This window comes from Pseudomonas sp. S3_A09 (assembly GCF_054668065.1).
In genome coordinates this window covers 1245009-1302679 of the sequence record NZ_CP162752.1, presented here as the reverse complement: position 1 = coordinate 1302679, position 57671 = coordinate 1245009, and the positions used below count along the sequence as shown (strand labels likewise).

Genomic DNA, 57671 nt, shown 5'->3' with positions numbered 1-57671 from the left:
TTCTGCTTGGGGATCCGCACCAGTTGCGTATCCGAATAGATGTCATGCCAGCTGCGTTTGCGCTTATCAACCAGCGACCAGATAAACCCCAGCCCCACGCACAACCACGACGCAATCGACACCACAAAGCGCAACAGCGCCTGCCACAGGCTGATCCTTGAGCCATCGGCATTCTGTACGCGCACGCCCCACACCTGCATGCCCAGGGTCTGCCCGGAATGGGTCCAGAACTTGGCGAAGAAGCCAAACAGCACAAACAACAGAATCGTCGACAGCAGCGGGTCGCCGTCCAGCGCGCCGGATTCTGTGAGCGTGCGCATCTTCGCCTCGCCAACAAACGCGATCCAGATCAGCTTGTAGATGAACGCCGTGACGATCAGCAGGGCGGTGCACAACAGGAAGTCATAGAACATCGCTGCCAGACGACGGCCCAGGCCAACGGCGGGGAACTCGCCTTGGGGGCTCAGCAGGGGTTTCGACATGGCAGGGCTCTCTTCTGAAAAAAGCCATTTTACGAGCAAACGCACATAAAAAAAGCCCCTGATGTCACCATCAGGGGCTTTTTGTCGCAGCAGGGATCAGCCTTCTGCTTGTACTTCGTCAGCCTGCATGCCTTTTTGGCCTTGCACAGCAACGAATGTCACTTTCTGGCCTTCTTTCAGGCTCTTGAAGCCGTTGCCCTGAATAGCGCGGAAATGCACGAACAGATCCGGACCGCTTTCTGGAGTGATAAAACCAAACCCTTTCTCGTCGTTAAACCACTTGACGGTACCGCTCTGACGTTCAGCCATTTTCTTATTTCCTTGACGCTAAAAATTAATGACAGCCCCTTTCGCATGAAAGAGTACTGGGCTGGGTTGCAGGAAAGTAAGAGACGTCGAACGGGTTGTAGCACAACTACTTCAGCTACTGCCCAGGTCCAGGTTCCAAGCGACCCATGCAAACACAGTGGGCAAACTCTACGCCAACTAATGGAGAAAAAACAAGCCCTGCCAAAAGCCCAGGTTTTGCTTGGGCTTATGACACTTGGTTGAATATTGTGAATTCCACTTATTCGATAGAGTTGATCACTTGTTATAGGTTGACCCCTATAAAAAAGACTATCGGGAGTGCACTGTTTTATGGCGATTGCGTTACAAATTAGTGCGTGTTAACGCAATCGCGTTACTTATGGAAACAGTCAGTCAGCCCCGGTAGTAACGCTGCGGCACAAATGGCATTTTACTTACACGAAGTGGCACCTTTTTCCCACGCACCAGCGCAGAGACTTCGGTATCCAGTGCGATAAAGGCGCTGTCCAGGTAACCCATGGCCAGCGGGCCGCCCAGGGTCGGGCCGAAGCCGCCGCTGCACACGCTGCCGATCACGGTGCCGTCTGCGTCGACGATTTGTGCACCTTCGCGCACCGGCGTGCGCTCTTGTGGCAACAGGCCTACACGTTTGCGGCTCACACCGGCTTGCTGTTGGGTGAAGATCGTGTCGGCACCCGGGAAACCACCGGCACGAGCACCGTCGGCACGGCGCGCCTTGGAGATCGCCCACAGCAGGCTGGCTTCGATCGGGGTGGTATCGGTGTTCATGTCGTGGCCGTACAGGCACAGGCCGGCTTCCAGGCGCAACGAATCGCGGGCGCCCAGGCCGATGGCCTGCACTTCGGTCTCGGCCAGCAGGCTTCGCGCGAGGCTTTCGGCATTGGCGGCGGGTACGGAAATTTCAAAGCCGTCTTCACCGGTGTAGCCCGAACGGCTGACATAGCAGTCCACGCCCAGCAGGCGCAGCGTGGCGAACTGCATGAAGGTCATCTTGGTGACTTCAGGAGCCAGGCGCGCCAGTACTTTCACCGCCGCCGGGCCCTGCAGGGCCAGCAATGCACGCTCCTCGAACAACGGCTCGATGGTGCACTGGTCGCCGATATGCTGGCGCAGGTGCGCCAGGTCCTGGTCCTTGCAGGCGGCGTTGACCACCAGGAACAGTTCGTCGTTACCCAGGTTGGCCACCATCAGGTCATCGAGGATGCCGCCCTGGTCGTTGGTGAACATCGCGTAGCGCTGCATGCCGACTGGCAGGTCGAGGATGTCGACCGGTACCAGGGTTTCCAGGGCCTTGGCGGCATTGGCGCCGGTGAGGCGGATCTGGCCCATGTGGGACACGTCGAACAGCCCGGCTTGATCACGGGTGTGCAGGTGTTCCTTCATCACGCCCAGTGGGTATTGCACCGGCATGTCGTAGCCGGCGAAGGGCACCATGCGCGCGCCCAGCTCGATGTGCAGGGCATGCAGAGGGGTTTTCAACAGGGTTTCGGTGGACATATTCAGCTCCTGAAAAACGTGCTGGCGCGCCGTTAGGCGTCAGCACTCGATAATGTTGACCGCCAAACCGCCACGGGCGGTTTCCTTGTATTTGCTTTTCATGTCGGCGCCGGTCTGGCGCATGGTGCGGATGACTTTATCCAGCGAGACGAAGTGCTGCCCATCGCCGCGCAAGGCCATGCGCACCGCGTTGATCGCCTTGACCGAGCCCATCGCGTTGCGCTCGATGCAGGGCACCTGGACCAATCCGCCAATCGGGTCGCAGGTCAGGCCGAGGTTGTGTTCCATACCGATCTCGGCAGCGTTTTCCACCTGGGAAACACTGCCGCCCAAGACTTCGCACAGTGCGCCGGCGGCCATGGAGCAGGCCACGCCGACTTCGCCTTGGCAGCCGACTTCGGCGCCGGAGATCGATGCGTTCTCCTTGTACAGAATGCCGATGGCGGCGGCGGTGAGCAGAAAGCGCACCACACCGTCTTCGTTAGCGCCGGGGATAAAGCGCATGTAGTAATGCAGTACCGCCGGCACGATTCCCGCCGCTCCGTTGGTAGGCGCCGTGACCACGCGGCCGCCGTTGGCGTTTTCTTCATTGACCGCCAAGGCGTAAAGGTTGACCCAATCGAGTACCGACAGCGGGTCGCGCAACGCCGACTCCGGGTGTTTGCACAGCTGGCGATGCAGGGCGGCGGCGCGACGCTTGACCTTCAAACCTCCAGGCAGAATCCCTTCGTTGCGGCAGCCCGCGTCCACACAGTCCTGCATCACCTGCCAGATTCTCAGTAGCCCGGCGCGGGTTTCCGCTTCAGGGCGCCAGGCACTCTCATTGGTCATCATCACCTGGCTGATGGACAGCCCGTAGGTGGTGCAATGGCCGAGAAGGTCTTTGGCATGCTTGAAGGGGAAGGTCAGCGGTGTGGCGTCCTCGACAATCCGGTCGGCGCCGGCGGCGTCTTCATCCACCACAAATCCACCCCCCACCGAGTAGTACTCGCGGCTGCGGATCTGGATATTGGCGGCGTCGAAGGCACGGAAAATCATGCCATTGGGGTGGTAGGCGAGGGGTTTGCGAATCATCGCCAAGTGTTCTTTCTCGTTGAACGCAATGCTGTGTTCGCCGAGCAGGTTCAAGCGGCCATCCTTGCGCATCTGCGCCAGGCGGGTAGCCACGGTTTCGGTATTTACGGTGTCCGGGTGTTCACCTTCCAGGCCCAGCAACACGGCTTTGTCGCTGCCGTGGCCTTTGCCGGTGGCGCCCAGCGATCCGTAGAGCTCCACCTTGAGGCTGAGGGTGGTGCCCAACAGGTTGTCACGCTTGAGGCCCTCGACGAATCGAGCGGCGGCGCGCATCGGGCCGACGGTATGGGAGCTGGAGGGGCCGATGCCAATCTTGAACAGGTCGAACACGCTTAAAGACATGAGTTGTTCTCCGGTTTCTTATTATTTATCAGGTGTACTCGGCCAAATGTGGGAGCGGGCTTGCTCGCGAAAGCGGTCTCTCAGTTGATACACCTGCTGACTGATCCACCGCATTCGCGGGCAAGCCCGCTCCCACATTTACACTGAGTACATCCTCAGGTTACGCGTAGCTCTCGATCGACGGGCACGCACACACCAGATTGCGATCGCCAAACACGTTGTCGACACGCCCCACCGGCGGCCAGTACTTGCCTTCGATCAATGAAGGCACCGGGTACACCGCTTGTTCGCGGGTGTAGGGGTGCGTCCACTCGCTCACCAGTTCGGCAGCGGTGTGCGGCGCGTTCTTCAGTGGGTTGTCGTCCTTGTCCAGTGTGCCGTTTTCCACCGCGCGGATTTCTTCGCGGATGGCGATCATCGCATTGCAGAAGCGGTCCAGTTCTTCCTTGGATTCGCTTTCGGTCGGCTCGATCATCAAGGTGCCTGCCACCGGGAACGACATGGTCGGCGCATGGAAACCGAAGTCGATCAGGCGCTTGGCCACGTCGTCCACGCTGATGCCGCTGCTGTCTTTCAAGGGGCGCAGGTCGAGGATGCACTCATGCGCGACCAGGCCGTTGCTGCCGGTGTAGAGGACGGGGTAGTGCTCTTCAAGGCGACGGGAAATGTAGTTGGCATTCAGGATCGCCAACTGCGATGCGCGCTTGAGGCCTGCGCCACCCATCATGCTGATGTACATCCAGGTGATCGGCAGGATGCTTGCGCTGCCGAATGGCGCCGCGCACACCGCGCCTTCCTTGCGCTCCATGGCCGCGTGGCCTGGCAGGAACGGCGTAAGGTGCGACTTGACGCCAATCGGGCCAACGCCTGGGCCGCCACCGCCGTGCGGGATGCAGAAGGTCTTGTGCAGGTTCAGGTGGGACACGTCGCCGCCGAACTTGCCGGGGGCGCACAGGCCGACCATGGCGTTCATGTTGGCGCCGTCGATGTACACCTGGCCGCCGTTGTCGTGAATGATGCCGCAGATTTCGCGGATACCTTCTTCGAACACGCCGTGGGTGGAAGGGTAGGTGATCATCAGCGCGGCGAGGTGGTCGCGGTGCTCGATGGCCTTGGCCCGCAGGTCTTCGATATCCACGTTGCCACGGGCGTCGCAAGCGGTGACGACCACACGCATGCCCGCCATGTTGGCGGTGGCCGGGTTGGTACCGTGGGCCGACGATGGGATCAGGCAGATGTCGCGGCGCTCATCGCCACGGCTCTGGTGATAGGCACGGATGGCCAGCAGGCCGGCGTACTCGCCCTGGGAACCGGCGTTCGGCTGCAGGGAAATCGCGTCGTAACCGGTGGCGGCGCAGAGCATGGCTTCGAGGTCGGACGTCAGCTCCAGGTAGCCGGCGCTCTGCTCGGCCGGGGCGAACGGGTGCAAGGCGCCGAACTCCGCCCAGGTCACCGGGATCATTTCGCTGGCGGCGTTGAGCTTCATGGTGCACGAGCCCAGCGGGATCATGGTGCGGTCCAGCGCGAGGTCCTTGTCGGCCAGCTTGCGCAGGTAGCGCATCAGCTCGGTTTCCGAGTGATAACGGTTGAATACCGGGTGGCTGAGGACCGGCGACTGGCGCAGCAGCGCGGCCGGCAGGGTGCTTTCAACCTGGGCGGCGAAGTCCGGCAGGGCCTTACCGTCGGCGAAGATCGCCCACAGGGTTTCAATGTCGGCCTGGGTGGTGGTTTCGTCCACCGACACACCCACACGCTCAGCGTCCACCCCTCGCAGATTGATGCGCTGAGCGCGGGCCTTATCGTGCACGGCGGCAGTGTTGGCGCCAGTGTTGAGCGTGAGGGTGTCGAAGAAGTGGGCTTGCTCGACGTTCTGGCCCAGGGCGGTCAGGCCCTTGGCCAGGATCGCGGTCAGCTGGTGCACTCGCCGGGCAATCTGGGTCAGGCCTTTGGGGCCGTGGTACACGGCGTACATGCTGGCGATGTTGGCCAGCAGCACCTGGGCGGTGCAGATGTTCGACGTGGCCTTTTCGCGGCGGATATGTTGCTCGCGGGTCTGCATGGCCAGGCGCAGGGCCGGTTTGCCGAAACGGTCGACGGACACACCGACCAGACGGCCCGGCATGTCGCGCTTGAACGCATCCTTGGTGGAGAAGTACGCCGCGTGCGGGCCACCAAAGCCCAGCGGCACGCCGAAGCGTTGCGCACTGCCGATGGCCACGTCGGCGCCGAACTCACCCGGTGGGGTCAGCAGCGTCAGGGCCAGCAGGTCGGCGGCCACGGCTACCAACCCATGGGCAGCGTGGAAACGCTCGGTCAGCTCGCGGTAGTCGAACACGTCGCCGTTGCTGGCAGGGTACTGCAGCAGGGCGCCGAAGAACGGGCTGACGTCGGTCAGTTCGCGCTCATCGCCTACCACCACGTCGATGCCCAACGGCTCGGCACGGGTGCGCAGCACGTCGAGGGTTTGCGGGTGGCTGTGGATCGAGGCGAAGAAGGCGTTGCTGCCCTTGTTCTTGCTCAGGCGCTTGCAGAAGGTCATGGCTTCGGCGGCGGCGGTGGCTTCGTCAAGCAGCGAGGCGTTGGCGATCGGCAGGCCGGTGAGATCGCTGATCAGGGTCTGGAAGTTCAGCAGCGCTTCCAGGCGGCCCTGGGAAATCTCTGGCTGGTAGGGGGTGTAGGCGGTGTACCAGGCCGGGTTTTCCAGCAAGTTGCGCAGGATCGGCGACGGCGTGTGGCAGTTGTAGTAGCCCTGGCCGATGTAGGTCTTGAACAGTTGGTTCTTGCCGGCGATGGCCTTGATCTTGGCCAGGGCCTCGGCTTCGCTCAGGCCGTCTTCCAGGCCGAGCACGCTGGTGCCCTTGATGCTTTCCGGGATCACGCTGGCGCTCAGGGCTTCCAGGGAATCAAAGCCCAGGCTGGCGAGCATCTGCTGCTCGTCTTCCTGGCGTGGGCCGATATGGCGGGCGATGAATTCGTTGGCGGTGGTCAATTGAACGGTCATTGCGCGCTCCTCAAGCTTCAGCGTTGGCTTTGATCAGGCGGTCATACGCATCCTGATCCAACAGTTTAGCGACCGCACCGGCATCGGCCGGTTTAAAGCGGAAGAACCAACCTTCGCCCATCGGGTCTTCGTTGACCAACTCCGGGCTGCCATCCAATTTGTCGTTCACTTCGAGGACTTCACCGTCCAGCGGCATGTACACGCCGCTGGCTGCTTTTACGGACTCAACGGTGGACGCTTCAGCGCCCTTGTCATAGGCCTGCAACTCCGGCAGTTGCACGAAAACCACGTCACCCAGCGCGTTTTGCGCGAAAGCGGTGATACCCACGGTGACGCTGCCGTCAGCTTCGGCGCGCAGCCATTCGTGATCTTCAGTGAAACGCAACTCGCTCATGGAAACTCCTCAAGGCCAGATTCGTCTGGTGGACGGGATTGGAATAATGGGGAGTTGTTTAGCAATATCGCGGCCAACCTTATTAATTCGTTATAAATCAATAGGTTAATAAAATTGGCTATAACCCTATGCCCGTCAGCTGTAGCGATTTCGCTACAACCGGGCCTGCGAAAAAAAGCCTATGTGGATCAAAGCCTTGCATGGCGCGCAAAAAACAGGGTTGTAGCGATATCGTTCCACTGTAGCGCTTTCAGTACAGCGGATGTCGTTCTCAGACCAAAATCTGGAATACGATCAAGGTGGGAGCGTGCTTGCTCGCGAATGCGGTGGGTCAGTGATGGGGGGCGAGTTGACACTGCGCATTCGCGAGCAGGCCCGCTCCCACATTTTGATCCGCGTTCGGGTTCAGGGTTTGTTGGGAATGCCGTACTTGCGCAGGCGATGAGCGATCGCAGTGTGGGAGGTCTGCAGGCGACTGGCCAGTTGTCGGGTCGAAGGGTAGCTGGTGTAGAGCGTTTCCAGCAGGTTGCGCTCAAAGTCTTCCACCGCCTGTTCCAGGCTGTCGATTTCGCCGTCGCTCTGGCGTGCCACCGAAGTGCCGGCGATGTCCAGGTCGCCAATGTCCACCAGGCTGCTTTCGCAGATGGCAGCGGCGCGGAAGATCACGTTCTGCAATTGGCGCACGTTGCCCGGCCAGCGGTTGCCCAGCAGTGCCGGGTAAGTCCCGGGCGCCAAGCGGCAGACTGGGCGCTGGATCTGCGCGCAGGCCTGCTGCATGAAGTAGCGGGCCAGCAACAGGATGTCCTGGCCACGTTCGCGCAACGGCGGCACTTCGACGTTGAGTACGTTGAGGCGATAGAAAAGATCTTCGCGAAAAGTGCCTTCGCTGACCATTTTTTCCAGGTCGCGGTGGGTGGCGCTGAGGATGCGCACATTGACCTTCACTTCGCGGTCGCCGCCCACGCGACGGAAGCTGCCATCATTGAGAAAACGCAGCAGCTTGGCCTGCAAGTACGGCGACATCTCACCGATTTCATCCAGAAACACCGTGCCCTGGTTGGCCAACTCCATCAGCCCCGGTTTGCCACCGCGTTGCGCGCCGGTAAAGGCGCCCGGTGCATAACCAAACAACTCGCTTTCCGCGAGGTTTTCCGGCAGCGCCGCACAGTTCAACGCGAGGAATGGCGCGCTGTGGCGCGCACTGATCGCATGGCAGGCGCGCGCCACCAGTTCCTTGCCGGTGCCGGTTTCGCCCTGGATCAACAGCGGTGCATCCAGCGCCGCCACCCGCTGGGCGCGGGCCTTGAGCGTGCGGATGACCGGGGATTCGCCGAGCAGCGCATCAAAGCCTTCGGCATGGTCATGGTGCAGTGCCGACAGTTGTTCGCCGATGCGGTTGGGTTGGTAGAGGGTCAGCAGGCAGCCGGCGTCGGTGATCGGTGTGGCGTCCAGCAGCAGGGTCTGGCCGTTGACGCTGATTTCACGCAGCGGCAAGCGGAAGCCTTGCTCCAGCAAGGTGTCGAGCAGCGCCGGGTCATTGAACAGCTCGCTGATGCTTTCCCCAGCCGGTTCGCGGCCGTACAGGGCGATCAGCGCCGGATTGGCCAGCAGGATCTTGCCCGCGCTGTCCAGCGCCAGTACCGGGTCGGTCATGGCCGCCAATAGGGCGTCGAGTTGCAGGTGACGACGTTGGCCGGGAAGGATGTCCACCACCTTCACCGCTTGCACGCCCTGCACGCTGAACAGTGCGTCGCGCAGTTCTTCGAGCACGTCGGCGCTCAGGGTCGGCGCGTCGATGTAGACGTTGGGCGGCACCATTTCCACCGCATCCAGATTGAGATTGCGCCCACCGAGCAGGGCCAGGACTTCCTGGGTAATGCCGACGCGGTCGATGAAGCTGACGTGGATACGCATGGGGCGGATCTTGATTCTGGAGTGCGGAGGGTGGCCAGTATGCCTTGGAGATGATGGAGATCAAAATGTGGGAGCGGGCTTGCTCGCGAATGCGCTGTGTCAGTCCCTATATTCAGTGACTGATGCACCACATTCGCGAGCAGGCCCGCTCCCACAGGGGATTTGCGCTGTGATTACGCCAGGTGCTCCGGCTTGACCGGGTCGCCCGACTTTACATCCAACTGATTCCGTACATCCTCAAACATCATGTCGTACTGCTTGTGCATCGAGCCATTCAACACCGCCACCTTGGGCATTCCATACTTCTGCGCGATGTTCATGGCATGCCGGGCAAAGTCGAACGCCTGGTCCTTGGGCAGGAAAAACTCCTCCTTCAGGTCCTTGCCCTGCACCGAGCCATGCAGCTTGAACAGCATCCCCTTGCCTTCCTTGGGATCCTGGCTGACTTCGTAGTCGATACACAGGTTGTAGCTGTAGTCATCCTTGTTCAACGCGTGACGTTCAACGTGCAGGTGACCCGGTTCAAAGGTGGCCATAGGCGTCTCTCCTCTACTTCACAGATAGGTGATGCCAGGTTTTGCCGTGCTGATGCGTGTACCGGCGCTGCCCTGGACGATGGCTTCGATGTCCGAGAGTGAACCGATGACGGCGGTTTTGCCAGTCTGACGGGCGAACTCGCAGGCGGCTTGGACCTTGGGCCCCATGGAACCGGCCGCGAAGCCGAGTTTTTCCATTTCGTCGGGGTGGGCCTGGCCGATGGCCTTCTGGGTGGGTTTGCCGAAGTCGATAAAAGCGGCGTTGACGTCGGTGGCGATCACCAGCAAATCGGCTTTCAATTGCGATGCCAGCAGCGACGAGCACAGGTCTTTGTCGATCACGGCTTCAATGCCGCGCAGTTTGCCGTCCTCGCCGTACATTGTCGGAATGCCGCCGCCGCCGGCACAAATCACGATACTGCCTTTGTCCAGCAGCCAGGTGATCGGGCGGATTTCAAAGATGCGTTTTGGCCGTGGGCTGGCGACCACGCGGCGGTACTTGTCGCCATCCGGCGCAATGGCCCAGCCCTTTTCAGCGGCGAGTTTCTCCGCTTCGGCCTTGGAATACACCGGACCGATGGGCTTGGTCGGGTTCTGGAAGGCGGGGTCCTTGGCGTCCACTTCGACCTGGGTGAGCAGGGTGGCGAAGGGCACTTCAAAGTCCAGCAGGTTGCCCAGTTCCTGTTCGATGATGTAACCGATCATGCCCTCGGTTTCGGCGCCAAGCACGTCCAGCGGGTACGGTGAGACCTGGGTGTAGGCCGCTGCCTGCAACGACAACAGGCCGACCTGCGGGCCATTGCCGTGGGCGATCACCAACTCGTTGCCGGCGTGAATCTTGGCGATCTGTTCGGTGGCGATGCGAATATTGGCGCGTTGGTTGTCCGCCGTCATGGGTTCACCACGGCGGAGCAGGGCGTTACCGCCCAAGGCTACGACGATGCGCATACAGAGTGTCCTTCTGAAAGTTCTGATGAAGGAACGCGGTCAATGTGGGAGCTGGCTTGCCTGCGATAGCATCACCGCGGTCTGCTTGATAGACCGCGGTGCCTGCCTCGCGGGCAAGCCCGGCTCCCACAGTTGTCCTCATTGCCAACTTAAGATTTAGATATCCGCGAGCGCCGACACCAGAATCGCCTTGATGGTATGCATGCGGTTCTCCGCCTGCTCAAACGCGATGTTGGCCGGCGATTCGAACACGTCCTCGGTCACTTCCACGCCATTGGCCAGGTTCGGATAACGCGCAGCGATGTCCTTGCCCACCTTGGTTTCGCTGTTGTGGAACGCGGGCAGGCAGTGCATGAATTTCACGCGCGGGTTGCCCGAAGCTTTCATCATCTTGGCGTTGACCTGGTACGGCAGCAGTTGCTCGATGCGCTCGTCCCACGCTTCCACCGGCTCGCCCATGGACACCCAGATATCGGTGTGGATGAAGTCCACGCCTTTCACCGCTTCCTTAGGGTCTTCGGTGATGGTGATGCGTGCGCCGCTTTCTTCGGCAAACGCCTGGCACTGCTTGATGAAATCTTCGTGCGGCCACAGCGCTTTCGGCGCGCCGATGCGCACGTCCATGCCCAGCTTGGCGCCAATCATCAGCAGCGAGTTACCCATGTTGTAGCGGGCGTCGCCGAGGTAGGCGTAGCTGATGTCATGCAGCGGTTTGTCGCTGTGTTCGCGCATGGTCAGGGTGTCGGCGATCATTTGCGTCGGGTGGAATTCGGCGGTAAGGCCGTTGAACACTGGCACGCCGGCGAACTTGGCCAGTTCTTCGACGATTTCCTGTTCGAAGCCACGGTATTCGATGGCGTCGAACATCCGGCCCAGTACGCGGGCGGTGTCTTTCATGCTTTCTTTGTGGCCGATCTGTGACGACACCGGGTCGATGTAGGTGACGTGCGCGCCCTGGTCATGGGCCGCGACTTCGAAGGCGCAACGGGTGCGGGTCGAGGTTTTTTCGAAGATCAGCGCGATGTTCTTGCCCTTCAGGTGCGGACGCTCGGTGCCAGTGTATTTGGCGCGCTTGAGGTCGCGGGACAGGTCCAGCAGGTAGTTCAGTTCGCGGGTGGTGTGGTGCATCAGCGACAGCAGGCTGCGGTTGCGCATGTTGAAAGCCATGATGGATCTCCTTCTGTTTAGGTTATCCCCTTGGCCGGCGCCTTATGGGCGACGGCCAAGGCCTGGAAATTAATAGTCGATAGGGTCGCGGATGATCGGGCAGGTCATGCAGTGGCCACCGCCACGGCCGCGGCCGAGTTCGCCGGCACTGATGGTGATGACTTCCACGCCGGCCTTGCGCAGCAAGGTGTTGGTGTAGGTGTTGCGGTCGTAACCGATCACTACGCCAGGCTCCACCGCGACCACGTTGTTGCCGTCGTCCCACTGCTCGCGTTCGGCGGCGAAACTGTTGCCGCCGGTCTCGACCACACGCAGCGCCTTGAGGTTGAGGGCCGCGGCGACGGTTTCGAGGAAGTTGGTTTTCTCCCGCTGGATGTCGATGCCGTGCGGCTTGCTTTCATCCGGACGCAGAGTGAACGGCACGATCTGGTTGACCACTTCGGGGAAGACGGTGACCAGGTCGCGGTCGCAGAAGCTGAACACGGTATCCAGGTGCATCGCCGCGCGGGATTTTGGCAGGCCGGCAACGATCACTTTTTCCACTGCCTTGTTCTTGAACAGGTTGCGCGCCAGTTGGCCGATCGCCTGGTGGGACGAACGCTCGCCCATGCCGATCAGTACCACGCCGTTGCCGATCGGCATCACGTCACCGCCTTCCAGGGTGGAGGCGCCGTGTTCCTGATCCGGGTCGCCGTACCAGATCTGGAAGTCCGCGTTGGTGAACTCGGGATGGAATTTGTAGATGGCCGAGGCCAGCAGGGTTTCCTGGCGTCGCGCCGGCCAGTACATCGGGTTCAGCGTCACGCCGCCGTAGATCCAGCAAGTGGTGTCACGGGTGAACTGAGTGTTGGGCAGCGGCGGCAGGATGAAGCTGGAATGCCCGAGGAAATCGCGGAACATTTCGATGGTCTTGCCCCCGAAGCTGCTCGGCAGGTCATCGGCCGACACACCACCGATCAGGAACTCACTGATTTTGCGCGGCTCCAGGCTGCGCAGCCAGGAGCTGACCTCATCGACCAGGCCTAGGCCGACTGTGTTGGCGGTGATCTTGCGCTCCAGGATCCAGTCCAGCGCTTCGGGGATGGCGACGATGTCGGTCAGCAGGTTGTGCATTTCCAGCACATCAATATCCCGCTCGCGCATCTTGGTGACGAAGTCGAAATGGTCGCGCTTGGCCTGGGCGACCCACAACACGTCATCGAACAGCAGTTCATCGCAGTTGTTGGGGGTCAGCCGCTGATGGGCCAAACCTGGGGAGCACACCATGACTTTGCGCAGTTTGCCGGCTTCGGAATGTACGCCGTACTTCACTTTTTCCGTGGTCATTTCAGATCCTCCAGTGAACACACAATTAAAGCGTCAGGAAGCCGTCGTAGAGGCCATAGGCAGCCACCAGGGCGCCAATGATCACTGCGGCGAAAATCAACTTCTCGACGTTGGTGAATATCGGTTTGCCCAGTTCACGCTTGGCCTTGGCGAACAGGATCGCGCCGGGGGCGTAGAGCAGGGCAGAGAGCAGCAGGTATTTGGTGCCGCCGGCGTAGAGCAACCAGACCGCGTAGATCAGGGCGATGGCGCCGATGAACAGGTCTTTCTGGCGCTCTTTGAGGGCGTTTTCGTAAGTCTCCCCGCGCACCGCCAGCAACAGCGCATACGCCGCCGACCACAGGTAGGGCACCAGGATCATTGAGGTGGCGAGGTAGATCAGCGACAGGTAGGTGCTGGCGGAAAACAGCGTGATTACCAGGAATATCTGCACCATCGCGTTGGTCAGCCACAGGGCGTTGGCCGGCACGTGGTTGGCGTTCTCCTTGCGCAGGAATTCCGGCATGGTGTGGTCCTTGGCAGCGGCGAACATGATCTCCGCGCACAGCAACACCCATGACAGCAGCGCCCCGAGCAACGAAATGACCAAGCCGACGCTGATCAGCACCGCGCCCCAGTGGCCCACCACATGCTCCAGCACGGCGGCCATCGATGGATTTTGCAGTTTGGCCAGCTCCGGTTGGGTCATGATCCCCAGGGACAGCACGTTCACCAGCATCAGGAACAACAGCACGGTGATAAAGCCGATCACGGTGGCCTTGCCCACATCGGAGCGTTTCTCGGCACGGGCCGAGAAGATGCTCGCGCCTTCGATACCGATAAACACCCACACGGTGACCAGCATCATGTTGCGCACCTGGTTCATCACGCTGCCCAGGTCCGGGTTTTTCAGGCCCCAGATGTCAGCGGTGAAGATGTCCAGCTTGAACGCGAACAGCGCGATCAAAACGAACAGCACCAATGGCACCACTTTGGCGACGGTGGTTACCAGGTTGATGAACGCCGCTTCCTTGATGCCGCGCAGTACCAGGAAATGCACAGCCCACAGCAGCACTGAAGCGCCTATCACAGCGGCCGGCGTGTTGCCTTCGCCAAAGATCGGGAAGAAGTAACCGAGGGTGCTGAACAGCAACACGAAGTAACCCACGTTGCCCAGCCAGGCACTGATCCAGTAACCCCAGGCGGACGAGAAACCCATGTAGTCGCCGAAACCGGCCTTGGCGTAGGCGTACACCCCACCGTCGAGGTCGGGCTTGCGGTTGGCGAGGGTCTGGAACACGAACGCGAGGGTCAACATGCCCACGGCCGTAATGACCCAACCGATCAATACGGCGCCGACGTCAGCGCTGGCGGCCATATTTTGCGGCAGAGAGAAAATCCCGCCGCCAATCATTGAGCCGACGACCAGTGCAACCAGTGCGCCTAATCGAAGTTTTCCGGGAGATTCAGACATCGCATAACTCCAATGCAGGAGAAGAGAGACCACAGAATAAATCCGTGCGCTAATCAAACAGCTGACTCAGATCACTTCATTGGCACATTCCATTGTGAATTAATGACTTAGGGTGCAAAGCCGTGGGCAATAGTTTTCCGCGCAAAGGTGCTTTCCAGAGCGATCTCTGCGGTATTGGTTAATCATTTAGTGCTACGTGTGGACGTTTTAAACTAGCCCGTTTTCCCGAATGTGCAAACTTTTCATAAAGGCGACGATAAGGAACTAAGAAGCGACAGAGTAGTCGTCGTATTTAAATTCTAAATAAGCCTAAACCCGATAAACTGTCATGCCCTTGGGGTATTAGCGCAGTGTTTTTATCGCGGTCTCTAATAAACGCTACACTCGCTGGGTTAATTAGTTGAGTGCACAGTTGTCGGCTAAAACTTTTTATTCATTCAGGAGTGTTCATGTCCCAACCCACCCAGAAACTTCGGCTCAGTGCCCTGATCGCCCTGGTAGTGGGGTCGATGATCGGTGGGGGGATTTTCTCGTTGCCGCAGAATATGGCCGCGCGAGCCGAGGTAGGCGCGGTGCTGATCGGTTGGGCGATCACCGCCGTGGGCATGTTGACCCTGGCCTTTGTGTTCCAGACCCTGGCCAACCGCAAGCCCGAATTGGACTCGGGCGTGTATGCCTATGCCAAGGCGGGCTTCGGCGATTACATGGGTTTCTCCTCGGCCTGGGGTTACTGGATCAGCGCCTGGATGGGCAACGTGGGTTACTTCGTGTTGCTGTTCAGCACCCTCGGTTATTTTTTTCCGATATTCGGTCAAGGCAACACGCCGGTGGCCATCGGCTGCGCGTCCTTGCTGCTGTGGGCCGTGCATTTCCTGGTGCTGCGTGGGATCAAGGAGGCCGCGTTTATCAATCAGATCACCACCGTGGCCAAGATCGTGCCGCTGCTGATGTTTATCGTGATTGCCGGCGTGGCCTTCAAGGCCGAGATCTTCACCCGTGATATCTGGGGCGTGGGCAACCCGAATATGGGCAATGTGGTGGACCAGGTGCGCAACATGATGCTGGTCACCGTGTTTGTGTTTATCGGTATCGAGGGCGCCAGTGTCTATTCGGCGCGGGCCGAGAAGCGCTCGGACGTGGGTCGCGCCACGGTGATCGGCTTTCTGGGCGTGCTGGCGTTGCTGGTGCTGGTGAATGTGCTGTCGCTGGGCATCATGAGCCAGCCGCAGCTCGCACAACTGCAGAACCCGTCGCTGGCAGGTGTGCTGGAACACATCGTCGGCCCCTGGGGCGCGATGGCGATCAGCATCGGCCTGGCGGTATCGCTGCTCGGCGCCTTGCTGTCCTGGGCATTGCTGTGCGCGGAAATCCTCTACGCCACGGCCCATGACAAGACCATGCCGGCCTTTTTGAAAAAGGAAAACGCCAACCAGGTGCCGGTCAACGCGTTATGGCTGACCAATGTAATGATCCAGGTCTTCCTGGTGATCACCCTGTTTTCCCACAGCACCTACACCACCCTGATTTACCTCGCCTCATCGATGATCCTGGTCCCGTACCTGTGGTCGGCGGCCTATGCGGTGCTGTTGAGCGGGCGCGGCGAAACCTACCAGGGTGCCCATGGCCAGCGCATCAAGGACTTGCTGGTGGGCCTGATTGCCCTCGGCTACGCGGTGTGGCTGCTCTACGCCGGTGGCTTGAAGTACCTGCTGCTGTCTGCGCTGTTGTATGCACCTGGCGTGATCCTGTTTGCCCTGGCCAAGCGTGAGCAGGACCAGCCCCTGTTTACCCACGTGGAAAAAGGCATTTTCAGCTGCGTGATCGCCGGCGCTGGGCTGGCGGCGTATGGGTTGTATAGCGGAGTGTTGTCGTTGTGAGACTGGCGTATCAGCCGCCGTATGACTGGGCAGCGATGTTGGGTTTTTTGTCGGCGCGGGCGATCACTGGGATGGAGACCGTGGAGGCTGGCGTGTATCGGCGCAGCATCAGCGTCGGCGGGCAGCATGGCTGGATCAGCGTTGCGCCGGGGGCGGGTGATTGGCTGGACGTTGCGGTGGGCTTTGCGGACAAGGCGGCCTTGCCCGAGATCCAACGGCGCTTGCGCAAGATGTTTGACCTGGACGCCCAGCCGCAACGGATCAACCCGCAACTGGCGACTGACCCGTTGATGGCGCAACTGGTTGCGGCGCGGCCGGGCTTGCGCGTACCAGGCACCTGGGATGGTTTGGAGCTGGCGATCCGCGCTGTGCTGGGCCAGCAAATCACCGTGGTGGCCGCGATCCGTCTGGCAGGCAAACTAGTTGCGCAATACGGTCAGCCGCTGGCAACGCCGTATGCCGGTATCACCCACGTGTTCCCCACGCCGGACGTCTTGGCGGCGGCCGACCTCGCCACCCTGGGCATGCCCAAGGCGCGCGGGCGTACGTTGTCGGGCGTGGCCCAGGCGTTGCTGGATGATCCTGAGGTGTTCGAACCCAAGGCCAGTCTCAAGGAGGGCGTCGCAAGGCTGGTGGCGTTGGCGGGGATTGGCGACTGGACCGCGCAATACATCGCCATGCGCCAGATGCGCGAGGCGGATGCGTTCGCGTCGGGGGATATCGGGTTGATCAATGCGCTGGCGGCGCTGGAGGGCGGGCCGGTGTCGGCGCGGCAGTTGCTGATGCGGGCCGAGGCGTGGCGACCGTTGAGGGCGTATGCGGCGCAGCATTTGTGGACGTCGTTGCAACGGTCAGATTGATAGTGTCTGTACTGGCCTCTTCGCGAGCAAGCCCGCTCCCACATTTTGACCGAGTGCATCCTTTGGAATGCGGTCGAATGTGGGAGCTGGCTTGCCGGCGATAGCGGATTTCAGCTCACCACTGTGCCCGGTGCGACCCCAATTCCCCAGCCGGTAAATCCCACTGCAACGGTGTGCCGCTGATGGTTACTGGCGCAAGCAATCGGTGCGCCTGGCCCCAGGCTGTTTGCTCCACCACCAAACCCTGATCGCTCAATTCCTCGGCACGCAACGCCGGCTGCTCCGGCACCTGTCCCGTCTCCACCAACAACTTCGCCGTGCGCGCCAGCGACAACCGTGCCGAACCGCCGCGCCCCGACTTCAAGCGTTCGCTCAAGGCCTGAATCGCACTGGCCGCCATCAAGTAACCGGTGGCGTGATCCAGGGCCTGCAACGGCAGCGGCACCGGTTTGTCCACCTGTTTCCAGGCCATGCCTGCGTCGGCAATGCCGCTGCTCATCTGCACCAAACTGTCGAAACCCCGGCGATTACGCCATGGGCCGCTCCAGCCGTAGGCGTTGAGGCTCACGTCGATCAGGCCGGGGGCGAGGGTCTGCAGGGCGCTGGCGGTGTAGCCCAATTGCTCCAGGGCGTCGGCGCGGTAGCCGTGGAACAGGATGTCGGCGTCCTTGAGCAGGTTTTCGAACACCTGCCGGTCTTCGGGGCTCTTCAAGTCCATGCGGGCGCAGCGTTTGCCCAGGGTCATTTCCGGCACTACGCCGGGTTCGCTCCAGGTGGGCGAGTCGATGCGCAGCACGTCCGCGCCCAGGCCCGCAAGAAAGCGACTGGCCACGGGGCCGGCCAGCACGCGGGTCAGGTCCAGTACCTTGATGCCCGCCAACGGCCGCGCCACTGAGCCGAGCCAGGGTTTAACGCAGGTGGCTTCATCGGTCCGGCGCTGCACCAGCGCCTCGGCATTCACTGCCAGCCCTTGGGGATGCGACTGCCAGGCCTGCCACGAACGCATCTGCGCCGCGCAACCACCCTCGTCGACAATCGCCTGCTCCAGCTCAGCTGCTTTCCATTTGGCCACATAGGCCGCCATCTCGATGCGGTCGGCGGCTTTGCCCAGTACCCGCTCGGCGGCCGCGCGGTGATGGGGCGCGTTGGTGTGCAGGCGAATCCAGCCATCGGCGCTGGCGTAGTCGCCGGCCACCGGGTCCCACAGCGGTGGGACCTCCCAACCTGTCGGGCGAATCGAGGAGGAGAACCAGAAAGACGCGAGGCGCCGGTCCACACTGACGCTGGGCAGGCGCCCGGTCTGTTGCTGGATCAACTGGGCCACGGCTTGGCCGGCGGCGCCGATGCTGGCGCTGGCCAGGTCGGTCACGGCGAAGATCGAGGGCAGGGCGCCAGCTTCGGTAAAGGTCAGCGGCGTTTGTGGCAGATCAAGTGCGGCTTGGATGGGAGTCAGCAGGTCAGTCATCAAAGGCCCTCCTCAAGAGAAGGGCCACTATAGAAGATCAGGCCGGTGTGACAACCCCGGGTTCCAGTGGCAGGTCGATGCTGGCGACAAAGCCGCCGCCTGGGTGGTTGGCAAGAATCAGGCTGCCGCCATGACGTTCGGCGGCGCGACGTGCAATCGCCAGGCCCAGGCCGTGGCCTTGTGAGGTCTGGCCGGGGGCGCGATAGAAGGGCTCGCCCAGCTGGCTCAAGTGTTCGGCCTCAACGCCGGGGCCGTGGTCGCGTACGCTGATCAGGATCCGATCACCCTGACGCTGCGCCTGCAGTTCAATCGGCTGGCCCTGGGGATTGAAGCGCTGGGCATTGCGCAGCAGGTTATCCACCGCGCGTTCGATCATGGTCGGCCAGCCCTTCAGGTGCAGGTCGGTTTCGGCGTTCAGTTGCACTACCTGGTCCGGTGCGCCGAGTTGGGCGTCCTTTTGCAAGGTTTTGAGCAAGGCAGTGAGGTCGACCTCTTCGGCGCTGGCGTTATCGGCATCAACACGGGCCAGTACCAGAATTTCACTGATCAAGGCTTCCAACCGGTCGCATTCGCGGGTCAGGCGCGGCCAGAGTCTTTCCCGCTCTTCGGGGCTGGCGCGTTCGGCCAGCGCCAGGGCAATACGCAGGCGCGCGAGGGGCGAGCGCAATTCGTGGGAGACATCACGCAGCAATTGGCGCTGGCTGCCGATCAGGCTTTGCAGGCGGGCGCCCATGCGGTTGAAGTCGGTGGCCAGCACGCCGAATTCATCGCGGCGATTGGCCAGGCGCGCCAGGCTGTTCTGCTGGTAGGTGGCCTGGCCGAGGTCATGCACCGCGCCGCGCAAACGGCTGAGGGGGCGAGTGATGGACAGTGTCACCAGCAGGCTGAACAGGGTCAGCACCACCAAGGCAATCGCCAGCGCGCTCAACGGCCACAAAAGGCTGCTGCGGTGCCAGGCGTCGAGTTCCGGGTGGGGGATGCGATAGATCAGCAAGTAAGTGTCGCCGGTCTTTTCGCTGGTGTACTCGGCGGTCAGGCGACGCCAGGGCAGGTGGCCGTCCTGGCTGTCATTCTGGCGCGCTTCGAAGGCAGCGGCGCGGCGCGGGAAGGTGCCGCGTACCACCGGCTCGCCGCTTTCATTCAGCACTTGCACGTCGATGTGATACTGGCGTTTGCGCTGTTGCAGCAGGTCCTGGGCCGCGTCCTCGCCCTGGGCTTCGTAGAGCTGGGTCCACTCTTCGGCCAGGTTATTGAGGCCGGGGTGACGGCTGAGAATCCAGGCGTCTTGATTGAGCATATGCCCAAGCAGGATCGACAACCCGGCAACCAAGGCGATGGCCAGCCAGAAACTGGCCAGGATGCGCCAGAACAATGAACGCACAGGAAACCCTCAAACAGGAAAAGCCCAGCGGCGGGGGCCACTGGGCTGGGAGTGTTAACGCGGGAGCATTATTGCGCTTTTTGCGGCTGTTGCGCTTTCCAGGCCTGGAATTCCTTCCATTCGGCGCGACGCTGTTCCTGCTGCTTGACGATTTCGTCGAACTTCTTCTGCTGGTCAGGCTTGAGGACCGCACGGATGTCCGCCTGGGTTTTCTGCTTGCCGGCGGCGATCTCGTCCTGCATGGCTTTCTGGTCAGCGGCTGGCAGTTTGTCCAGGTACTTCTTGGTCAGGTCTTTGCGGGCGTGCCATTGGTCACCCATCAACTTGCCGATCTGCTGGCGCTGTTCCTTGCTCAGGTCCAGTTGGCTGAACGGGCCGCCTTTGCCACGCGGACCGTGTTCACCGCCGTGGCCCGGGCCACCCATCATGTGGCCGGAAGGTTCGCCCATCGGGCCTGGGCCTTCAGGCATTGCCGCCATGGCAACGGTGGGCAGGGCAGCGGCGAACATCAAAGCGATAAGGGTCTTGCGCATGGTGATTCTCCTGTCTCTATTCCGGTGAGTCCGGATGTGAGTAGATTACGGAGATCAAGGTCAGCGGCGGTCAGGTGTGGGTAAAGCTTCGGTAAAGAGGGATTTGTCGGTAACTGACAAAACTATCAGCGCCGAGCGTATCCCCTGTGGGAGCTGGGTTGCCTGCGATGCAGACGACTCGGTACCACAGGCACACCGAGTCGATCCTGTCGCTGCCTCGCTAAAGCTCGACAGCTCCCACAGGGTTCGAATCGACGTTGCGATTAGAGGCTGTAGTAGTAGCCGCGGCTGCGCAACGCCACGATCCGTGGCCGGCCATCCGGGTGCGGGCCGATCTTTTTGCGCAGGTTGCTGACGTGCATGTCCAGGCTGCGATCGTAAAGGGTCAGCTTGCGGCCCAAGGCGATCTGCGCCAGTTCCTGCTTGTCCAGCGGTTCGCCGGGCTGGCGCAGCAAGGCTTCCAGCAGGCGGCTTTCGGAGACGGTGAGGGCGAATTCCTGCTCGTCGATGCTGACCACGCCGCGCACCGGGCTGAAGCACAGGTCGCCCAATTCGAGCTGGGTTGACACGGCGGCCGGATGGCTGCGGCGCAATACGGCACGCAGGCGGGCGGTCAGCTCGCGCGGGTCGCAGGGCTTGGCCAGGTAATCATCCGCGCCCAGTTCCAGGCCGAGGATGCGGTCCAGCGGTTCGCCTCGGGCCGAGAGCATCAGCACCGGCAGCTCCGGGTGGTCGTTGCGCAATTGCTTGAGCAGCTCAAGCCCGCTGCCGTCAGGCAGCATCACGTCGAGCACCACCGCTGCCGGAGCGCTGTCGGCCAAGGCTTTGCGGGCGCTCAAGCCATCATGGCAGGCGCGCACCTGGAAGCCTTCCTGGCTCAACCAACTGGTCAGCAGCTCGCAGAGCTCCTGGTCATCATCTATCAGTAACAGCTCGCTCATGACTCACTCAATTTAGCCATTGTCGACGGCGACGGTGCCCACCGCTGGCGAAGATCCCGCACAGCAGGGCGATCAGTGCAACGGCCCCGCCGGTGACGAACCACTGTTGTTGCTCAGTCAGCCAGCGGGTCAAGGCGCCGCCCTGTGTCTCTTTGAGTTGCTGGGCCAGGCGTTGGTTCTCTTGGCGAAGGCGACTCAATTGAGTGCTTTCACGGCTAGCGTCGGCACTTTGCAACTGCTTGCTCAGTTCTTCGCGCTGGCGTTCGCTTTCTTTCAAACGTTGCTGCAACTCGGTGATCTGGGCGCCGGCACTCAAGGACAGGGGCGTGGAGCTGCCGGTGTTCGAGGTTTCTTCAGCGTGGGCCGTAGCCCCGATCATTACCACTGCCAACAGACACAACTGACGTAAGCGCATCGGAACTCCTGATTCCACACGAATATTCAGAATGTTGTCGGCAGGTTACCGAGAATAATGAGCAATTAGGAGTACGCCGAACCGATTAGGCTCGGCGCGGCCGTTATCAAGGCAGGACTTGCTTGAATGGCTTGATCACAACGTCAGCGTAAACCCCGGCTGCCACATAAGGATCAGCCTTGGCCCAGGCCTGGGCATCGGCCAGGGAGGCGAACTCGGCGACGATCAGGCTTCCGGTGAAACCGGCGTCGCCTGGGTCGTTGCTGTCTACCGCAGGGTGCGGGCCGGCCAGCACGATTCGGCCTTCGGCCTGCAGCTGCTTGAGGCGCTCGACATGGGCCGGGCGTACGCTCAGGCGTTTTTCCAGCGAGTTGGCCACGTCGGTGGCAATGATGGCGTAGAGCATGTCAGTCCTCGGTTTTAGGCGTGGTAGGGGCGACGTCATGCAAGTGGCGCGACAGGTAGATGCCCTGGCCCACCAGGAACAACACGGTCATGGCCAGGCTGCCGAACACTTTGAAATCGACCCAGTAGTCCTGGAAGGTAAAAGCCACGAACAGGTTGGCGGCGCCACAGAACAGGAAGAACACGATCCAGGCTACGTTCAAGCGTGTCCACACCGGGTCCGGCAGGGTCAGCGCATGGCCCATGATCCGTTTGATCAGCAGGCGATCACCGATGAAGTGGCTGCCGATAAACACCAGCGCGAACAGCCAGTTCACCACCGGCGCTTTCCATTTGAGGAAGGTTTCGCTGTGAAACGCCAGGGTCAGGCCGCCGAAGACCAGGCACGCGACCAGGGTGAGCCATTGGCTTTTTCCAGCTTGCGCTGGGAGATGAAGATGGCGCCGTAGACAACGATGGAGCTGATGATCAGGACGGCGGTGGCGCTGTAGATGCCCCCGAACGACAGCTCATGACCGGCGATTTCGATGACCCTGGGGTCGAGTTTGGTAACGATGAAAAACAGCAACAGCGGGATGAAGTCGATGAATTGTTTCACAGTAAGAGCCAGAAGCTGGATGTGGCGGCATAATAACAAACATCCTTGGTAGCGAAAGCGCCAGCTGACTTGAGGTTACACATCCCCGTGAATGTTGATTTGCACTGCCACAGCACGGCCTCCGACGGCGCCTTGGCGCCCGCGGTACTGGTTGCGCGTGCGTTTGAAAAAGGCGTGCGAGTCCTGTCCTTGACCGACCACGACACCCTCGAAGGCCTCGACGAAGCCCGCGAAGCCGCCCATTCATTGGGCATGCAACTGGTCAATGGCGTGGAATTGTCCTGCACCTGGGGCGGCGCCACCATTCATGTGCTCGGCTATGGTTTTGATCAGCAAGCCCCGCCGCTGGTGCAGGCCATCGCCGATTTGCACGATGGCCGCTGGCTGCGGTCCGAAGAAATAAGCCGCAAGCTCAGCCTTAAAGGCATGCCCGGCGCCCTGGAAGGCGCCCGCGCCATCCAGCAGGACCTGGGTGACAGTGGTAATGCACCGGCCCGGCCGCACTTTGCTGACTGGATGGTGCGGGAAGGTTTTGTCAAAGACCGCGCCGAAGCCTTCCGTAAATGGCTGGGCGCGGGCAAGTTGGGGGATGTGAAGCAACACTGGCCGACCCTGGAAGACACCGTCGGGACCTTGCGGGCCTCCGGCGCCTGGGTCAGCCTGGCGCATCCCTGGCATTACGATTTCACCCGCAGCAAGCGCCGCAAGCTGATCAGCGACTATATTGGAGCGGGCGGCCACGCGATTGAAGTGGTCAACGGGCATCAACCTGCCGAGCAGGTCGGCAGCCTGGCGATTCTTGCTCGCGAATTTGGTCTGCTGGTCAGCGCCGGCAGTGACTTTCATGGCCCAGGTGGGTGGTCCGAAATTGGCGAGTATCGCCAGGTACCTGAAGACCTGCCGCTTTTGTCGGGGCGATTCAAGCATGACCCCATTATTGCCACCGTCTGAACAGGTAGAACACGTGAGTCAATTCTTCCAGATTCATCCGGAAAACCCCCAGGCGCGCCTGATCAAACAGGCCGTCGAGATCATTCGTGCCGGCGGCGTGGTGATCTATCCGACTGACTCGTCCTACGCCATTGGTTGCCAGATCGGCGACAAGGGCGCGGTCGAGCGTGTACGGCGCCTGCGCCAGCTGGACGACAAGCACAACTTTGCGCTGATCTGCAGCGACCTGTCCCAGCTTGGGCTGTTCGCCAAGGTCGACACCGGCACCTTCCGCCTGCTCAAGGCCCACACACCAGGGCCCTACACCTTTATTCTCAATGCCACCCGCGAAGTGCCGCGCCTGTTGCTGCACCCAAAGAAGCGCACCATCGGCCTGCGGGTGCCGGAACACCCTATCGCCCTGGCGCTGCTGGCCGAGTTGGGTGAGCCGCTGATGAGCGTGTCGCTGATCCTGCCCGGTGAAACCGAGCCGCTGTACGACCCATACGAAATGCGTCAATTGCTGGAAAAGCAGGTCGACCTGATCATCGACGGCGGCTACGGCGGCAACAAGGCCTCCACCGTGATCAACCTGGCCGACGGCGAACCCGAAGTGATCCGCGTGGGTTGCGGCGACCCGGCGCCGTTCATGGTCGAGGCCTGAATGTCAGCCGTGGAAACCGTTGACCCCCAGGCGGGCGCCCAGCAGGAACTGCCGTTTGCCATGGTGTATGGCCAGGCGGTCATGGAGATGCCGCTGGACTTGTACATTCCGCCGGACGCCCTGGAAGTCTTCCTTGAAGCCTTCGAAGGCCCGCTGGACTTGCTGCTGTACCTGATCCGCAAGCAGAACATCAATATCCTCGACATCCCGGTGGCGGAAATCACTCGGCAGTACATGGGCTATGTCGAGCTGATGCAGTCGGTACGCCTGGAACTGGCCGCCGAGTACCTGGTGATGGCCGCCATGCTCGCCGAGATCAAGTCGCGCATGTTGCTGCCGCGCTCGGAAACGGTGGAAGCCGAAGAAGACGATCCGCGCGCCGAACTGATCCGCCGCCTGCAGGAATACGAGCGTTTCAAGGCCGCTGCCGAAGGTATTGATGGCCTGAGCCGCGTGGGTCGCGACGTGGTAGTGCCCAAGCTCGACGCCCCCGAAGCCCGCGCGCGCAAACTGTTGCCCGACGTGAGCTTGGAAGAATTGTTGATGTCCATGGCCGAGGTGCTGCGCCGTGGCGATATGTTTGAAAGCCACCAGGTCAGCCGTGAGGCGCTGTCCACCCGCGAGCGCATGAGCGACGTGCTGGAGCGCCTCAAGGGTGGCGGGTTCGTGCCGTTCGTCGAGCTGTTCACCGCCGAAGAAGGGCGTCTGGGGGTGGTGGTGACTTTTATGGCGATCCTCGAATTGGTCAAGGAGTCCTTGGTCGAGCTGGTCCAGAATGAGCCTTTTGCGGCTATCCACGTGCGGGCGCGAGCCGAATAAAGAGCTGAATCGATGAATCTGACTGAACCCCGCGAACTGGCGCCGCTGCTGGAGGCGTTTCTCCTGGCCTCGGGCAAACCGCAATCCCTGGAGCGCCTGTTCGAACTCTTTGAAGAAGCCGAGCGCCCCGAGCCGCCGGTATTCAAGAAGGCGCTGGAGATCCTGCGCAAATCCTGCGACGGTCGCGCCTTTGAGTTGCGCGAAGTGGCATCGGGTTATCGCCTGCAGATCCGCGAGAAGTTTTCCCCGTGGGTCGGCCGCTTATGGGAAGAGCGCCCGCAGCGTTATTCGCGGGCGATGCTGGAGACCATGGCGCTGATCGCCTATCGCCAGCCGATCACCCGGGGCGAGATCGAAGATGTGCGTGGCGTGGCGGTCAACAGCCATATCGTCAAGACCCTGCTGGAGCGCGAGTGGATCCGTATCGTCGGCTACCGCGACGTGCCCGGTAAACCGGCAATGTTCGCCACCACCAAGGTGTTCCTCGACCACTTCAACCTGAAGAACCTCGACGACCTGCCGCCGCTCGCCGAACTGCGCGAAATGGAGGCCGAGCCGGTGCTCGACTTCGACGACGCCCCGGTCCCGGCCAGCCTGCAGGAAATGGCCGACGCCACCGCCGAACCGGAAGAACCCAAGGACGAGACCAGTTTCCATACGCTGTTGCTGGAACTGGACGACATGGAACAGGGCATCAAGACCGACTTCGACGACTTGTTGCGTGATGGCGCGGCGGAGCCTGAAACCCAAGTGAACGTGGACGTAGAGCCCGAGGTCGAACCCGAGCCCGAGGAAGACATCCTCGGCGTGGCCGAAGCCCGGGAAAAACTCCTGGCCGCCGTCGCCGCCCTCGAACAGCCGCCGCTGAGCGACGAAGAAGACGAAGCCCGGGCCCTGGCCGAAGCCATTGAGGCCGAGCGCCGCCAGTTCGAAGACTGACGCGATCCACCAGCCACCGCTCCCACATTTGATTATTGTTGCCAGGGAGAAATCATATGAGTTCAACCAAAGACCCTTGCATCAGCGTCTGCAAATTCAGCGACGCCATCTGCCTCGGCTGTGGCCGCAGCAAGCGCGAAATCCGTGCCTGGAAGAAACTCGACAAGGTTGATAAGCGCACCGTCTTGGCCGAAGCCGAGCTGCGATTGCTGGCCCTGGGCGCCACCGGTCGGCGGAAAAGCAAATGACTTGGGTCTTATCGACTACTCTCTGATGCGCAACGCGCGCCATGCGCGTATGATTCGCGACCCTTTGCCGATGTATTCGGCCAAAGCCCCGCTTTCAAGACTCTTCAGGCCACGCCTGAATCGACCCACCGGGAGGTGCTTAAGATGAACGACAAAGACCAGAACGACAGCCAGGAAATCGGCCCAGCAGGCGAAAAACTGCAAAAGGTGCTGGCGCGTATCGGCGTGGGCTCGCGCCGCGACGTCGAAGCCTGGATCACCCAGAAGCGCATCAAGGTCAACGGCGTCGAGGCCACGCTCGGCCAGCGCGTCGACCTGCACGATGCAATCACCATTGATGGCAAGGTCATCAAGCGTGAAGAGGCTGCCGAATCGGTGCGCCGCGTGATCATGTACAACAAGCCCGATGGCGAGATCTGCACCCGTGACGACCCGGAAGGCCGTCCGACCGTGTTCGACAAGATGCCCAAGCCCAAAGAAGGCCGTTGGATCAACATCGGCCGTCTCGACATCAACACCACCGGTTTGCTGATGTTCACCACCGACGGTGAACTGGCCAACCGTCTGATGCACCCGTCCTACGAAATGGACCGCGAATACGCCGTGCGTGTGCGTGGCGAAGTCGATGACGAGATGATCGAGCGCCTCAAGGCGGGCGTGGTGCTGGAAGACGGCCCGGCCAAGTTCACCGACATCAAGCAGGCACCAGGCGGCGAGGGTTTCAACCACTGGTACCACTGCGTGGTGATGGAAGGTCGTAACCGTGAGGTTCGTCGCCTGTGGGAATCCCAGGGCCTGGTGGTCAGCCGCCTGAAGCGCGTGCGTTTCGGCCCGGTGTTCCTGAACTCCGACCTGCCGATGGGCCGCTGGCGCGAAATGAGCCAGTACGAAGTCGACATCCTCAGCGCCGAAGTCGGCCTGACGCCGGTCGCGATGCCGCAGATGAACGCCAAGAGCAAAGACAAGCTTGAGCGTATGCAGCGCAAATCGTCGCGCCCTGTGGCGCGCACCGAGCGTGTTGCCCGCACTCTGCGCCCGGCGCTGAATGCTCCGGCGACCGGTGGTCGTATCTCCCGTGAGCCGCAGATCGAAGGTGAGCGTCGCCCAACCGCGCCGTCACGTCAGGAAGGCGAGCGTGCGCCACGTGCGCCGCGTCCTGCCCCGGCGGGTGGTCGTAGCAACCGTGGTGAAGCCGATCGCCCGGCTGACAACGCCAGCACCAAGCGTCCAGCCAAGCCGGCGGCGAACAAACGCCCTGGCCCGAAACTGGTCGCGGATGAGCCGTCGGGCAAGCGCCGTGGCGCCCCGGCGGGTTCGGGTCAGCGTCCTGGTTTTGGTCGCAAGAAGCCGCAGTGATACCGTAAGCGCTGCACAAAAACGCCAACCCTAGGGTTGGCGTTTTTTTGGGGTCTGACATTTGGTAACCCAATCAAATGTGGGCGCTGGCTTGCCTGCGATCGCATCACTGCGGTCTGTCTGATAGACCGAGGTGCCTGCATCGCAGGCAAGCCAGCTGCCACATTTAGAGCCTCAGCGTTCATGAGGTCAGTGTTTAGAACGCAAACCTGCCATCAAACACCGGCTTGTCATCCAGCGCCAACACCCCACTGGAAAAGATCAAATCCAGGTGATGGCTGCCTTTCTGCCCGCCACCCAGGCCCAGGTGCAACCCGCAATGGCGCTCCTCAAAACCGGCATTGCGCGCATACAAGTCCTTGACGCCTTCGTTGGTGCCAATCCCCAACTCCTCGACACGCCGGTTGGACGGGTTGGCATTCAGGTACTTGTTGAAATCATCCGCCAACCCCGGCACGTCACTGGCCACGCTGCAAATGGTCGAGTTCTCGATCCACAGTTCCAGCGGTGACTCCAGCACCCCATATTTACGCGCGAACGGGATGGTGCTGAGAAAGGTACCGACAAACCGCACTTGGCCGTTGATGGCTTCGCTGTGGGTGGCGATCTCGCCGGGGGCCAGGTCGTGGTTGCCGACGCCGTTGATATTCGTCCACTTCTTGATGCTGCTCATCGGCGCTTCCAGGCGTGAGCCGTGCTTGTCGGTAAAGCTCAGCACCGTGGCTTGGGACATGCGTCGGATCAGCGTGGCGTTGAGGTCGGCAATGCGCTGGGGCTCGACGCTGAAGGTGTCGTAGAAGTAGTCGCCGTAATCCTTGAACAACAGGGACTTTTTCCAGTGCTCGGCCATCACGCCTTGCAGGGCGCGGATAAAGTCCGGGCCTTCGGCGCGTGGGTTGGGCAAGGTAGAGGAGTCGTAGAGAAACAAGTACAGGTCGCAGGCTTCGATGGCCTCGGCCAGGGTGTCGCTGGCGGCCAGGTCCAGACGCTGCACCTGGAAGTTGAAACGGGCGGCGCTGCTGTGGGTGATCGCCTGCGCGATGGCGTCGTAGCGTTCGGTATGGCCCAGCAACACGGTGGGGCGGCTCAGGCCATTGAGGGCCGGGTGATGCGCGAGGTAGTAGAGAAAGTGTTCGACGGCGCGGGCCTTGTCCATGACGTGCTTCCTTTTGTGCCTTGGGTAAGGGGGCAGGTGCCGTGCACAGCACCTGCCGGATGCCTGCCGGTGTTTAGAATGGCCACATCGCGGTGCCGAACGGCACAACGGCGTCGGCTTGCATCATTTCAACGGCGGCCTCATGGGTCGGCGCTTCAAACCAATCGTCGAGTTGCAGTTCGGTTTCCAGGTCGTTTTCCAGTGCTTGCATGGTGTATCTCCTAGAGGACGTTGTTTGAGGACGGCTTGCCAACGGGCTTCGCTGGCAAGTGGAAAGAACCTAGGAGAGAGTGTTTCAAAATGCAAAATTTTTATTGACACGGTTTCATTTGGATTTTTTGTTCTGTTTTTTCGTTCCGATTTTTTCTTTAGGAAATTCAGTGAGCTGTCGCGGCTAAATTGCGGGAAGTTTGCGCGCGACAATTTTTCTTCAAATCATGGCTGTAACGTTATTTTTCCGTGCTGTAACGATTAGTTTACGTGTAAATGGCGACATTATGGGTCGATCCTGCCCTGTAAGGATTACCTGACAGATCGTCGCACTCGCCTTTCGAGGGCGCCCCCAAGCTGTCGAGCGGTGTACAATCCGCCGCGTTTTACTGTGACCCCCTTGCGTAACCACGCAAAAGGCCAAGACCTCAGGGTTTACCCACCCTGATCACTCCGCCTGGCCACGAGCCGGACGGGTTCGATTTCGTCACAGATAAAAACAAACAGGTGACGCATGACCGTTAGAAAGACGCTGTACTCCTGGTGCCTGCGCTGGGGTTTGAGCGGCGCTGCTTGAGTCGGTAATTCAAGGCAGCAACCTGCATTCAACATCATCAAACCTTGCGTGAGAGCCTTTTCATGAGTGTTTCCCCTTCCTCTTCAGGCGAGCTGAAACGCGGCCTGAAAAACCGGCATATCCAGTTGATCGCCCTGGGTGGCGCCATTGGCACCGGCCTGTTCCTCGGTTCGGCCGGGGTGCTTAAATCCGCCGGCCCGTCGATGATCCTGGGCTATGCCATCTGCGGCTTCATTGCCTTCATGATCATGCGCCAGCTGGGCGAAATGATCGTCGAAGAGCCGGTCGCCGGTTCCTTCAGCCACTTTGCCCACAAGTACTGGGGCGGCTTCGCCGGCTTCCTGTCGGGCTGGAACTGCTGGATCCTGTACATCCTGGTGGGCATGTCGGAGCTGACGGCCGTCGGCAAATACGTGCACTACTGGTGGCCGGAGATCCCGACCTGGGTCTCGGCCGCAGCCTTCTTTGTGCTGATCAACCTGATCAACCTGGCCAACGTCAAAGTCTTCGGTGAAGCCGAGTTCTGGTTCGCCATCATCAAGGTGGTGGCCATCGTCGGCATGATCGCCCTGGGCAGCTATCTGCTGGTCAGCGGCACCGGTGGGCCACAGGCCTCGGTGACCAACCTGTGGGAGCATGGCGGATTCTTCCCCCATGGCGTCGGCGGGTTGGTGATGGCCATGGCAATCATCATGTTCTCTTTCGGTGGCCTGGAAATGCTCGGCTTTACCGCGGCTGAAGCGGACAAACCGCGCACCGTGATCCCGAAAGCGATCAACCAGGTGATCTACCGTATCCTGATCTTCTACATCGGCGCTTTGGTGGTGCTGTTGTCGCTGACGCCGTGGGACAGCCTGTTGGCGACCCTCAACGCCTCCGGCGATGCCTACAGCGGCAGCCCGTTCGTGCAGGTGTTCTCGATGCTGGGCAGCGACACTGCCGCGCACATCCTCAACTTCGTGGTCCTGACGGCCGCGTTGTCGGTGTACAACAGCGGGACGTACTGCAACAGCCGCATGCTGTTGGGTATGGCCGAGCAGGGCGATGCGCCCAAGGCCTTGGCGAAGATCGACAAGCGCGGCGTACCGGTGCGTTCCATCCTCGCTTCGGCGGCGATCACCTTGGTGGCGGTGCTGATGAACTACCTGATCCCGCAACACGCGCTGGAACTGCTGATGTCGCTGGTCGTGGCGACGCTGGTAATCAACTGGGCGATGATCAGCTTCTCCCACTTCAAGTTCCGCCAACACATGAACCGCACCGGCCAGGTGCCGTTGTTCAAGGCGTTGTGGTACCCGTACGGCAACTATGTGTGCTTGGCGTTCGTGGTGTTTATCCTGGTGATCATGCTCATGATTCCGGGCATCCAGGTGTCGGTGTTCGCGATTCCGGTGTGGGTGATGTTTATGGCGGTGTGTTATGGGATCAAGAACAAGCGTAGTGCGCAGCAAGCGTTGGCGCCGGCTGCTTCACCAGTGAAGTGAGGCTTGCGTGAGATCAACCAAACCCGGCCATGCGCCGGGTTTGTTGTTTCAGGAATAGGCGAGAGCGCATTCGCGTATCCTTGGCTGCCCCCACAGAGAATCCTGCCGCCTATGCTGGTGATTTCCAACAACGTCCACTTGCCCGATGCCGAGATCGAGCTGACCGCTATTCGCGCCCAGGGCGCCGGTGGGCAGAACGTCAACAAGGTGTCGAGTGCGGTGCACCTGCGATTTGATATCCCCGCATCGTCGCTGCCGGCGTTCTATAAGGAGCGGCTGCTGGCGCTACGCGACAGCCGGATCACCAGTGAAGGTGTGCTGGTGATCAAGGCCCAGCAATACCGGACCCAGGAGCAGAACCGCGCGGATGCGTTGGCGCGTCTGGTGGAGTTGATCCTCAGCGCCACCAAGGTGGAGAAGAAACGCCGCCCGACCAAGCCCACCCTGGGTTCGAAAAAGCGCCGTCTCGAATCCAAGACCAAGCGTGGCAGCATCAAGGCTGGGCGTGGCAAGGTCGACTTTTAGTCGCCACGCCCCTCGCGGGCCTTGGGCGCCTGGCGGTACAGGTACACACTCAGCAGCAAGCCACCGAGGGCGGCCAGGGCGGCGAACAGGAAGATCGACGCAAAGCCGAACCCTGCCGCCACCGCTCCGGCGAGCGGGCCGGTGATGCCCAGCGACAGGTCGATAAACAGCGAGTAGGCGCCCACCGCCGAGCCGCGGCTGGACGCCGGAACCAGGTTGACAGCCTCCACCCCCAGCGCCGGGAACACCAGGGAAAAGCCAAAGCCGCTCAACGCTGCGCCGGCCAGGGCCAGGTTGGCGTCGGGTGCCAGCCATAACAGCAGCAAGCCAAGAATCTCCACCGACAGGCAGGCAATCGCCACGCGAAAGCCGCCGATCCGGTTGATCAGGTTCCCGAACAACAACCGCGCACCGATAAAGCTGGCGCCGAACAGGCTCAGGGCCCACACCGCGTTATCCCAATGCTGGGTGGTGTAATACAAGGTGATGAAGGTCGCGATGGTGCCGAAGCCGATGGAGCCCAGCGCCAATGCACAGCCATGGGGCAATACGCGGCCCAGTACATTCATGAAGGGCAGGCGCACGCCGGCAACAATCGGCGCGGCGACCTTGTTCCAGGCCAGCAGCAGGCCGACGATTGCCAGCAGGATGATGCTGACGCCCATGCTCCACAGCCCGAAGTGTCTGACCAGCACCACGCCCAGTGGCGCGCCGACGGCCAGCGCGCCGTAGCTGGCGATGCCGTTCCAGGAAATCACCTTGGCGGTGTTCTGCGCCCCGACCCGCCCAATGCCCCAGCCGATGGAGCCCGAACCCACCAGGCTTTCCGCGCTGCCAAGGACCAGGCGGCCGATCAACAGGCTACCCAGGCTCAAGGCCGGCAGGCTTGAGAACCACGCCGCGAGCAGCATGAACACACCGCTCAGTCCGCAGCCCGCCAGGCCGATCAGCACAGCGCGCTTGCTGCCCAGGTTGTCGATGATCTTGCCCGCATAGGGGCGGCTCAGGAGGGTGGCCAGGTATTGCACGCTGATCACCAGGCCGGCGATCACTGCGCCGTAACCCAGTTCACTGTGGACATAGCCTGGCAATACGGCCAGGGGAATGCCGATGTTCAGGTAGCCAATGAAGGTGAACAATACGATGGAAACAACTTGCAGCGTGACCGCCATGGGGCGCTGGGTATCGGGCATGGGGAGAGGTCCACTGTCGCGGCAGGTAAAGATAGGCTGCTAATGATACCGGGGGTTTGGCTCGCGCAGGGCGGTAAAACGCAAAAACCTCCGCTCAGAAAGACGTCAGGCTTTGGTCGAGGCGAGCAACTGGGTGGTGACCAGGGCGGCGAGGGCGTTTTCCTGGGTGCCGAAGCGTTTGAGCAGCCGCGCTTGTTTGTCGGCGCTGAGGCGGTTCCAGATTTCGACCATCTGCAAGGCAGCGTCGAGTACGGCGGTATCCGGGGTGTCGGGAAGGGTATCGGTCATGGCGGGCGTCTCGATTCATTCAGGCAGTGTGGAAAGCGCTCAAAACGCTGCGCTTTCCACACGGTCTGGTACGGCGTCAGTCCTGGCTTTTGCTGTCGACTGGTTTTGCTTCTTTGGCCTCAGGCTGTTTGTCACTGGCCTGCTGCGGTGTTGGCTGCTCTGTAGGGTGCAGGCTTGGGAAGGGGAGATTAGGTATCTCGTGCATCGTCGTCGCTCCTCGCAAGGTCTGTTTTTTCAATCGCAGGTGATTCCGCGCTCTCAAAAAGCCTTGGCAGGATACAGCACTGCAAATGACAAAAAGATTTTTATGTCCTCGGAGGGATGAACTTTCATCGTTTAAACGGTCGTTTGGTCAGAACGGTACCTTGCCCAGGATCATGTCGCGGTACATCACAAAATCACCCAACAGGCTGTAGAACGGGTGCTGGAAAGTCGCCGGGCGGTTCTTTTCGAAGAAGAAGTGGCCGATCCAGGCAAAGCTGTAACCGGCAATCGGCAAGGCAATCAGCAGGCCCAGCGAACCTTTGCCGATGGCATACGCCAGGATGCCGATCACCAGCGTGGTGCCGATAAAGTGCAGGCGCCGGCAGGTGCTGTTGGCATGTTCACTCAGGTAGTAGGGGTAGAACTCAGCGAAGCTGTTGAATCGCTTGATGTTTTCCACGATGACCGGCCCTTTGATTATTGTGCCGCCCAACAGATGTTCGGCGGGGAGCTTATTTGAGTCTAGAGTGATCAGTGGTAACAGCCAGTGACAATAGATGCCACTTTAGTATCCTTGGCTTCCTGGCTGCCGTTTGAGCCTGCTTTATTAAGACGACGCCATGAGCGAACGAACAACTTCTGCAAGCTGGGCGATGGGGATAGTGAAGGCATTGGAAATGGACGGCCTGGATTGCCGTGCCTTGTTCAAGCAGCTCGGTCTCGACTACGCCGCCCTGAGCGACCCCGATGCGCGGTTCCCGCAGGATTCCATGACGCGCCTGTGGCAGCGGGCGGTAGAGCTGTCGGGCAACCCGGCGATCGGCCTGAACATGGGCAAAGTGGTGCGTCCGGCATCGTTTCATGTGGCCGGGTACGCGCTGATGTCCAGCAACACCCTGGCTGAAGGCTTCATGCGCCTGGTGCGTTACCAGCGGATCATTGCCGAAAGTGCCGACCTGAGTTTCCAACTGGTTCCCGAAGGTTATGCGCTGATTCTGACGGTACACGGTGATCATCTGCCGCCCACTCGGCAAAGTGCCGAAGCGTCGCTGGCCAGCGCCTTGGCGCTGTGCGGCTGGTTGACGGGCCGCACGCTGCAGCCACGCAAAGTGGTGCTGCAAGGTGAGCAGCCGGCGGACTTGGCCCCGTATAAACAAGCCTTCCATGCGCCGCTGGAGTTCAACGCGCCCTATGACGCGCTGATTTTTGAGCGGGCCGACATGGATGCGCCGCTGCCTACGGCCAACGAAGCCATGGCACTGCTGCATGACCGCTTTGCCGGTGAATACCTGGCGCGTTTCTCGGAAAGCCGTGTGACGCACAAGGCGCGGCAGGTGTTGTGCCGCCTGCTGCCCCAGGGCGAGCCCAAGCGTGAAGTGGTGGCCCAGGCGCTGCACTTGTCCCAGCGTACCTTGCAGCGGCGCTTGCAGGAGGAGGGGACCAGCTTTCAAACGCTGCTCGACGACACCCGTCGCGAGTTGGCCGAGCAATACCTGGCACAGCCCAGCATGACCCTGTTGGAAATCGCCTACCTGCTGGGTTTCGCCGACCCGAGCAATTTCTTTCGTGCGTTTCGCCGTTGGTTTGATGCCACGCCCGGTGAATACCGGGCGCGGTTGCTGGACGCGTCGAGCGTCAGTGGCGCCAAAACGCCGGAATGCACAGAACAAAGACCGTAATAATCTCCAGCCGGCCGAGCAGCATGCCCAGCGACAGGATCCACTTGGCCGCATCCGGCAGGCTGGCGAAATTGCCCGCTGGGCCGATGGTTTCGCCCAGGCCTGGGCCCACGCCTGAAACGGTACTCGCGGCGCCGGTCAAGGCGGTCATCCAGTCCAGGCCAAGCAGGGACAAGGCCAGGGCGATAGCGCAGATGGTGATGGCGAAGAAAAACGAAAACGTCAGGATCGAGCGCACGATCTCTTCGTCGAGGCGGTGGCCGTTGTACTTTTGCTTGATCACCGCACGAGGGTGGATCAACTGGTTCAAGTTGGCCTTGAGCAGGATATAGGCGACCTGGAAACGGAAAATCTTGATCCCGCCGGCGGTCGAGCCGGAACAGCCGCCGATAAAACCCAGGTAGAAGAACAGCATCAGCGAGAAGTTGCCCCACAGGCTGTAGTCCCCCAGGGCGAAACCGGTGGTGGTCACCACCGACGTGACGTTCAACGCCACATGCCGCAAGGCATCCAGCCAATGCAGGTTGGTGGTCCACCAGTACCACGTGCCGAGCACCAGCCAGGTCACCACCAGCAAACCGAGCAAGCCCTGCACCTGCTGATCCTTGATCAGCGCCCGACGGTTGCCACGCAGCGTGGCCACGTACAGGGTGAACGGCAGGCTGCCAAGGATCATCACCACCACCGCCACCCAGTGCACGGCGGGTTGTTTCCAGTGCGCCAGGGATTCGTCGGAGGTGGAAAAACCGCCGGTGGAGATCGCCGACATCGCATGATTGATCGCATCGAACACGCCCATGCCGGCCCACCAGAACGCCAGGCTGCCGAGGATGGTGATGCCCACATACGCGGCCACGATCAGCCGCGCCACCATGTGCGAACGGGGCATGACTTTTTCCGAGCGGTCCGAAGATTCGGTCTGGAACAGGCGCATGCCACCAATGCGCAGCAGCGGCAGGATCGCTACCGCCATCCCGATGAAGCCGATGCCACCCAGCCAGTGCAGCAGTGAACGCCAGATCAGGATGCCCGGCGACATGGCATCCAGGCCGCTCAATACCGTAGAACCGGTGGCGGTAATGCCGGACATGCTTTCGAAAAACGAGTCGGTGTAGCTGATGTGCTGGGTCAGCAGAAACGGCAGCGCGGCAAAGATACACACCACCACCCAGCTGCTGACGGTCAGCAGGTACATGTCCCGCGGGCGCAGGTGCACATGCTCGGGACGACCCGGAATCACCAGGGCCAGGCCGGCGATAAAGGTGATCATGCTGGCCCACAGAAACGAGGGCAGGTCGCTGGTGCGTTCGAAGATCACAAGGGTCGCCATGGGCACGACCATGGCGATCGCGAGGGTGATCAGGAAGATGCCGATGATGAAACCGATGATACGCAGGGTCGGCAACGCCATGAAATTCGCTCGAAATAGGGCAGAGGCGCCATTCTACCTGGGGTGCAGGGCATGTAAACCTTGGTCGCCGATCTGCGGCGCTTAGCTATGTAGCACCTGGTTCAGGGGGCGCTTAGGCACGATGGGCCGGTATGTTTCCTATTCGAGAGGCCACCATGCCGTCTGATTCATTGTTTTCTGCACCGTCAAGTTTCAAGGACGCACCGCAACAGGTCGCGTTGCGCGACCAGTTAATGGCGCTTGATCGCCAGATCGCCGAGCAGTTTCAGTCGCCACCGACGTTCCATTCATTTGTGCAGCATGAGTTCGAGCAAGCATTCCCGACGTTGACGCCCAGCCTTGATGTGCGTCACGCCTTCATCCGACTGCCCGCGACGACCATCCCGCCGGCGACCTCTGCAGCGCAACCGTCCACCGAGACCGAGTTACTGCCCTCGCTGTTCGAGGCGGTGGTGCAACGTATCGTCGCTGATCAGCCAGCGAGTTATGCGCAGCGCATGGCGACCCTGCATCGGCTGCCGGCGACTGGCGACGCGCTGCTGCCCTTGAGCGGTATCACCCCGGCCGGGCTGGATAAATTCCTCGACCGCCTGGCCGCTGGGCTGGGCGCTTATTACAGCGCTTTTGTGAAAACCTTCTGGACGCGCGCGCGCAGCCTGACGGATGCTCGCACGCAGAAACAATGGTTGGTGCACACCCGTATCGAACTGCTGAAAGCCGAAGTGGCGCTACTCGCTGCCGATCGCCTGCTCAGCCCCGCCGACCAGGACCTGTTCGCCCTGGTGCTGCGTCACCCGCACGCCCAGGCACGACAAGCTTTGCGCGGCGACCGGCCATGTGTCTACGAGGTAGCCCTCAAGGGCGCGACCGGCGCGGCGGATCTGACCTTGCGCGGCGCCTTTGTGCTGACTGCCAGAGACCCGGAGCAAGCCGTGGTGAGGCCGCAGGAGGAGGTCACGCCGGCCCGGGTGCGGCCCGTGGACCCGAGCATGAACGTCGGTACGGTATTGCTGTTTCTGCCGGACTCCGGCCTTGAAGCGTTTGACTCCCTGGCCAGCCTGGATCAGGAGTTGCACCGGCGTTTGAACCACCCCGTCGAATTCGCCGCGGTGCTCGATGGCCTGGCCGTGGCCGACCAGGCGCAAGGCTTGGCCCTGCATCGTCAGCTCAAGACCACGGGGCAGGTGGTCTATCATGAACAGCTCGGTTCGCCGTTCGAGGCGAGCGTCGAGGCGCAATGTCGGTTGATGCTCGACAACTTCACCTCAACCCTTTCCCACTACCCGTCACCGGTCGGCCCCATCGAGATGGCCGAGTTGCCGCAGGTGCTGGACCGGGTGACGGACCCCGGTCGGCTCTTCAGTGCCGGCGGGGTGTTATGGGGGCGTGACATCAAGCGCGGGCAGGCGCAGATCAGGACCTTTTTGCATGATGCCTCCCTTGTCGATAAAGACGCGTGGCGGGTCGCGATGACGGACTACTGCGACCTGCTGGCGAGCCTGCCGGACGCCGAGGGGTTGCCGTCGTTGGCGCAATTCAGCGATAAGCCGGCGCTGCTGGCATACGCCAACGAACAGCTGCGCATCCGCCTCAAGGCTGACTATGCACTGGACATCGACCCCGACACGGTCCGCGTGCATACCAAAGAGCCGTTCGTTCCTGCGACTGTCGTGGTTCCGGGCGCGCCTGCTCCGGCGCCGCGCGAGCCCGGCACACCGTTGTTCCGGCATCGAAGCCGCACGCTGAGCGAACTGGCGCTGGAGAATGTCGGCGGGCTGGATTTTAACTTCACGCACTTTTCCAGGCTGAGTGAAAACACCCGCAAACAGCCTGATGAAGCCTTGCTGCCGGAAGATCTGACGCCGGCCCCGGCCTATGACGGGCTGACCCTGCAACAGGTCAAGGACCTGGTGCGCGCGGTCAATGTCGGACAAAGCTACGACACCTTTCTGAAAGACCGCCTCATCACCTCGCCCGGCGCGCTCGCACTGAAGCAGACCTACGCTCAGGTCATGCGTCTGCAACTGCGACTCGACGCCATCGAGGCCAAGATCAACGGCGACTTTCTCCCGGACCGTCTGAACCGAGGCTTCAATTGGGTGCAGGCGGTGCTTGACGCCCCGGTCGACAGTGATCGGCGCACGCGTGTCGAAGGCCATAGGATTCTCGTGCAGCACTTGAAACTGCGCGGTCAGCGCGTGCGTGGGGTACTGCTGTTCGTCTCGGCCTCCGCCGGGGTCGGCTCGATCGTGGTGTACACCCCCCAGGCGCCCGACGGTCGCGTGTTCCACGAGTACGCCAAAGACCGCCTGATGACCGACTTCGTCATGAACAGCAGTTGGCGCGCCTACCTGCTGGGGCGCGTGGAGCGGGCCTTCGAATCCCAGGTCCGCGCCGTGCTCAGGGGGCGCGGCGACGTGTCGATGGTGAGCACGGGCCGGATTGCCGACGACCTTTTCGAGGAGGCCTACGAGGTTGAAGCGAACTTCGTGATCAACGACGCCGCCGCGCAATCGAGGAGTACCCAGCACGTCAACGTCGAAACCGGCCTGAGCGTGGCGACTCTGGCCTTCGACGTCCTGTCCATGGTGCTGCCGGTCAGGATCATGTTGCCGATCGGCCTGGCGCTCAGCCTGTTTTCGGTGTTCAACGCTGTCGAGGCGCTGGACCTTGGCGACCGTGCCGGCGCTGCGCAGTATTTCGTGCGGTCGCTGGGCGAGTTGGTCGGGGCGCTGGTGGACGGCGCGGTTGGGGCCGGTGCGCCCGTGGCGGGTGCCAGGCCAAGGGTGTTGCCGGCGGAGATGGCGCTGTGGAAAAAGCCCGACGGCGTGCTGCCGTTGGCCGGATGGGAAGGCAAGGGCGTGTATCACTCGGCCTCGAACGCGGCGGGCGCCGAGCACTACTTCCTCAATGACGGCGGGCGTTGGTATTCGATCCTCGATGACGGTGACAAAGCCGTCTGGCGGCTCAGGGACGCACGCAAACTGACGCAGTACCACTACGCGCCGATCCGGCAAAGTGCGGCGGGGCAGTGGGAAATAGGTGCTCATGCGGTCGGGGGACTCAAGGGAGGCAACTCGCCCGAGCGCGCCCTCAGGGACCTCTACCCGCGCCTGGATGACGTGCAGGCCAGGCGGGTGTTTGAGGCGTTCAATTTCCCGGCGGGGCGCGAAATCGAATACCGGCTGGCGCTGGTCGAAAACCTGCGGTTGAGGCTCTCCACAGCGGCTTTTGAGCCCTATCTGAACGTGCCGCTCCTGCGGTTCCAGTGGCGTCTGGACGGCATCGATCTGCCGGACGTGCCCGCGGTGATCACCCAGCGGCCGGCGCCCGTCGAACCGCCACTGACGCCGCCCCGCACCCCGGCCCCCGAGGCGCCCGTCGTGCGGCCTGCAAACGAACGATTCATTGAATGGGGCAGAATCCTCGACGAGGCCGAGCTTGAGGTGGTGGATGCGACACGCGGCATCTATCGGCGGATTGCAGGCGATCCGCAGTGGCTGGGGCAAGAGTACATCAAGATGGACCGGCGCTATTTCGTGATTTTGCCCCGGGATACAGCGACTCCCAATGACGTATTCATTCGCGACCCTGCACAACCGGCCACGTACTTCACGGACCTGGAAAACCTGCTGCGTTCGGGCATCTACAATCAGCCCCGACAGGCGAAGTTCGCCACCGGGGACGGGCTGTGGGTGATTGCCAGTGACGTTGCCTTGAAAAAACCGCTCACGATGTATGTGCGCGAGGCCTTCGCGCTGCTGACCACCCGCAGTCAGGTGGAGCTCGCCCAGGCCCTGTTCAATCGGGCCAACCCGAGAGGCCTGACCCAACAGGGCCAGCATTCGCTGATACGCACCCTGCGCGACTGGCAGTTTTGGCGGACCATGACATACGCAGGACTGGCCGATCCGTTTTCGTTACTTCCACCCACCCGCGCACTCAGCGACGGCAGTTGGCAGCTACCGAATGCGCCGGGGCATTATCGCCGTCTGGACTTTCGTCCGGAGCCCGTCGTGGTGCCGCTGTTCAATGCGCTCCCGCCTGGTGCCGGCGGGCGCTTGAGAACCTTGATGAGTGAGGTGGTAACCCGCTGTCGCTACGGCGTCCTGAGCGGTTATGACTTTCCCGGAGAGTTGCTGTTCAGGCGCCCTGGCGATGTCAGGCTGTACTGGCTGAGATTGCGCCGTGTGGTAGGGGATCGAATCGCCGCAGACGCCCAGGCTGGGCCCTACAAGAGCTTGATGGATGAGCCGACGCGCAGACTGGTCACGCAGGCTGAGGTCAGTCATAACCTGGTGCCGTTGATGGGCGGTATTCAATTGACGACGCCCGCCGCGTCGCCGCAGATTTTTATCATTCGGGTGTGACGCCTCCGATTATCGATGTAAAAAAAATGCCCCGAGCAGGTCGGGGCATTCTGGGTGACGCTTAGGATCGCGGCGGTGATCAGAACTCGTGATCAGCGCTGTCCGGGTTCAGGTCGCTGATGCCCAGCTTGCCTGCCGCCGCTTCGATCGAGCCGGTCTGCTTGACCAGCGCGGCGATGGCGTCACGCACGATCTGGTTACCCGCGTCGTTGCCTGCGGCGATCAGTTGGTCGTAGTGCTCACCCTTGTTGGCGTGGTCAACCATGACCTGGATCTTGGCTTCCGTGGCGGCGAGGTCCGCTTTGAGCGCGGAGTCGGCAGCCGGATCGGCCTTGGCCACCAGCGACGACAGGCTGGCACCGGTCATTTTGGTGCCGTCGACGCGGGTGTACTCGCCTAGGTAGACGTTGCGGATGCCCTTGGCGTCGTAGAAGTGCGAGTTGTGGGTGTTGTCGCTGAAGCAGTCCTGCTCGTCTTCCGGCGAGTTGGCTTCCAGGGACACCTTCATGCGCTCACCCGCCAGTTCGCCCAGGGACAGGCTGCCCATGCCGAACAGCATTTTGCGCAGGCCGTCGGTGGCAGGTTCTGCCTCCAGGGTGGCGCGGTAGTTGTCTTCGACGTTGGGTTTCCAGTTGCCGACCATTTCTTCGAGGTCGCTGACCAACAGTTGGGTGACCGCGCGCAGGTAGGTGCGGCGACGCTCGTTGTGCCCGCCAGTGGCGCCGTCGCCGGTCAGGTAGTCCGAAGCAGGACGGTTGCCGGCGCCTGGGCCGGTGCCGTTCAGGTCCTGGCCCCAGAGCAGGAATTCGATGGCGTGGTAGCCGGTGGCGACGTTGGCCTCGGAACCGCCCAGCTCGTTGAGGCTGGCGAGTTTTTCCGGGGTGATGTCCTTCACGTCGACCTTGTCTTCGCCGACCTGGATTTGGTTGTTGGCGATGATATTGGCGGTGGCACCTGGGTTACCCAGGGCGTGTTCGTAGGACTTGTCGACGTAGTCGATCAAGCCTTCGTCCAGCGGCCATGCGTTCACCTGGCCTTCCCAGTCGTCGATGATGGTGTTGCCAAAGCGGAACACTTCGCTCTGCAGGTAAGGAACGCGGGCGGCGATCCAGGCCGTGCGCGCGGCTTTCAGCGTCTCGTCGTTCGGCTTGGCGAGAAACGCGTCGATCGCGGTCTGCAGGGTTTTCGCGGTGGACTCGGCGTCGCTGTAGACCGCGAACACCATGTCTGCGTAATGCGCGACCACGGCCTTGGCAGCGGCTTCATCGACCTGGCCGGCAGGGGTGGCAGCCGCTGGAGCGGTAGTGCTGGCAGCCGGGGTCGGCGCCTGGGGCGCTGCGGCCTTGTCTTTACCTTCGCCGCAACCGGCGAGAGAAATGGCAATGGCCAGCAGACTGGCGGTGGCCAGGGGCATACGAATCATGGCGAACATCCTGCTTCGGTTGTTGATGGGGCGCGCGCGGGCGCGCAAAAACTGCGACATAATGCGAAAGATTTGCATTTTGTGTAAAGGGTTATACGCGGGAAATATTCAGTATCGTTTTGCCGTGTCAAAGAATCGCTGCGTTATTGCGCTCCGACTGCTTCAAAAATGCCGCCAACTCTCGTGCCTGCAAGGGTTTGCTGTAGTGATAACCCTGACCTTCATGGCAGCCCTCGGAGATGATGTAGGCCTCCTGCTCAGCGGTTTCCACGCCTTCGGCGATCACCTGCATGCCCAGGCTTTTACCCAGTTGAATGATCGCCCGCACGATGGTGGCGTCGTCGTCATCGTCCAGCAGGTCCTGCACGAAGCTCTTGTCGATCTTGATCTTGTCCAGCGGCAGGCTTTTCAGGTAACTGAGGGATGAGTAGCCGGTGCCGAAGTCATCAATAGCAATCAATGCCCCGGAACGGCGCAGGCTCAGCAGGTGCTGGGCGGCGGTGCTGATATCTTCCATCAGCCCGGTCTCGGTGACTTCCAGTTCCAGGCTGCGCGGCGGCAGGCGGTAGATCTGCATCAGGTTGTTGACCACCCGCGGCAACTCGGTGTGGTGCAACTGCACGGTGGAGAGGTTGACCGCCATGCGCAATTCGGAGAAACCCATGTCGTGCCATTCGCGCAGTTGCCGGCAGGCCTGGTCCAGTACCCACTCGCCAATCGGGATGATGGTGCCATTCTGTTCGGCCAGCGGAATAAACAGGTCCGGCGGTACCAGGCCATGTTCCGGGTGCTGCCAACGGATCAGTGCTTCGACGCCCACGACATGGTGGTCGCGGTAGCTGATCTGCGGCTGGTACACCAGGTGGAACTGGTCGCGGCTGAGGGCGTCGCGCAGGTCTTTTTCCAGCTCGCGGCGACGGCGCATTTCGCTGTCGACGCTGGCGATATAGAACTGATAGCGGTTGCGCGACCGGGTCTTGGCCAGGGTCATGGTCTGTTCGGCTTTCTGCAGCAGCTTTTCGGTGCTGTCGCCGTCTTCCGGGAACAGCGTGATGCCGATGGTTGCGCGCAGGCGGATGCCCTCATGGTCGAGGGCAAATTCCGCTTCCAGGTCATCCAGGATGCTTTGCGCCAGCTCGGCGGCTTCGTACGGTTGATCGATATCGGCCTGCACCAGGGCGAACTGGTCGCCGCCCAGTCGGGCCAGGGCGCCGAGGCGGCCGCTGTGGGCGCGTAAACGGTCAGCCAAGGCCAGCAGCAATTTGTCGCCAGCCTGATAAGTGAACTGCTCGTTGACGCTCTTGAAATCATCCAAGCCCACACACAACACCGCCACACGGCGCTGGCGGCGGCCGGCGTCGATGAGGATCTTGTCCAGTTGCTCCTGCAGTTTCTGGCGGTTCGGCAGGCCCGTGAGGAAATCGTACTGGGCCATGCGCAGCAGGCTGCTTTCGGCCTCGTGGCGCAGGTGGGTATTGCGCTCGATGGATTCGAGCAACTGGTTGGCGGTATTGATCCACAGCCCCAGTTCGTTGCGCTCATGGCCCTTGAGCTGCGGGATCTTGTGTTCGCTGGGCCGGTCGGGGTTGATCGACGTCAGGTGCTCGATAATGCGCGAAAGCGGTTTGGTCAGCAGCCAGTGATAGACCAGGTACAGCACCAGGCCCATGGCCAGGGCACGTAGCACCCCGGCAATGAAGATGATCACTGAATTGACGATGAAACCCTGACCATAAGTGCCGGTGTCGAGGGTGATGCTCAGGTCGCCGTAATACTCGCTGTAGGGGCCTTTGCCGACCAGGGGCGTGGTAAAGGTGCGTTCCTGGCCAAGAATCAGGTCGGTTAACCAACGGCTGGGCGATTGCTGCAAGGCGCGGCTTTTTTCCGCGAGCATGGTTTCGTTGGGGTGGCCGATGGACGCCATGCGCACCGCGTCATCCTGGAACAGGCCTTCAATGACTTGCATGCCCATCTCGCGGTCCAGGCTGTAGACGGCCTGGGTCGAGGGGTCGCGGAACATGTCGAGGATGCGCTGGGCATCGCCGGCCACGGCCTGGCGCGTCTTGTAGGCATCAAAAATGATCTGCGCCACGCTCAGTGTGACGCCCACGATCAATGCTGACAGCAGCACAACCCGTAGCAACTTCACCGACAAGCTGTTCTTGAGTTCCAGCTTCAAAGGGGCATTCCTTGTCTCATGCGGGTGGCCTTCAATATGCCATGAGTATTGGCAATCCCGTGAGGGCAGTCAAAGGAACATTGGGGCCGCAGACGACTTGATGCTGGATACGCAGAAAAAACCAGAATAAACGGCGGATGTGCTCCGCCGTCCGGGGACTCGACTTACCTGCGGTCAGGCCAATGCCCTCCCAGGTCGTGAGCGGGGTCACTGATAGTCGGAAATTTCGATCTTAGGCGGCGCCGACGGCATCATGTCTTCACCTGGCTTGCTTGGCGCACTGGCACCGCCGCCTTCGCCACCGCCACCGCCACCCGCGCCACCGGCGAGGCCTTTCATCAGCCCGCTGATGAGTTGCATCGCCATCTGTCCGCCTGCTTTTCCGATTTCTTCCATCATTGATTCTCCAGCAGAGTATGAAAGGGTTATTCCTCTCACCGAGTGGGTGGCAAATTCCCTTCTGCGGGTTCCACCATTCCGTGCCGAACGCCCACGAAAAAGCCCGGCAATGCCGGGCTTTTTCTACTGCAAGCGTTGCTTAGGCAGTGAAGGTCTTGCCTTCGAACTGCTCAGCCACGAACTTCCAGTTGACCAGGTTCCAGAACGCTTCCACATACTTTGGACGCACGTTGCGGTAGTCGATGTAGTAGGCATGTTCCCAGACGTCGCAGGTCAGCAGCGGGGTGTCGCCGTTGGTCAGCGGGTTGCCGGCGCCGATGGTGCTGGCCAGGGCCAGGGAACCGTCAGCCTTTTTCACCAGCCAGCCCCAACCGGAACCGAAGGTGCCGACGGACGTCTTGGTGAACTCTTCCTTGAACTTGTCGAACGAACCGAACGCAGCGTTGATGGCTTCAGCCAGCGCGCCGGTCGGTTGGCCACCGGCGTTTGGCGCCAGGCAGTTCCAGTAGAAGGTGTGGTTCCAGACCTGAGCGGCGTTGTTGAAGATGCCGCCCGAAGAGGACTTGACGATCTCTTCCAGGGTCTTGCCTTCGAACTCGGTGCCTGGCACCAGGTTGTTCAGGTTCACGACGTAGGTGTTGTGGTGCTTGTCGTGGTGATACTCCAAGGTTTCCTTGGAGATGTGCGGCTGCAGGGCATCGTGTGCGTAGGGCAGCGGCGGCAATTCGAAAGCCATGATGATTCTCCTAATCAGGTCAGTTGCGGTGAGCGCAAGGCCGATCACGGGCGGCCAAACAAGCGCCGGGGAGTTTGTACTCTTTGCGGCGCAGGGTCCGGATCATAGCACCGGGGGTGCGGCAAAACCACGCAACAACTGTGTGGGATAGAGGTTCCAGAGCGTTTTGGAATATTCCTCAGGCGCTGATCAACTGATAGGCCACGCTGAACATCATCACAGCCACCAACAGGTCCAGCAGACGCCACGTGGCGGGGCGTGCGAGCCAAGGTGCCAGCCATGCTGCCCCGAGTGCCAGGGTGGTGAACCACAGGAATGACGCGCTGGCGGCACCGGCCACGTAGGCACCGGGCTCGGTCTGTTGGGCACCGAGTGAGCCGATCAGCAGCACGGTGTCCAGGTACACGTGGGGGTTGAGCAAGGTCACGGCCAGCGCACTCAGCAACACTGCGCGCAGTGAGCGCACCTTGAGCGTGTCGCCCTGGTCCAGGCTCTGTTTCGAACACGCCCGACGCAGCGCGCAGGCACCGTACCAGATCAGAAACGCTGCGCCGCCCCAGCGCGCTACCGCCAGCAGTACCGGGCTTTGCGCCAGCACCGTGGCCAGGCCGAACACCCCCGCGGCCACCAGCAGGGCGTCACACACCACGCACAGCGCAGCCACTGGCAAGTGATGTTCACGACGCAGGCTCTGCGCCAGTACAAAGGCATTCTGGGTGCCGATGGCCATGATCAGGCCCAGCGCCACCAGCAAACCATTCAAATAACTTTGCCACATAGGATTTACTCCGCGTCTACTGCCAGTTGCCGCAATACCTGCATGGCCTGTTCTGCGTCGGCACGCCCGACGAACAGGTGGTCGTGGTAATAGCCGGCAATCACGTTGCAACTGATGCCGGCCTTGCCCAACGCACTGGCGAAGGCGGCGGTGAGGCCCACGGCTTCCAGGGCCGAATGCACGTTCAAGGTGATCCACGCGGCGACGTAGTCAAACGCCAGGCCGGCCTGTTCCGCTTGCTGGCGTTCGAGGATCAGGGTCAGGCCTTCCTGCTCGCGAAAGCTGCCGATCACCTCACACCCTGGAGGAATACGGTGGTCAGGCACGCTGCAGAACACATAGTCGCCGTCGTTGAGCTGGGGGCTCATGCTGCGCAGCAGGGTTGCCAGGGCGGTTTCGCCAGCCATGTGAGGTTCCTTATAAAGAGAGAAGCGATGCTGGCTATTCTCCTGACACAGGCTGTATAAGAAAAACAAATATTGCTGATCGCTCATTAGAGAAAATGATGTTCGACTATAAATTGCTCTCTGCCCTGGCGGCAGTGGTGGAACAGGCGGGCTTCGAGCGCGCCGCCCAGGTGCTGGGATTGTCGCAATCGGCAATCTCACAGCGCATCAAGTTGTTGGAGGCGCGTGTTGGCCAGCCGGTACTGGTGCGGGCCACACCGCCGATGCCCACCGATATCGGCCGTCGCCTGCTCAACCATGTGCAGCAGGTGCGCCTGCTGGAGCGGGACCTGCAAAGCCAGGTGCCGGCACTGGACGAGGAAGGCATGCCCGAAAGGCTGCGCATCGCGTTGAATGCTGACAGCCTCGCCACGTGGTGGGCCGAGGCCGTCAGTGGGTTTTGCGCCGAACATCATCTGCTGCTGGATCTGGTGGTGGAAGACCAGACCGTTGGCCTCAAACGCATGCGGGCCGGGGAGGTGGCGGCCTGTATCTGTGCCAGCGAGCGGCCAGTGGCGGGCGCGCGCAGCCTGTTGTTGGGCGCCATGCGTTATCGCGCGCTGGCCAGTCCGGCCTTTATCGCCCGGCACTTTCCCCAGGGCGTACGCGCGGACCAACTGGCGCGCACTCCTGCGTTGGTATTTGGGCCGGATGATTTTCTGCAGCACCGCTACCTGGCATCCCTCGGCGTGGACGGCGGTTTCGAGCATCATTTATGCCCATCGTCGGAAGGCTTTATCCGCCTGACGGAAGCCGGCCTGGGCTGGGGGCTGGTGCCGGAATTACAGGTTCGCGACCAACTGGAAAAGGGCATATTGGTCGAATTGTTGCCAGATAAGCCCATCGATGTGCCGTTGTACTGGCATCATTGGCGCAGTGGTGGGCAACTGTTGAGTCTGTTGACCGATCACCTGGCCCAGGCATGTGGTCAATGGTTGGTGCCGTTGGAGTGATGGCGCGCGTCAAGGCAACAGCGATGAAAAACGAAAGAACATGGGGTAATACATGAAGATTCTGGTCACCGGCGCAAGCGGCTTCATTGGCGGGCGCTTTGCGCGTTTCGCCCTGGAGCAGGGCCTGGACGTGCGGGTCAACGGGCGACGTGCCGAAGGTGTGGAGCACTTGGTCAGGCGCGGCGCCGAGTTTATCCAGGGTGATCTGAATGACGCCGACCTGGTGCGTGACCTGTGCCGTGACGTCGAAGCCGTGGTGCATTGCGCTGGCGCCGTGGGCTTGTGGGGCAAGTATCAGGACTTTCACCAAGGCAACGTGCTGGTGACCGAGAACGTCGTCGAAGCCTGTCTCAAACAGCACGTCGGGCGTTTAGTGCATCTGTCGTCGCCATCCATCTACTTTGACGGCCGCGATCATCTGGGCCTGACCGAAGAACAAGTGCCCAAGCGCTTCAAGCACCCCTATGCCGCCACCAAGTACCTGGCCGAGCAGAAGGTGTTCGGTGCCCAGGAGTTCGGCCTCGAAGTGATTGCACTGCGCCCGCGCTTCGTCACGGGCGCGGGTGACATGAGCATCTTCCCGCGCCTGCTGAAAATGCAGCGCAAGAACCGCCTGGCCATTGTCGGTGACGGCCTGAACAAGGTGGACTTCACCAGCGTGCACAACCTCAACGAAGCGCTGCTCAGCAGTTTGCTCGCGCCGGGCTCGGCATTGGGCAGGGCCTACAACATCAGTAACGGTGCGCCGGTACCGGTGTGGGATGTGGTCAACTATGTGATGCGTCAAATGGAACTGCCTCAGGTGACGCGTTACCGGTCCTATGGCTTGTCCTACAGCGTGGCGGCGCTCAACGAAGCGTTTTGCGCGATGTGGCCAGGGCGTCCGGAACCGTCGCTGTCGCGGCTGGGTATGCAAGTGATGAACAAAGATTTCACCCTCGATATCAGCCGTGCCAGGCATTATCTGGACTACGAGCCCAAAGTCAGCCTGTGGACCGCCCTCGACGAGTTCTGCAGTTGGTGGAAAGCCCAGGATCCGGGGTTCAAGTAAGCACACAAGCGGCAACACTTCGGGAACCGAATCTGGCGTTCCGGGTCGATCAGTGCGCCGGGAGCGCGGTTTATACTCCCGTCGCTCGCCACTTCACCGATTCAGGGTTGATACATGCGTAACGATGCTAAAGACGACTTCGACAACGTTCCCAGCCTGCGGGCCGATCTCGGGGATGACGATGATTTCGAACCGACCCCGGCCACCTCGGTGCGGTCGCGCAACACCAAGGTCGTCAAGGTCAAGAGCGCCAGCACCGGGCCACTGTGGGCCTTGATCGGCGCACTGCTGATCGCCTTTGCGGGCCTGGCCTGGTGGAGCTTCCAGCAGATCTCCTTGATGGGGCAGCAGTTGGTGGCCACCCAGGAAAGCTTTGCGCGCATCAGCGAAGAAGCGGCGGGGCGCCTGCAGGATATTTCCGGCAAGGTCGTGGCCAGTGAAGCGAGCGTCAACAATGGCAGCGAAGCGCTGAAACTGCAGATCAAGCAGTTGGAAAGCCAGTTGCTGGAGCAGGGCAAGCAGCAGGTCGGCGTGGCCGGGCAAGCCACCGAACTGGATAAGCGCCTGGCGCAAATGACGGCGAGCACCACTGAGCTGTCCAACGCCAACAGCAAACTGCAAGGCCAGGTCCAGGCCTTGACCGACGCCGTGGCGACGCTCAAGGCGGCACAAGGTGACGCTTCCAGGCGCGATAATGAAATCAAGGAACTCACTGCTGACGTGGCCGCTTTGAAAAAGCAGGGCAACCCGAGCGCTGCTATCGCGCGCATCGAGCAGGACCTTGTGGTCCTCAAGAGCGCCCAGGACAACCCGCCGTCCAACAGCGATGCGCCCACCAATAAAGAGTTCGACGTGTTCCGTATCCAGACCACGCGCAATATCACCACCCTGCAAAGCCAGGTGCAGAACCTGAACCAGCAACTCAACGCGCCGGCGAAGGTCACCCCGTTAGGGCAATAAGGCTGTCGATGGAAATGTCACCACTTGGTGACATTTCACTTCCCCTTCGTTACATGCCGCCGCCGCGCCCTTGTTTAGACTCCGGTCATCCCACAAAAAACAATAAGGGCCACCCATGATCACGCAACCACTGCCTGCCAGCAGTTGGCTGAACGCGCCTGCCCATTACGTTTGGCTTGCAGCCGAGGGCCAGCGCCTGCTGGCGTTCGCCAAAGCGTCTCGACTGCCCGATGGCTTTGGCAACCTGGACGACAAAGGCCAATTGCCGGCCGATGCTCACGCCGAAACCATGAACACCGCCCGCATGACCCACAGCTTCGCCATGGCCCACGCCTTGGGTTTGCCAGGGTATGCCGAGCTGGTGGCGCACGGTGTTGCAGCCCTCAGCGGCGCGCTGCGTGACAGTGAACACGGTGGCTGGTTCGCCGCGCCCCACGCCCTCGATGGCAACCGTGGCAAGGCCGCCTACCTGCATGCCTTCGTCGCCCTGGCCGCCAGCTCGGCGGTAGTAGCAGGCGCGCCCGGTGCATCCACCCTGTTGAACGACGCCATCCATATCATCGACCATTTTTTCTGGAGCGAAGAGGAGGGCGTGATGCTCGAATCCTTTGCCCAGGACTGGAGCGGGGTCGAAGCCTATCGCGGCGCCAACAGCAACATGCACGCCACCGAAGCCTTTCTCGCCCTGGCCGATGTCACGGGCGATACGCGCTGGCTGGACCGCGCGTTGCGCATTGTCGAGCGTGTGATTCATACCCACGCTGCCGGCAACCAGTTCATGGTGATCGAACATTTCGACACACACTGGCACCCCTTGCTCGGCTACAACGAAGACAACCCCGCCGACGGCTTCCGCCCCTACGGCATTACCCCCGGCCACGGTTTCGAGTGGGCGCGGCTGGTGTTGCACCTTGAAGCCGCGCGCCTGCAAGCCGGGCTCGTCACACCCGAATGGCTGGTGGCCGACGCCAAGGGGTTGTTCGCCAGCGCCTGCGAATACGCCTGGTCCGTGGATGGCGCCCCCGGCATTGTTTACACCCTCGACTGGAACCACCGCCCGGTGGTGCGCGAACGCCTGCACTGGACCCATGCCGAGGCCAGCGCGGCGGCCCAGGCCTTGCTCAAGCGCACGGGCGAGTTGCACTACGAAACCTGGTACCGGCGTTTCTGGGAATTTTGCGAGACCCACTTTATCGACCATCTCCACGGCAGCTGGCACCACGAGCTCAGCCCGCACAACCAACCCAGCAGCAACATCTGGGGTGGCAAGCCAGACCTGTACCATGCCTGGCAAGCGGTATTGCTGCCTGCGCTGCCGCTGGCGCCAAGCATGGCCAGTGCCATCGGAACGGGGCGCTATGTCACCAACTGGTGACATTTGTGCATCCCTTTGTTACCTGCGCCTTAAAAAACCCTGTTTAAACTCCGTGCAGCGCAAGCCTAAGACTTGCATGCATAACAACAAGAAAAGGTACTCAGATGAACGCGATTAATCGCCTCGCCGTCGCTATTTCCATTGCCTCGTTGTTTCCCCTCAGTGCATTTGCCGCCGACTCCAAAGGGACGGTTGAAGTTGTGCATTGGTGGACCTCGGGCGGTGAGAAGGCGGCCGTGGATGTCCTGAAGGCCCAAGTCGAGAAAGATGGTTTCGTCTGGAAAGACGGCGCCGTCGCAGGTGGCGGGGGCGCCACTGCCATGACCGTGCTGAAAAGCCGCGCGGTCGCCGGTAACCCGCCAGGTGTTGCCCAGATCAAAGGCCCCGACATCCAGGAATGGGCGTCCACCGGCCTGCTCGACACCGACGTGCTCAAAGACGTCGCCAAAGAAGAGAAGTGGGACTCTCTGCTCGACAAGAAAGTCTCCGATACCGTGAAGTACGAAGGTGACTACGTCGCTGTGCCGGTCAACATCCACCGCGTGAACTGGCTGTGGATCAACCCGGAAGTCTTCAAGAAAGCCGGTATCACCAAAAACCCGACCACCCTCCAAGAATTCTACGCAGCCGGCGACAAGCTCAAGGCCGCGGGTTTCATTCCGCTCGCCCACGGTGGACAGCCTTGGCAGGACAGCACCGTATTCGAAGCGGTCGTTCTGTCGGTGATGGGGGCCGATGGCTACAAGAAAGCTCTGGTCGACCTGGATAACGGCGCGCTGACCGGTCCGGAAATGGTCAAGGCGCTGACCGAACTGAAGAAAGTCGCAACCTATATGGACGTCGACGGTAAAGGTCAGGACTGGAACCTCGAAGCGGGCAAAGTCATCAACGGCAAGGCCGGCATGCAGATCATGGGTGACTGGGCCAAGTCCGAGTGGACCGCCGCCAAGAAAGTCGCCGGCAAGGACTACGAGTGCGTAGCGTTCCCGGGCACCGACAAAGCGTTCACCTACAACATCGACTCCCTGGCGGTGTTCAAGCAGAAAGACAAAGGCACGGCTGCTGGCCAGCAGGACATTGCCAAAGTCGTACTGGGTGAAAACTTCCAGAAAGTGTTCAGCATCAACAAGGGGTCGATCCCTGTTCGCAACGACATGCTGAACAAAATGGATTCCTACGGCTTCGACTCCTGCGCCCAGACCGCTGCCAAGGACTTCCTGGCAGACGCCAAGACCGGTGGCCTGCAGCCAAGCATGGCGCACAACATGGCCACTACCCTGGCGGTGCAAGGTGCGTTCTTTGATGTCGTGACCAACTACATCAACGACCCGAAAGCCGACCCGGCCGACACCGCCAAGAAGTTGGGCGCTGCGATCAAGTCTGCCAAGTAAGGCCTGGTAGCGGTTTTTTGTAGGTGCTGGGCGTGTGTGGGAGCGGGCTTGCTCGCGAAGGCATCACCGCGGTGTAACAGCTACACCGCGTCGCCTGCTTCGCGAGCAAGCCTGCTCCCACATAAAGCCAGCGTCACAAGGTTTATTGGCTGGTCCTTTTTCCCTGTATTGGATTTTCCCATGAGTTCTGTTGCTGTGTTCAGCAAAGCCTCGCCGTTCGATGCACTGCAGCGCTGGCTACCCAAACTGGTGCTGGCGCCCAGCATGTTCATCGTGCTGGTGGGCTTCTATGGCTACATCCTGTGGACGTTTGTGCTGTCGTTCACCAATTCCACGTTCCTGCCAACCTACAAATGGGCGGGGCTTGCGCAATACGCGCGCTTGTTCGACAACGACCGCTGGTGGGTGGCGAGCAAGAACCTGGCAGTCTTTGGCGGGATGTTTATCGGCATCACCCTGGTCATCGGCGTGACCCTGGCGATCTTCCTCGACCAGAAAATCCGCCGCGAAGGCTTCATCCGCACCATTTACCTGTACCCGATGGCGCTCTCGATGATCGTCACGGGTACGGCCTGGAAATGGCTGCTCAACCCAGGCATGGGCCTGGACAAACTCCTGCGTGACTGGGGCTGGGAAGGCTTCCGTCTCGACTGGCTGATCGACCCGGACCGCGTGGTCTATTGCCTGGTGATCGCTGCCGTCTGGCAAGCCTCGGGTTTCATCATGGCGATGTTCCTCGCCGGCCTTCGCGGTGTGGACCAATCCATCGTGCGCGCCGCGCAGATCGACGGCGCGAGCATGCCGCGCATCTATTGGAGCGTGGTGCTGCCAAGCCTGCGCCCGGTGTTCTTCAGTGCGGTGATGATCTTGGCGCACATTGCGATCAAGAGCTTCGACCTGGTGGCGGCGATGACCGCTGGCGGCCCGGGCTACTCGTCCGACTTGCCAGCGATGTTCATGTACTCGTTCACCTTCAGCCGTGGCCAGATGGGCATGGGCTCGGCCAGTGCAATCCTGATGCTCGGTGCGATCCTCGCGATCATCGTGCCTTACCTCTACTCCGAGCTGAGGACCAAACGTAATGACTAGTCTCGCTTCCAAACCTGCTATCAGCCTGAGCCGCATCGCGATCTACGCGGTGCTGATCCTCGCCGTGCTGCTGTACCTGGTGCCGCTGGTGGTGATGCTGCTCACCAGCTTCAAGACCCCGGAAGACATCAGCAGCGGCAACCTGCTGAGCTGGCCGACCGTGGTCACCGGTATTGGCTGGGTCAAGGCCTGGGCTACCGTGGATGGCTACTTCTGGAACTCGATCAAAATCACCGTTCCGGCCGTACTGATCTCCACCGCCATCGGTGCGTTGAACGGGTATGTGCTGTCGTTCTGGCGCTTCAAAGGCTCCCAGCTGTTCTTCGGCCTGCTGTTGTTCGGCTGCTTCCTGCCGTTCCAGACCGTGCTGCTGCCGGCCTCGTTCACCCTGGGCAAGATGGGCCTGGCCAGCACCACCACCGGCCTGGTGTTTGTGCACGTGGTCTACGGCCTGGCGTTCACTACGCTGTTCTTCCGTAACTACTACGTGAGCATTCCGGATGCACTGATCAAGGCCGCGCGCCTGGACGGTGCGGGCTTCTTCACCATCTTCCGTCAGATCATTCTGCCGATGTCGACACCGATCATCATGGTCTGCCTGATCTGGCAGTTCACCCAGATCTGGAACGACTTCCTGTTCGGCGTGGTGTTCTCCAGTGGTGACTCCCAGCCCATCACCGTGGCGCTGAATAACCTGGTCAACACCAGCACCGGGGCCAAGGAATATAACGTGGATATGGCGGCGGCGATGATCGCCGGGCTGCCGACCCTGCTGGTCTATGTGATCGCAGGCAAGTATTTCGTGCGCGGCCTCACAGCCGGCGCGGTCAAGGGGTAATCATGGCTACGCTTGAACTTCGCAATGTAAACAAGACCTATGGCGCCGGCCTGCCCGACACCTTGAAGAACATCGAACTGTCGATCAAGGAAGGCGAATTCCTGATCCTGGTCGGCCCTTCGGGGTGCGGCAAGTCCACGCTGATGAACTGCATCGCCGGCCTTGAGACCATCACCGGCGGCGCGATCATGATCGGCGACCAGGACGTGAGCGGCATGAGCCCCAAGGATCGCGACATCGCCATGGTGTTCCAGTCCTACGCGCTGTACCCGACCATGAGCGTGCGCGAGAACATCGAGTTCGGCCTCAAGATCCGCAAGATGCCCCAGGCCGATATCGACGCCGAAGTGGCGCGCGTGGCCAAGCTGCTGCAGATCGAACACCTGCTCAACCGCAAGCCGGGCCAGCTGTCCGGCGGCCAGCAACAGCGCGTAGCCATGGGCCGTGCCTTGGCGCGTCGGCCGAAGATCTACCTGTTCGACGAACCGCTGTCGAACCTTGACGCCAAGCTGCGCGTCGAGATGCGTACCGAAATGAAACTGATGCACCAGCGCCTCAAGACCACCACGGTCTATGTGACCCACGACCAGATCGAAGCGATGACCCTGGGCGACAAGGTCGCGGTGATGAAGGACGGCATCATCCAGCAGTTCGGCACGCCGAAAGAGATCTACAACAACCCGGCCAACCAGTTCGTGGCGAGCTTTATCGGTTCGCCGCCAATGAACTTCGTGCCGCTGCGCCTGCAACGCAAGGACGGTCGCCTGGTGGCCCTGCTCGACAGCGGCCAGGCCCGTTGCGAACTGGCGCTGAACACCACGGAAGCCGGCCTGGAAGACCGCGACGTGATCCTGGGCTTGCGCCCGGAGCAGATCATGTTGGCGGCAGGCGAGGGCGACAGTGCGTCGAGCATTCGTGCCGAAGTGCAGGTCACCGAGCCGACCGGTCCGGACACCCTGGTGTTCGTGCAACTCAATGACACCAAAGTCTGCTGCCGCCTGGCACCCGACGTGGCACCGCAGGTGGGCGAGACCCTGACCCTGCAATTCGATCCTTCCAAGGTACTGCTGTTCGACGCCAACACGGGCGAGCGGTTGGGCACTGCTTCTTCATTGCCCGCACAGGGGCATGCCGACAATGTGGCCCAATTCAAAGGCCGTTGAAGCAGATAAGTTGTTGTTTTAGATAAAAAATGTAAACCACGTTAGATAAAAACAGTTTAATAACAATAAAGACGAGGATGTAGGGATGAAAAAGCAACACAACAACACTCGGCTGATCTGCCAACTGTCAGCTGCAGCAGCCCTGGTATTGTCCGCCAATGCGATGGCAGACGATGCATTCAGCTCCAGTTCCAAGTGGATGACGGGCGATTGGGGTGGCGAGCGTACCAAGCTGATCGAGCAAGGTATCGACATCAAGGCCGACTACGTTGGGGAGATGGGCTACAACGCCAAAGGTGGTTACAACGACGACAAGACCGGTCGCTACTCTGACCAGTTCGGTCTCGGTGTGGCACTGGACCTGCAAAAGCTGTGGGGCTGGGATAACACCCAGGCCAAGATCCAGTTGACCAACCGTAATGGCCAGAACATCTCCAACGACCGCATTGGCGACCCGCGTGCCGGCACGCTGAGTTCGTCCATGGAAGTGTACGGCCGTGGCCACATGGTGCGTTTGACCCAGTTCTGGATCCAGCACCAGATGTTCGACAACAAGTTGGACGTGAAGCTCGGTTACTTCGGTGAAGGCGAAGACTTCAACACCTTCCCGTGCGACTTCCAGAACCTGTCGTTCTGCGGCTCGCAAGTGGGTAACTACGTCAACACCTGGTACAACTGGCCCGTCAGCCAGGCCGCGATCCGCGTGAAGTACAACATCACGCCTGAGCTGTATGCGCAAATTGGTGCGTACAACCAGAACCCTTCGCAACTGGAGCACGGTAACGGCTTCAAACTCAGCGGCAGCGGCACCAAGGGCACTGTGATTCCGGTGGAATTGGTCTGGTCGCCGAAGGTCAACAACCTGCCGGGCGAGTACCGTGTGGGTTACTACAAGAGCGCGGCCGATGCACCGGACGTGCGTGAAGACGTCAACGGCAACGATGCGGTCATCACCCGTGCAGACTTCCGTACCCGCAGCAGCAAGAAAGGTTACTGGTTCGTTGCCCAACAGCAACTCACCACGCATAACGGCGATGCTTCGCGCGGCCTGAACATCGCGGCCAACGCAACCTTCCACGACAAGGAAACCAACCTGGTCGACAACTACCAGTCGTTGATGCTGGTGTACAAAGGCCCATTCGACGCGCGTCCAAAAGATGACGTCGGCATTGGCGTCGCTCGCCTGCATGTCAACAATGATGTGAAGAAGAACGCTGAACTGCTCAACGCCGCCAATGGTGTGAGCGACTACGACAACGCGCTGTACACGCCGATTCGTGAGACCGAGTACAACGTTGAACTCAACTACGGTTTCCACGTCACCAACTGGCTGACTGTGCGTCCTAACCTGCAATACGTCGTCCAGCCTGGCGGCGTGGACAAAGTCGACAACGCGTTGGTAGCGGGCCTGAAAATTCAGTCTACGTTCTAACGCTGTTGCGATAAGCTCCTTCTCTCTGTGCGCATTTTGCGGGTAGCCATGGCTACCCGCTTTTTTTGGGGCGCATTGTGATGATATTCAGGACCGTGGCACATGCACGAGCAACCGCTGCAACGCTTTTTCAAATCCCTGCGCGAGCGCCCGGTGTTCGCCTGGGAGCGCTTCCAGATGCGTGATGTGTTGGTGATCGACCATCCGCTGTGCCAGGCGGTGTTCAGTCGTCAGGGCGCGCAGTTGTTGCACTTCCAGCCCCGTGGCCAGAAACCCTGGCTGTGGTGCGCAGCCAAATGGCCGCAAGTCGGCGCCATCCGAGGTGGCGTGCCGGTGTGCTGGCCGTGGTATGGCCGCCATCCGAGCGAAAATGCCTGGCCTTCCCATGGGTGGGCGCGGCTGATCGACTGGAAGCTGCTCGACAGCAGTACCGACGACGATGGCGTACATCTGCACTGGCAATTAC

At 61.1% G+C, this 57671-nt stretch carries 52 protein-coding genes and 1 pseudogene (2 of these 53 cut by a window edge); 22 read left to right on the top strand and 31 right to left on the bottom strand.

The window, feature by feature from the left end:
• The 12 genes from AB4N92_RS06180 to arcD (AB4N92_RS06125) form a co-directional block, all read right to left on the bottom strand.
• A protein-coding gene (locus AB4N92_RS06180; RefSeq protein ID WP_010208122.1) for an RDD family protein crosses the window boundary here: on the bottom strand, nt 1–482 show its 5' portion. Its footprint begins 7 nt before the window's first position; only the first 482 of its 489 coding nucleotides appear in the window; it begins with the start codon at nt 480–482; its stop codon lies off the left edge, out of view.
• Nucleotides 483–578: 96 nt separating this feature from the next.
• Entirely contained in the window at nt 579–791 is a 213-nt protein-coding gene (locus tag AB4N92_RS06175) for a cold-shock protein (protein ID WP_003365337.1), read from the bottom strand.
• A gap of 393 nt (nt 792–1184) precedes the next feature.
• Nucleotides 1185–2309 (bottom strand): glycine cleavage system aminomethyltransferase GcvT, encoded by a 1125-nt coding sequence (gene gcvT, locus AB4N92_RS06170; RefSeq protein ID WP_044287771.1) that lies wholly within the window; start codon nt 2307–2309, stop codon nt 1185–1187.
• Nucleotides 2310–2348: 39 nt separating this feature from the next.
• On the bottom strand, nt 2349–3725 hold the full coding sequence (locus AB4N92_RS06165) for an L-serine ammonia-lyase (protein WP_044287770.1): 1377 nt from the start codon (nt 3723–3725) through the stop codon (nt 2349–2351).
• Between the two features lie 160 nt (nt 3726–3885).
• Nucleotides 3886–6726: an aminomethyl-transferring glycine dehydrogenase gene (gene gcvP / locus AB4N92_RS06160; RefSeq protein WP_236266848.1), complete on the bottom strand. Its 2841-nt coding sequence runs from the start codon at nt 6724–6726 to the stop codon at nt 3886–3888.
• Between the two features lie 10 nt (nt 6727–6736).
• On the bottom strand, nt 6737–7120 hold the full coding sequence (gene gcvH / locus AB4N92_RS06155; RefSeq protein ID WP_010208126.1) for a glycine cleavage system protein GcvH: 384 nt from the start codon (nt 7118–7120) through the stop codon (nt 6737–6739).
• Between the two features lie 405 nt (nt 7121–7525).
• Entirely contained in the window at nt 7526–9034 is a 1509-nt protein-coding gene (locus AB4N92_RS06150; RefSeq protein ID WP_021491244.1) for a sigma-54-dependent transcriptional regulator, read from the bottom strand.
• A 173-nt stretch (nt 9035–9207) separates the two neighbouring features.
• Nucleotides 9208–9570 carry a DUF5064 family protein gene (locus tag AB4N92_RS06145; RefSeq protein ID WP_010208129.1) on the bottom strand — a complete coding sequence of 121 codons (363 nt, stop codon included), beginning with the start codon at nt 9568–9570 and terminating at the stop codon, nt 9208–9210.
• Nucleotides 9571–9588: 18 nt separating this feature from the next.
• Nucleotides 9589–10518, bottom strand: coding sequence for a carbamate kinase (arcC, locus tag AB4N92_RS06140; RefSeq protein ID WP_010208130.1), 930 nt, complete (start codon nt 10516–10518; stop codon nt 9589–9591).
• A 156-nt stretch (nt 10519–10674) separates the two neighbouring features.
• Nucleotides 10675–11685, bottom strand: a complete 1011-nt coding sequence (locus AB4N92_RS06135) for an ornithine carbamoyltransferase (protein ID WP_010208131.1) — start codon at nt 11683–11685, stop codon at nt 10675–10677.
• Nucleotides 11686–11754: 69 nt separating this feature from the next.
• Nucleotides 11755–13011, bottom strand: a complete 1257-nt coding sequence (arcA, locus tag AB4N92_RS06130) for an arginine deiminase (RefSeq protein ID WP_010208132.1) — start codon at nt 13009–13011, stop codon at nt 11755–11757.
• Nucleotides 13012–13036: 25 nt separating this feature from the next.
• Nucleotides 13037–14464 (bottom strand): arginine-ornithine antiporter, encoded by a 1428-nt coding sequence (arcD, locus tag AB4N92_RS06125; protein WP_010208133.1) that lies wholly within the window; start codon nt 14462–14464, stop codon nt 13037–13039.
• A gap of 449 nt (nt 14465–14913) precedes the next feature.
• Between arcD (AB4N92_RS06125) and arcD (AB4N92_RS06120) the strand changes: the two genes are divergently transcribed.
• Nucleotides 14914–16341 (top strand): arginine-ornithine antiporter, encoded by a 1428-nt coding sequence (gene arcD, locus AB4N92_RS06120; protein ID WP_137206227.1) that lies wholly within the window; start codon nt 14914–14916, stop codon nt 16339–16341.
• Nucleotides 16338–17201 carry a DNA-3-methyladenine glycosylase family protein gene (locus AB4N92_RS06115; RefSeq protein ID WP_010208135.1) on the top strand — a complete coding sequence of 288 codons (864 nt, stop codon included), beginning with the start codon at nt 16338–16340 and terminating at the stop codon, nt 17199–17201. Before arcD (AB4N92_RS06120) ends, AB4N92_RS06115 begins: the two co-directional genes overlap by 4 nt.
• A gap of 115 nt (nt 17202–17316) precedes the next feature.
• Here the strand turns inward: AB4N92_RS06115 and AB4N92_RS06110 are convergent, their stop codons facing one another.
• From AB4N92_RS06110 to AB4N92_RS06080, 7 genes and pseudogenes are all read right to left on the bottom strand, one after another.
• Nucleotides 17317–18666 carry a CoA transferase gene (locus tag AB4N92_RS06110; RefSeq protein WP_236266847.1) on the bottom strand — a complete coding sequence of 450 codons (1350 nt, stop codon included), beginning with the start codon at nt 18664–18666 and terminating at the stop codon, nt 17317–17319.
• Nucleotides 18667–18703: 37 nt separating this feature from the next.
• Nucleotides 18704–20047: a sensor histidine kinase gene (locus tag AB4N92_RS06105; RefSeq protein ID WP_021491247.1), complete on the bottom strand. Its 1344-nt coding sequence runs from the start codon at nt 20045–20047 to the stop codon at nt 18704–18706.
• A 68-nt stretch (nt 20048–20115) separates the two neighbouring features.
• A complete protein-coding gene (locus AB4N92_RS06100; protein WP_045791687.1) occupies nt 20116–20580 on the bottom strand; it encodes an LTXXQ domain protein in 465 nt (154 codons plus the stop codon).
• Between the two features lie 263 nt (nt 20581–20843).
• On the bottom strand, nt 20844–21521 hold the full coding sequence (locus tag AB4N92_RS06095) for a response regulator transcription factor (protein WP_003193803.1): 678 nt from the start codon (nt 21519–21521) through the stop codon (nt 20844–20846).
• Nucleotides 21522–21528: 7 nt separating this feature from the next.
• Nucleotides 21529–21936: a translation initiation factor 2 gene (locus AB4N92_RS06090; RefSeq protein ID WP_010208139.1), complete on the bottom strand. Its 408-nt coding sequence runs from the start codon at nt 21934–21936 to the stop codon at nt 21529–21531.
• Nucleotides 21937–22042: 106 nt separating this feature from the next.
• Entirely contained in the window at nt 22043–22342 is a 300-nt protein-coding gene (locus AB4N92_RS06085) for a YciI family protein (RefSeq protein ID WP_015885584.1), read from the bottom strand.
• Nucleotide 22343: 1 nt separating this feature from the next.
• Nucleotides 22344–22939: pseudogene (locus AB4N92_RS06080) on the bottom strand (septation protein A).
• An 87-nt stretch (nt 22940–23026) separates the two neighbouring features.
• On the opposite strand from AB4N92_RS06080, the gene AB4N92_RS06075 reads away from it, so the two are divergent.
• From AB4N92_RS06075 to rluB, 6 genes are all read left to right on the top strand, one after another.
• On the top strand, nt 23027–23890 hold the full coding sequence (locus AB4N92_RS06075) for a PHP domain-containing protein (RefSeq protein ID WP_010208142.1): 864 nt from the start codon (nt 23027–23029) through the stop codon (nt 23888–23890).
• Between the two features lie 13 nt (nt 23891–23903).
• Nucleotides 23904–24533, top strand: coding sequence for an L-threonylcarbamoyladenylate synthase (locus AB4N92_RS06070; RefSeq protein WP_010208143.1), 630 nt, complete (start codon nt 23904–23906; stop codon nt 24531–24533).
• Nucleotides 24534–24653: 120 nt separating this feature from the next.
• Nucleotides 24654–25352, top strand: a complete 699-nt coding sequence (locus AB4N92_RS06065; RefSeq protein WP_164365898.1) for a segregation and condensation protein A — start codon at nt 24654–24656, stop codon at nt 25350–25352.
• 12 nt (nt 25353–25364) lie between these two features.
• On the top strand, nt 25365–26291 hold the full coding sequence (scpB, locus tag AB4N92_RS06060) for an SMC-Scp complex subunit ScpB (RefSeq protein ID WP_044287766.1): 927 nt from the start codon (nt 25365–25367) through the stop codon (nt 26289–26291).
• 56 nt (nt 26292–26347) lie between these two features.
• The gene (locus tag AB4N92_RS06055; RefSeq protein WP_021491251.1) at nt 26348–26539 is read left to right on the top strand and encodes a DUF1289 domain-containing protein; all 192 of its coding nucleotides are present in this window, start codon (nt 26348–26350) and stop codon (nt 26537–26539) included.
• Between the two features lie 144 nt (nt 26540–26683).
• On the top strand, nt 26684–27895 hold the full coding sequence (gene rluB / locus AB4N92_RS06050) for a 23S rRNA pseudouridine(2605) synthase RluB (RefSeq protein WP_010208149.1): 1212 nt from the start codon (nt 26684–26686) through the stop codon (nt 27893–27895).
• A gap of 196 nt (nt 27896–28091) precedes the next feature.
• Here rluB and AB4N92_RS06045 read toward each other — a convergent pair whose 3' ends face one another.
• Together AB4N92_RS06045 and AB4N92_RS06040 are read right to left on the bottom strand one after the other, a co-directional pair.
• A complete protein-coding gene (locus AB4N92_RS06045) occupies nt 28092–29051 on the bottom strand; it encodes a M29 family metallopeptidase (protein ID WP_010208151.1) in 960 nt (319 codons plus the stop codon).
• 73 nt (nt 29052–29124) lie between these two features.
• Nucleotides 29125–29262, bottom strand: a complete 138-nt coding sequence (locus AB4N92_RS06040; RefSeq protein ID WP_003175756.1) for a hypothetical protein — start codon at nt 29260–29262, stop codon at nt 29125–29127.
• Between the two features lie 638 nt (nt 29263–29900).
• Between AB4N92_RS06040 and AB4N92_RS06035 the strand changes: the two genes are divergently transcribed.
• Both AB4N92_RS06035 and arfB read left to right on the top strand, forming a co-directional pair.
• A complete protein-coding gene (locus AB4N92_RS06035; protein WP_010208152.1) occupies nt 29901–31322 on the top strand; it encodes an amino acid permease in 1422 nt (473 codons plus the stop codon).
• A 111-nt stretch (nt 31323–31433) separates the two neighbouring features.
• Nucleotides 31434–31847 (top strand): alternative ribosome rescue aminoacyl-tRNA hydrolase ArfB, encoded by a 414-nt coding sequence (gene arfB, locus AB4N92_RS06030; protein ID WP_010208154.1) that lies wholly within the window; start codon nt 31434–31436, stop codon nt 31845–31847.
• Here arfB and AB4N92_RS06025 read toward each other — a convergent pair.
• The 3 genes from AB4N92_RS06025 to AB4N92_RS06015 form a co-directional block, all read right to left on the bottom strand.
• Nucleotides 31844–33040, bottom strand: coding sequence for an MFS transporter (locus AB4N92_RS06025; RefSeq protein ID WP_010208155.1), 1197 nt, complete (start codon nt 33038–33040; stop codon nt 31844–31846). The genes arfB and AB4N92_RS06025 overlap by 4 nt on opposite strands.
• 105 nt (nt 33041–33145) lie before the next feature.
• Nucleotides 33146–33328 carry a hypothetical protein gene (locus AB4N92_RS06020; protein WP_010208156.1) on the bottom strand — a complete coding sequence of 61 codons (183 nt, stop codon included), beginning with the start codon at nt 33326–33328 and terminating at the stop codon, nt 33146–33148.
• Between the two features lie 352 nt (nt 33329–33680).
• Nucleotides 33681–33992 carry an Mpo1-like protein gene (locus AB4N92_RS06015; RefSeq protein WP_010208158.1) on the bottom strand — a complete coding sequence of 104 codons (312 nt, stop codon included), beginning with the start codon at nt 33990–33992 and terminating at the stop codon, nt 33681–33683.
• Between the two features lie 160 nt (nt 33993–34152).
• Here AB4N92_RS06015 and AB4N92_RS06010 point away from each other — a divergent pair, with 160 nt between their 5' ends.
• A complete protein-coding gene (locus AB4N92_RS06010; protein ID WP_045791688.1) occupies nt 34153–35211 on the top strand; it encodes an AraC family transcriptional regulator in 1059 nt (352 codons plus the stop codon).
• On the opposite strand, the gene AB4N92_RS06005 is transcribed toward AB4N92_RS06010, so the two are convergent.
• Entirely contained in the window at nt 35168–36622 is a 1455-nt protein-coding gene (locus AB4N92_RS06005; RefSeq protein WP_010208163.1) for a TrkH family potassium uptake protein, read from the bottom strand. The two genes, AB4N92_RS06010 and AB4N92_RS06005, sit on opposite strands and share 44 nt — an antisense overlap.
• Before the next feature lie 155 nt (nt 36623–36777).
• Between AB4N92_RS06005 and AB4N92_RS06000 the strand changes: the two genes are divergently transcribed.
• Complete coding sequence (locus AB4N92_RS06000) at nt 36778–40992, top strand: dermonecrotic toxin domain-containing protein (RefSeq protein WP_460129512.1); 4215 nt, start codon at nt 36778–36780, stop codon at nt 40990–40992.
• Nucleotides 40993–41071: 79 nt separating this feature from the next.
• On the opposite strand, the gene AB4N92_RS05995 is transcribed toward AB4N92_RS06000, so the two are convergent.
• The 6 genes from AB4N92_RS05995 to AB4N92_RS05970 form a co-directional block, all read right to left on the bottom strand.
• Nucleotides 41072–42415 (bottom strand): imelysin family protein, encoded by a 1344-nt coding sequence (locus tag AB4N92_RS05995; RefSeq protein ID WP_010208165.1) that lies wholly within the window; start codon nt 42413–42415, stop codon nt 41072–41074.
• 127 nt (nt 42416–42542) lie between these two features.
• Entirely contained in the window at nt 42543–44594 is a 2052-nt protein-coding gene (locus AB4N92_RS05990) for a putative bifunctional diguanylate cyclase/phosphodiesterase (protein ID WP_010208167.1), read from the bottom strand.
• 207 nt (nt 44595–44801) lie between these two features.
• Complete coding sequence (locus AB4N92_RS05985) at nt 44802–44960, bottom strand: hypothetical protein (RefSeq protein WP_156149806.1); 159 nt, start codon at nt 44958–44960, stop codon at nt 44802–44804.
• A 172-nt stretch (nt 44961–45132) separates the two neighbouring features.
• Nucleotides 45133–45729 carry a superoxide dismutase gene (locus AB4N92_RS05980; RefSeq protein WP_003175739.1) on the bottom strand — a complete coding sequence of 199 codons (597 nt, stop codon included), beginning with the start codon at nt 45727–45729 and terminating at the stop codon, nt 45133–45135.
• Between the two features lie 178 nt (nt 45730–45907).
• A complete protein-coding gene (locus AB4N92_RS05975) occupies nt 45908–46507 on the bottom strand; it encodes a LysE/ArgO family amino acid transporter (protein ID WP_038453713.1) in 600 nt (199 codons plus the stop codon).
• 5 nt (nt 46508–46512) lie between these two features.
• Nucleotides 46513–46914 (bottom strand): ACT domain-containing protein, encoded by a 402-nt coding sequence (locus AB4N92_RS05970; RefSeq protein WP_236266845.1) that lies wholly within the window; start codon nt 46912–46914, stop codon nt 46513–46515.
• A gap of 98 nt (nt 46915–47012) precedes the next feature.
• Between AB4N92_RS05970 and AB4N92_RS05965 the strand changes: the two genes are divergently transcribed.
• The 10 genes from AB4N92_RS05965 to AB4N92_RS05920 all read left to right on the top strand — a co-directional run.
• The gene (locus AB4N92_RS05965) at nt 47013–47906 is read left to right on the top strand and encodes a LysR family transcriptional regulator ArgP (RefSeq protein WP_236266844.1); all 894 of its coding nucleotides are present in this window, start codon (nt 47013–47015) and stop codon (nt 47904–47906) included.
• Nucleotides 47907–47958: 52 nt separating this feature from the next.
• Nucleotides 47959–48957 carry an NAD-dependent epimerase/dehydratase family protein gene (locus AB4N92_RS05960; protein WP_010208180.1) on the top strand — a complete coding sequence of 333 codons (999 nt, stop codon included), beginning with the start codon at nt 47959–47961 and terminating at the stop codon, nt 48955–48957.
• A gap of 114 nt (nt 48958–49071) precedes the next feature.
• The gene (locus tag AB4N92_RS05955; RefSeq protein ID WP_010208181.1) at nt 49072–49917 is read left to right on the top strand and encodes an ATPase; all 846 of its coding nucleotides are present in this window, start codon (nt 49072–49074) and stop codon (nt 49915–49917) included.
• A gap of 115 nt (nt 49918–50032) precedes the next feature.
• Nucleotides 50033–51292 carry a D-mannose isomerase gene (locus tag AB4N92_RS05950; RefSeq protein WP_236266843.1) on the top strand — a complete coding sequence of 420 codons (1260 nt, stop codon included), beginning with the start codon at nt 50033–50035 and terminating at the stop codon, nt 51290–51292.
• Between the two features lie 104 nt (nt 51293–51396).
• Nucleotides 51397–52683: an ABC transporter substrate-binding protein gene (locus AB4N92_RS05945; RefSeq protein WP_010208183.1), complete on the top strand. Its 1287-nt coding sequence runs from the start codon at nt 51397–51399 to the stop codon at nt 52681–52683.
• A 180-nt stretch (nt 52684–52863) separates the two neighbouring features.
• A complete protein-coding gene (locus tag AB4N92_RS05940; RefSeq protein ID WP_010208185.1) occupies nt 52864–53772 on the top strand; it encodes a carbohydrate ABC transporter permease in 909 nt (302 codons plus the stop codon).
• Nucleotides 53765–54610: a carbohydrate ABC transporter permease gene (locus AB4N92_RS05935; protein WP_010208187.1), complete on the top strand. Its 846-nt coding sequence runs from the start codon at nt 53765–53767 to the stop codon at nt 54608–54610. The genes AB4N92_RS05940 and AB4N92_RS05935 overlap by 8 nt, the downstream gene beginning before the upstream one ends.
• A 2-nt stretch (nt 54611–54612) precedes the next feature.
• Nucleotides 54613–55773, top strand: coding sequence for an ABC transporter ATP-binding protein (locus tag AB4N92_RS05930; RefSeq protein ID WP_010208189.1), 1161 nt, complete (start codon nt 54613–54615; stop codon nt 55771–55773).
• Between the two features lie 85 nt (nt 55774–55858).
• Nucleotides 55859–57205, top strand: a complete 1347-nt coding sequence (locus AB4N92_RS05925; protein WP_236266842.1) for a carbohydrate porin — start codon at nt 55859–55861, stop codon at nt 57203–57205.
• Between the two features lie 102 nt (nt 57206–57307).
• On the top strand, nt 57308–57671 hold the 5' end (the start) of the coding sequence (locus AB4N92_RS05920) for a D-hexose-6-phosphate mutarotase (protein ID WP_010208191.1). 482 nt of this gene lie beyond the right edge of the window; 364 of the gene's 846 nt are visible here — the first part of the coding sequence; it begins with the start codon at nt 57308–57310; its stop codon lies off the right edge, out of view.

Excerpts from the sequence above, each read along its gene's own strand:
- AB4N92_RS06175 (WP_003365337.1), bottom strand. The coding sequence starts at position 791 with ATGGCTGAACGTCAGAGCGGTACCGTCAAGTGGTTTAACGACGAGAAA.
- gcvT (WP_044287771.1), bottom strand. The coding sequence starts at position 2,309 with ATGTCCACCGAAACCCTGTTGAAAACCCCTCTGCATGCCCTGCACATC.
- AB4N92_RS06165 (WP_044287770.1), bottom strand. The coding sequence starts at position 3,725 with ATGTCTTTAAGCGTGTTCGACCTGTTCAAGATTGGCATCGGCCCCTCC.
- gcvP (WP_236266848.1), bottom strand. The coding sequence starts at position 6,726 with ATGACCGTTCAATTGACCACCGCCAACGAATTCATCGCCCGCCATATC.
- gcvH (WP_010208126.1), bottom strand. The coding sequence starts at position 7,120 with ATGAGCGAGTTGCGTTTCACTGAAGATCACGAATGGCTGCGCGCCGAA.
- AB4N92_RS06150 (WP_021491244.1), bottom strand. The coding sequence starts at position 9,034 with ATGCGTATCCACGTCAGCTTCATCGACCGCGTCGGCATTACCCAGGAA.
- AB4N92_RS06145 (WP_010208129.1), bottom strand. The coding sequence starts at position 9,570 with ATGGCCACCTTTGAACCGGGTCACCTGCACGTTGAACGTCACGCGTTG.
- arcC (WP_010208130.1), bottom strand. The coding sequence starts at position 10,518 with ATGCGCATCGTCGTAGCCTTGGGCGGTAACGCCCTGCTCCGCCGTGGT.
- AB4N92_RS06135 (WP_010208131.1), bottom strand. The coding sequence starts at position 11,685 with ATGGCTTTCAACATGCGCAACCGCAGCCTGCTGTCGCTGATGCACCAC.
- arcA (WP_010208132.1), bottom strand. The coding sequence starts at position 13,011 with ATGACCACGGAAAAAGTGAAGTACGGCGTACATTCCGAAGCCGGCAAA.
- arcD (WP_010208133.1), bottom strand. The coding sequence starts at position 14,464 with ATGTCTGAATCTCCCGGAAAACTTCGATTAGGCGCACTGGTTGCACTG.
- arcD (WP_137206227.1), top strand. The coding sequence starts at position 14,914 with ATGTCCCAACCCACCCAGAAACTTCGGCTCAGTGCCCTGATCGCCCTG.
- AB4N92_RS06110 (WP_236266847.1), bottom strand. The coding sequence starts at position 18,666 with ATGACTGACCTGCTGACTCCCATCCAAGCCGCACTTGATCTGCCACAA.
- AB4N92_RS06100 (WP_045791687.1), bottom strand. The coding sequence starts at position 20,580 with ATGCGCAAGACCCTTATCGCTTTGATGTTCGCCGCTGCCCTGCCCACC.
- AB4N92_RS06095 (WP_003193803.1), bottom strand. The coding sequence starts at position 21,521 with ATGAGCGAGCTGTTACTGATAGATGATGACCAGGAGCTCTGCGAGCTG.
- AB4N92_RS06090 (WP_010208139.1), bottom strand. The coding sequence starts at position 21,936 with ATGCGCTTACGTCAGTTGTGTCTGTTGGCAGTGGTAATGATCGGGGCT.
- AB4N92_RS06085 (WP_015885584.1), bottom strand. The coding sequence starts at position 22,342 with ATGCTCTACGCCATCATTGCCACCGACGTGGCCAACTCGCTGGAAAAA.
- scpB (WP_044287766.1), top strand. The coding sequence starts at position 25,365 with ATGAATCTGACTGAACCCCGCGAACTGGCGCCGCTGCTGGAGGCGTTT.
- AB4N92_RS06055 (WP_021491251.1), top strand. The coding sequence starts at position 26,348 with ATGAGTTCAACCAAAGACCCTTGCATCAGCGTCTGCAAATTCAGCGAC.
- rluB (WP_010208149.1), top strand. The coding sequence starts at position 26,684 with ATGAACGACAAAGACCAGAACGACAGCCAGGAAATCGGCCCAGCAGGC.
- AB4N92_RS06045 (WP_010208151.1), bottom strand. The coding sequence starts at position 29,051 with ATGGACAAGGCCCGCGCCGTCGAACACTTTCTCTACTACCTCGCGCAT.
- AB4N92_RS06040 (WP_003175756.1), bottom strand. The coding sequence starts at position 29,262 with ATGCAAGCACTGGAAAACGACCTGGAAACCGAACTGCAACTCGACGAT.
- AB4N92_RS06035 (WP_010208152.1), top strand. The coding sequence starts at position 29,901 with ATGAGTGTTTCCCCTTCCTCTTCAGGCGAGCTGAAACGCGGCCTGAAA.
- arfB (WP_010208154.1), top strand. The coding sequence starts at position 31,434 with ATGCTGGTGATTTCCAACAACGTCCACTTGCCCGATGCCGAGATCGAG.
- AB4N92_RS06025 (WP_010208155.1), bottom strand. The coding sequence starts at position 33,040 with ATGCCCGATACCCAGCGCCCCATGGCGGTCACGCTGCAAGTTGTTTCC.
- AB4N92_RS06020 (WP_010208156.1), bottom strand. The coding sequence starts at position 33,328 with ATGACCGATACCCTTCCCGACACCCCGGATACCGCCGTACTCGACGCT.
- AB4N92_RS06010 (WP_045791688.1), top strand. The coding sequence starts at position 34,153 with ATGAGCGAACGAACAACTTCTGCAAGCTGGGCGATGGGGATAGTGAAG.
- AB4N92_RS06005 (WP_010208163.1), bottom strand. The coding sequence starts at position 36,622 with ATGGCGTTGCCGACCCTGCGTATCATCGGTTTCATCATCGGCATCTTC.
- AB4N92_RS06000 (WP_460129512.1), top strand. The coding sequence starts at position 36,778 with ATGCCGTCTGATTCATTGTTTTCTGCACCGTCAAGTTTCAAGGACGCA.
- AB4N92_RS05995 (WP_010208165.1), bottom strand. The coding sequence starts at position 42,415 with ATGATTCGTATGCCCCTGGCCACCGCCAGTCTGCTGGCCATTGCCATT.
- AB4N92_RS05985 (WP_156149806.1), bottom strand. The coding sequence starts at position 44,960 with ATGGCGATGCAACTCATCAGCGGGCTGATGAAAGGCCTCGCCGGTGGC.
- AB4N92_RS05980 (WP_003175739.1), bottom strand. The coding sequence starts at position 45,729 with ATGGCTTTCGAATTGCCGCCGCTGCCCTACGCACACGATGCCCTGCAG.
- AB4N92_RS05975 (WP_038453713.1), bottom strand. The coding sequence starts at position 46,507 with ATGTGGCAAAGTTATTTGAATGGTTTGCTGGTGGCGCTGGGCCTGATC.
- AB4N92_RS05970 (WP_236266845.1), bottom strand. The coding sequence starts at position 46,914 with ATGGCTGGCGAAACCGCCCTGGCAACCCTGCTGCGCAGCATGAGCCCC.
- AB4N92_RS05965 (WP_236266844.1), top strand. The coding sequence starts at position 47,013 with ATGTTCGACTATAAATTGCTCTCTGCCCTGGCGGCAGTGGTGGAACAG.
- AB4N92_RS05960 (WP_010208180.1), top strand. The coding sequence starts at position 47,959 with ATGAAGATTCTGGTCACCGGCGCAAGCGGCTTCATTGGCGGGCGCTTT.
- AB4N92_RS05955 (WP_010208181.1), top strand. The coding sequence starts at position 49,072 with ATGCGTAACGATGCTAAAGACGACTTCGACAACGTTCCCAGCCTGCGG.
- AB4N92_RS05950 (WP_236266843.1), top strand. The coding sequence starts at position 50,033 with ATGATCACGCAACCACTGCCTGCCAGCAGTTGGCTGAACGCGCCTGCC.
- AB4N92_RS05945 (WP_010208183.1), top strand. The coding sequence starts at position 51,397 with ATGAACGCGATTAATCGCCTCGCCGTCGCTATTTCCATTGCCTCGTTG.
- AB4N92_RS05940 (WP_010208185.1), top strand. The coding sequence starts at position 52,864 with ATGAGTTCTGTTGCTGTGTTCAGCAAAGCCTCGCCGTTCGATGCACTG.
- AB4N92_RS05935 (WP_010208187.1), top strand. The coding sequence starts at position 53,765 with ATGACTAGTCTCGCTTCCAAACCTGCTATCAGCCTGAGCCGCATCGCG.
- AB4N92_RS05930 (WP_010208189.1), top strand. The coding sequence starts at position 54,613 with ATGGCTACGCTTGAACTTCGCAATGTAAACAAGACCTATGGCGCCGGC.
- AB4N92_RS05925 (WP_236266842.1), top strand. The coding sequence starts at position 55,859 with ATGAAAAAGCAACACAACAACACTCGGCTGATCTGCCAACTGTCAGCT.